General features: G+C 62.2%; 44 protein-coding genes (1 of these 44 running past the window's edge). 25 read left to right on the forward strand and 19 right to left on the reverse strand.

Going from position 1 to position 48,156, the window contains the following annotated elements; all coding sequences use genetic code 11:
* The 3 genes from secF to nlpI form a co-directional block, all read left to right on the forward strand.
* A protein-coding gene (gene secF / locus BN1124_RS08045; protein ID WP_042640695.1) for a protein translocase subunit SecF crosses the window boundary here: on the forward strand, positions 1 to 669 show its 3' portion. 279 nt of this gene lie to the left of the window's left edge; only the last 669 of its 948 coding nucleotides appear in the window; its start codon lies beyond the left edge, outside the window; it ends in the stop codon at positions 667 to 669.
* A 97-nt stretch (positions 670 to 766) separates the two neighbouring features.
* Positions 767 to 1,135 (forward strand): rhodanese-like domain-containing protein, encoded by a 369-nt coding sequence (locus BN1124_RS08050; protein WP_042640938.1) that lies wholly within the window; start codon positions 767 to 769, stop codon positions 1,133 to 1,135.
* A 90-nt stretch (positions 1,136 to 1,225) separates the two neighbouring features.
* Entirely contained in the window at positions 1,226 to 2,161 is a 936-nt protein-coding gene (gene nlpI, locus BN1124_RS08055; RefSeq protein WP_331415499.1) for a lipoprotein NlpI, read from the forward strand.
* Positions 2,162 to 2,308: 147 nt separating this feature from the next.
* On the opposite strand, the gene BN1124_RS08060 is transcribed toward nlpI, so the two are convergent.
* Together BN1124_RS08060 and ubiU are read right to left on the reverse strand one after the other, a co-directional pair.
* Positions 2,309 to 3,181, reverse strand: a complete 873-nt coding sequence (locus BN1124_RS08060) for a U32 family peptidase (protein ID WP_042640699.1) — start codon at positions 3,179 to 3,181, stop codon at positions 2,309 to 2,311.
* Positions 3,182 to 3,260: 79 nt separating this feature from the next.
* Positions 3,261 to 4,256, reverse strand: a complete 996-nt coding sequence (ubiU, locus tag BN1124_RS08065) for a ubiquinone anaerobic biosynthesis protein UbiU (RefSeq protein WP_042640701.1) — start codon at positions 4,254 to 4,256, stop codon at positions 3,261 to 3,263.
* A gap of 190 nt (positions 4,257 to 4,446) precedes the next feature.
* Between ubiU and ubiT the strand changes: the two genes are divergently transcribed.
* A complete protein-coding gene (gene ubiT / locus BN1124_RS08070) occupies positions 4,447 to 4,962 on the forward strand; it encodes a ubiquinone anaerobic biosynthesis accessory factor UbiT (RefSeq protein WP_042640940.1) in 516 nt (171 codons plus the stop codon).
* Here the strand turns inward: ubiT and BN1124_RS08075 are convergent.
* Positions 4,927 to 5,343 (reverse strand): hypothetical protein, encoded by a 417-nt coding sequence (locus BN1124_RS08075; protein WP_042640702.1) that lies wholly within the window; start codon positions 5,341 to 5,343, stop codon positions 4,927 to 4,929. The genes ubiT and BN1124_RS08075 overlap by 36 nt on opposite strands.
* A 186-nt stretch (positions 5,344 to 5,529) precedes the next feature.
* On the opposite strand from BN1124_RS08075, the gene trmJ reads away from it, so the two are divergent.
* From trmJ to BN1124_RS08175, 20 genes are all read left to right on the forward strand, one after another.
* Positions 5,530 to 6,255, forward strand: a complete 726-nt coding sequence (trmJ, locus tag BN1124_RS08080) for a tRNA (cytosine(32)/uridine(32)-2'-O)-methyltransferase TrmJ (protein WP_042640704.1) — start codon at positions 5,530 to 5,532, stop codon at positions 6,253 to 6,255.
* A 92-nt stretch (positions 6,256 to 6,347) separates the two neighbouring features.
* Positions 6,348 to 6,851, forward strand: a complete 504-nt coding sequence (gene iscR, locus BN1124_RS08085; RefSeq protein WP_033129104.1) for a Fe-S cluster assembly transcriptional regulator IscR — start codon at positions 6,348 to 6,350, stop codon at positions 6,849 to 6,851.
* Positions 6,852 to 6,906: 55 nt separating this feature from the next.
* Positions 6,907 to 8,121 carry an IscS subfamily cysteine desulfurase gene (locus BN1124_RS08090; RefSeq protein ID WP_033129105.1) on the forward strand — a complete coding sequence of 405 codons (1,215 nt, stop codon included), beginning with the start codon at positions 6,907 to 6,909 and terminating at the stop codon, positions 8,119 to 8,121.
* 54 nt (positions 8,122 to 8,175) lie between these two features.
* Positions 8,176 to 8,559, forward strand: a complete 384-nt coding sequence (gene iscU, locus BN1124_RS08095) for a Fe-S cluster assembly scaffold IscU (RefSeq protein ID WP_005299770.1) — start codon at positions 8,176 to 8,178, stop codon at positions 8,557 to 8,559.
* 15 nt (positions 8,560 to 8,574) lie between these two features.
* On the forward strand, positions 8,575 to 8,898 hold the full coding sequence (iscA, locus tag BN1124_RS08100) for an iron-sulfur cluster assembly protein IscA (protein ID WP_005324290.1): 324 nt from the start codon (positions 8,575 to 8,577) through the stop codon (positions 8,896 to 8,898).
* Positions 8,899 to 8,985: 87 nt separating this feature from the next.
* A complete protein-coding gene (gene hscB / locus BN1124_RS08105) occupies positions 8,986 to 9,504 on the forward strand; it encodes a co-chaperone HscB (RefSeq protein WP_042640708.1) in 519 nt (172 codons plus the stop codon).
* A 28-nt stretch (positions 9,505 to 9,532) separates the two neighbouring features.
* Complete coding sequence (gene hscA / locus BN1124_RS08110; protein WP_042640710.1) at positions 9,533 to 11,380, forward strand: Fe-S protein assembly chaperone HscA; 1,848 nt, start codon at positions 9,533 to 9,535, stop codon at positions 11,378 to 11,380.
* Position 11,381: 1 nt separating this feature from the next.
* Positions 11,382 to 11,720 (forward strand): ISC system 2Fe-2S type ferredoxin, encoded by a 339-nt coding sequence (gene fdx, locus BN1124_RS08115; protein WP_033129108.1) that lies wholly within the window; start codon positions 11,382 to 11,384, stop codon positions 11,718 to 11,720.
* Between the two features lie 153 nt (positions 11,721 to 11,873).
* Positions 11,874 to 13,178: an aminopeptidase PepB gene (pepB, locus tag BN1124_RS08120; protein WP_042640711.1), complete on the forward strand. Its 1,305-nt coding sequence runs from the start codon at positions 11,874 to 11,876 to the stop codon at positions 13,176 to 13,178.
* Positions 13,175 to 14,458: an aminopeptidase PepB gene (pepB, locus tag BN1124_RS08125; RefSeq protein WP_042640712.1), complete on the forward strand. Its 1,284-nt coding sequence runs from the start codon at positions 13,175 to 13,177 to the stop codon at positions 14,456 to 14,458. Before pepB (BN1124_RS08120) ends, pepB (BN1124_RS08125) begins: the two co-directional genes overlap by 4 nt.
* Positions 14,459 to 14,737: 279 nt before the next feature.
* Positions 14,738 to 15,166 (forward strand): nucleoside-diphosphate kinase, encoded by a 429-nt coding sequence (gene ndk / locus BN1124_RS08130; RefSeq protein WP_033129111.1) that lies wholly within the window; start codon positions 14,738 to 14,740, stop codon positions 15,164 to 15,166.
* A 169-nt stretch (positions 15,167 to 15,335) separates the two neighbouring features.
* Positions 15,336 to 16,439, forward strand: coding sequence for a dual-specificity RNA methyltransferase RlmN (locus BN1124_RS08135; protein WP_033129112.1), 1,104 nt, complete (start codon positions 15,336 to 15,338; stop codon positions 16,437 to 16,439).
* A gap of 12 nt (positions 16,440 to 16,451) precedes the next feature.
* Positions 16,452 to 17,243, forward strand: a complete 792-nt coding sequence (gene tapF / locus BN1124_RS08140) for a PilW family type IVa pilus biogenesis/stability lipoprotein TapF (protein ID WP_156128147.1) — start codon at positions 16,452 to 16,454, stop codon at positions 17,241 to 17,243.
* Entirely contained in the window at positions 17,233 to 18,162 is a 930-nt protein-coding gene (locus BN1124_RS08145; protein ID WP_042640716.1) for a RodZ domain-containing protein, read from the forward strand. Before tapF ends, BN1124_RS08145 begins: the two co-directional genes overlap by 11 nt.
* 10 nt (positions 18,163 to 18,172) lie before the next feature.
* Positions 18,173 to 19,288 carry a flavodoxin-dependent (E)-4-hydroxy-3-methylbut-2-enyl-diphosphate synthase gene (ispG, locus tag BN1124_RS08150; protein WP_042640718.1) on the forward strand — a complete coding sequence of 372 codons (1,116 nt, stop codon included), beginning with the start codon at positions 18,173 to 18,175 and terminating at the stop codon, positions 19,286 to 19,288.
* A 154-nt stretch (positions 19,289 to 19,442) separates the two neighbouring features.
* A complete protein-coding gene (hisS, locus tag BN1124_RS08155; protein ID WP_042640720.1) occupies positions 19,443 to 20,720 on the forward strand; it encodes a histidine--tRNA ligase in 1,278 nt (425 codons plus the stop codon).
* A gap of 3 nt (positions 20,721 to 20,723) precedes the next feature.
* A complete protein-coding gene (locus BN1124_RS08160; RefSeq protein ID WP_042640721.1) occupies positions 20,724 to 21,374 on the forward strand; it encodes a YfgM family protein in 651 nt (216 codons plus the stop codon).
* Positions 21,367 to 22,551, forward strand: coding sequence for an outer membrane protein assembly factor BamB (gene bamB / locus BN1124_RS08165; RefSeq protein ID WP_042640723.1), 1,185 nt, complete (start codon positions 21,367 to 21,369; stop codon positions 22,549 to 22,551). The genes BN1124_RS08160 and bamB overlap by 8 nt, the downstream gene beginning before the upstream one ends.
* A 74-nt stretch (positions 22,552 to 22,625) precedes the next feature.
* Positions 22,626 to 24,137: a ribosome biogenesis GTPase Der gene (der, locus tag BN1124_RS08170; protein WP_042640725.1), complete on the forward strand. Its 1,512-nt coding sequence runs from the start codon at positions 22,626 to 22,628 to the stop codon at positions 24,135 to 24,137.
* Positions 24,138 to 24,234: 97 nt separating this feature from the next.
* Positions 24,235 to 24,468, forward strand: coding sequence for a zinc ribbon domain-containing protein (locus BN1124_RS08175; protein WP_042640727.1), 234 nt, complete (start codon positions 24,235 to 24,237; stop codon positions 24,466 to 24,468).
* 444 nt (positions 24,469 to 24,912) lie between these two features.
* On the opposite strand, the gene mltF is transcribed toward BN1124_RS08175, so the two are convergent.
* The gene (mltF, locus tag BN1124_RS08180) at positions 24,913 to 26,403 is read right to left on the reverse strand and encodes a membrane-bound lytic murein transglycosylase MltF (protein ID WP_042640729.1); all 1,491 of its coding nucleotides are present in this window, start codon (positions 26,401 to 26,403) and stop codon (positions 24,913 to 24,915) included.
* Positions 26,404 to 26,552: 149 nt separating this feature from the next.
* On the opposite strand from mltF, the gene purL reads away from it, so the two are divergent.
* On the forward strand, positions 26,553 to 30,446 hold the full coding sequence (gene purL / locus BN1124_RS08185; protein WP_042640731.1) for a phosphoribosylformylglycinamidine synthase: 3,894 nt from the start codon (positions 26,553 to 26,555) through the stop codon (positions 30,444 to 30,446).
* Between the two features lie 300 nt (positions 30,447 to 30,746).
* Here purL and nuoN read toward each other — a convergent pair whose 3' ends face one another.
* The 15 genes from nuoN to BN1124_RS08260 all read right to left on the reverse strand — a co-directional run bounded on the left by nuoN (position 30,747) and on the right by BN1124_RS08260 (position 47,699).
* Positions 30,747 to 32,210: an NADH-quinone oxidoreductase subunit NuoN gene (gene nuoN / locus BN1124_RS08190; RefSeq protein ID WP_042640733.1), complete on the reverse strand. Its 1,464-nt coding sequence runs from the start codon at positions 32,208 to 32,210 to the stop codon at positions 30,747 to 30,749.
* A gap of 46 nt (positions 32,211 to 32,256) precedes the next feature.
* On the reverse strand, positions 32,257 to 33,774 hold the full coding sequence (gene nuoM, locus BN1124_RS08195) for an NADH-quinone oxidoreductase subunit M (protein ID WP_033129124.1): 1,518 nt from the start codon (positions 33,772 to 33,774) through the stop codon (positions 32,257 to 32,259).
* A 76-nt stretch (positions 33,775 to 33,850) separates the two neighbouring features.
* The gene (gene nuoL / locus BN1124_RS08200; protein ID WP_042640736.1) at positions 33,851 to 35,698 is read right to left on the reverse strand and encodes an NADH-quinone oxidoreductase subunit L; all 1,848 of its coding nucleotides are present in this window, start codon (positions 35,696 to 35,698) and stop codon (positions 33,851 to 33,853) included.
* The gene (gene nuoK / locus BN1124_RS08205) at positions 35,695 to 36,003 is read right to left on the reverse strand and encodes an NADH-quinone oxidoreductase subunit NuoK (RefSeq protein WP_033129126.1); all 309 of its coding nucleotides are present in this window, start codon (positions 36,001 to 36,003) and stop codon (positions 35,695 to 35,697) included. Before nuoK ends, nuoL begins: the two co-directional genes overlap by 4 nt.
* A complete protein-coding gene (gene nuoJ / locus BN1124_RS08210) occupies positions 36,000 to 36,551 on the reverse strand; it encodes an NADH-quinone oxidoreductase subunit J (protein ID WP_042640738.1) in 552 nt (183 codons plus the stop codon). The genes nuoK and nuoJ overlap by 4 nt, the downstream gene beginning before the upstream one ends.
* Positions 36,552 to 36,560: 9 nt before the next feature.
* Positions 36,561 to 37,103 carry an NADH-quinone oxidoreductase subunit NuoI gene (gene nuoI, locus BN1124_RS08215; protein ID WP_033129128.1) on the reverse strand — a complete coding sequence of 181 codons (543 nt, stop codon included), beginning with the start codon at positions 37,101 to 37,103 and terminating at the stop codon, positions 36,561 to 36,563.
* A gap of 7 nt (positions 37,104 to 37,110) precedes the next feature.
* On the reverse strand, positions 37,111 to 38,079 hold the full coding sequence (gene nuoH / locus BN1124_RS08220) for an NADH-quinone oxidoreductase subunit NuoH (protein ID WP_042640740.1): 969 nt from the start codon (positions 38,077 to 38,079) through the stop codon (positions 37,111 to 37,113).
* Positions 38,080 to 38,131: 52 nt separating this feature from the next.
* Entirely contained in the window at positions 38,132 to 40,861 is a 2,730-nt protein-coding gene (gene nuoG / locus BN1124_RS08225) for an NADH-quinone oxidoreductase subunit NuoG (protein ID WP_042640742.1), read from the reverse strand.
* A gap of 80 nt (positions 40,862 to 40,941) precedes the next feature.
* Positions 40,942 to 42,309 carry an NADH-quinone oxidoreductase subunit NuoF gene (nuoF, locus tag BN1124_RS08230; protein WP_042640744.1) on the reverse strand — a complete coding sequence of 456 codons (1,368 nt, stop codon included), beginning with the start codon at positions 42,307 to 42,309 and terminating at the stop codon, positions 40,942 to 40,944.
* Positions 42,306 to 42,848, reverse strand: a complete 543-nt coding sequence (nuoE, locus tag BN1124_RS08235; RefSeq protein ID WP_082041492.1) for an NADH-quinone oxidoreductase subunit NuoE — start codon at positions 42,846 to 42,848, stop codon at positions 42,306 to 42,308. The genes nuoF and nuoE overlap by 4 nt, the downstream gene beginning before the upstream one ends.
* A gap of 64 nt (positions 42,849 to 42,912) precedes the next feature.
* Positions 42,913 to 44,718: an NADH-quinone oxidoreductase subunit C/D gene (gene nuoC / locus BN1124_RS08240; protein ID WP_042640746.1), complete on the reverse strand. Its 1,806-nt coding sequence runs from the start codon at positions 44,716 to 44,718 to the stop codon at positions 42,913 to 42,915.
* A gap of 2 nt (positions 44,719 to 44,720) precedes the next feature.
* Positions 44,721 to 45,395 carry a NuoB/complex I 20 kDa subunit family protein gene (locus BN1124_RS08245; RefSeq protein WP_042640748.1) on the reverse strand — a complete coding sequence of 225 codons (675 nt, stop codon included), beginning with the start codon at positions 45,393 to 45,395 and terminating at the stop codon, positions 44,721 to 44,723.
* A 29-nt stretch (positions 45,396 to 45,424) separates the two neighbouring features.
* Entirely contained in the window at positions 45,425 to 45,829 is a 405-nt protein-coding gene (locus BN1124_RS08250; RefSeq protein WP_033129135.1) for an NADH-quinone oxidoreductase subunit A, read from the reverse strand.
* Positions 45,830 to 46,087: 258 nt separating this feature from the next.
* Positions 46,088 to 46,963, reverse strand: coding sequence for a flagellar motor protein MotB (locus BN1124_RS08255; RefSeq protein WP_042640750.1), 876 nt, complete (start codon positions 46,961 to 46,963; stop codon positions 46,088 to 46,090).
* Positions 46,941 to 47,699: a flagellar motor protein gene (locus BN1124_RS08260; RefSeq protein WP_033129137.1), complete on the reverse strand. Its 759-nt coding sequence runs from the start codon at positions 47,697 to 47,699 to the stop codon at positions 46,941 to 46,943. The genes BN1124_RS08255 and BN1124_RS08260 overlap by 23 nt, the downstream gene beginning before the upstream one ends.
* Positions 47,700 to 48,156 lie beyond the last annotated feature (457 nt).

Below are 48,156 nucleotides of genomic sequence, written 5' to 3' on the forward strand. Positions count from 1 at the left end.
CCGAAAGACGGGGTCAAGGTGGAGCAGCAGGGTAACGAGGTGCTGGCCGCGGCCAAGCTCATCGACCAGGATGCCGTGCTCAAGCGCGTCGAGTTCGTCGGCCCCTCCGTGGGTGACGAGCTGGCGACAGACGGTGCCCTGGCCATGCTGGCCTCCATCCTCTGTATCCTGGTCTACGTGGCGGTGCGCTTCGAATGGCGTCTGGCCATGGGGGGCATCCTCTCCCTGGCCCACGACGTCATCATCACCCTCGGCATCTTCGCCTACTTCCAGTACGAGTTCGATTTGACCGTGCTGGCGGCGCTGATGACCCTGGTGGGTTACTCGCTCAACGACACCATCGTGGTGTTCGACCGCCTGCGGGAGAACTTCCGCAAGGTGCGCAAGGGGGACACCGCCGAGATCATGGATCTCTCCATGACCGAGACCCTGAGCCGGACCATCATCACCTCGGGGTTGACCTTCGTGGTGGTGGTGGCGCTGCTGCTCAAGGGCGGGCCGCTCATCCACGGTTTTGCCATCGCCATGGTGATCGGGGTGGCCTTCGGGACCTACTCCTCCATCTATGTGGCGAGTGCCTCTGCCATGTTCTTCGGGGTCAAGCGGGAGCACATGCTACCGACCCAGGTGGAAAAAGAGGGCGCGGATCAGCAAGAGATCCTGCCGTAACCGACAAGGGCGCCACAAGGCGCCCTTTCTCTTATGGCTCAACTGAGTCATTATGCTCATCACTGTGGGCAACATGCGCGAGAACAAGGAGCAAGTCATGCAACACAATCCCCGTTTTCTGGCCTTGGTAGAGGCCGTTCGCCCCCAGGTGCAGGAGACAGACGTGCACCAGATAAAGCGCTGGCAGGATGAGGGCCGCGCCTTTCACCTCATCGACGTGCGCGAAGAGAGCGAGTGGGCCAAGGGCCATCTGCCGGGGGCCCAATACCTGGGCCGTGGCGTGATCGAGCGGGACATCGAGACCCGTTTCCCGGATCCGGCCACCGAGCTCTACCTCTATTGTGGTGGGGGCTTTCGCTCCATCCTGGTGGCGGCCAACCTGCAGAAGATGGGTTATTCCCGAGTGGTCAGCGTCGATGGAGGCTTTCGGGGTTGGAGTGACGCCGGATACCCTGTCGAATCCTGATTTATTTGAGGGATAGGGGTTGCGCCACATGACAAACTCTCGGTTGACCTTTACCATATGCCGGGTCAAGCGTAAGCGTCGGAGTGTTCATTGAACGTCAGGATAGGGATTGGGTACCTCACGGGTATCCTGTTGTTGCTCCCCATGTGGGGATGCAGCAGTAGCAGTCAGGTTGAAGCGCCTCAAGTTCCCAAGCCGCAACCCGCTTCACTGGTATTGGCGACCCCTTTGCAGGTCTCTTACCAGAGCGAGTTGGCGCTGGCGCGACTCGGGCAGATGCTCAGTGAAATGGAATTGACGACGGAACAACGGGCCGAGCTGTTTTATGAGCGTGCCGTGGTGTTTGACCGGGTCGGGTTGCGTTCCCTTGCCAGATTGGATTTCAACCGCGCCCTGCGGGAGAAGCCTGATTTTGCCGAGGCCTACAACTTCATCGGTGTCTATCTGGTTCAGCAACAGAACTATGACGAAGCCTATGAGGCTTTCGACTCCGCCCTCGAACTCGCCCCGGATTACGACTACGCCTACCTCAACCGTGGCATAGCGCTCTATTACGGCAACCGTCCTGAGCTGGCAGTGGCCGACATGAAGCGCTTCTACGAGGCGCAGCCGGAAGATCCTTACCGGGTGATCTGGCTCTATCTGGCCGAGCAGAAGCTCAACTCCTCTGCCGCCATGAGCCGGATGCGCGAGCGGTTAAACAAGTACGATGACGATGCCTGGAACTGGGATCTGGTTCGCCTCTATACCGGCGAGATCAATGCCACCCAGCTGATGGGCAACGTGGTGAAAGGGGTGAAGGATAACCGGGAGCTCGCCGAGCGCCTGTGTGAAACCTACTTCTACCTCGGTAAGCTTGAGCTGGGCAAGGGCAACCGCAAGGAAGCCATCAGCTACTTCAAGCTGGCCCTCGCCAACAACGTCTATGACTTCATCGAGCACCGCTATGCCTTGCTCGAGCTGGAACTGATGGCGCGCAAGCCCTTGCCGCCCGGTGCCCAGGGCAAGAGCGGCAAAGCCTCCTGACAGGCTGCTGCTGCCGGATGTAAAAAAGGCCTCATGATGAGGCCTTTTTGCTGTCTGGGATCTGGCTGTCTGGGGTCTGGTACCGTCGGGAATAGTGAACATAGACCGCCGTGGCAGCCGCTTCGCCGAGTCCCCTTCGCGGCTGGCTTATTCCACCAGGCTCATGCCGGGGATCTGACGCCAGTAGCCGTTGCAGTCCCGCTCCTGTTGCAGGGGGAGGGGAGCCTGACCCTGCACATTGGCTCTGAAGCGGGCCAGCATCTCCAGCGTGTCCATCCCCTCGGGGGAGAGGCGCACCACGTCCACCAGATCCGCCATGCTGGCTAGCTCGTTGCCGAGGTTGTAGCAGTAGCCGGACTGGGTCTGAATGCCGTTGAGGTTGAACACCTTCTGCCCCTCCCGGCTGCTGGCGAGGCGCCCGGTGGGGTAGTGGATGCAGGCGAGCTCGCAGCTGTCTTTGGGCTTATCGAGGGATCGGGCGGTGAAGCAGCGCGCCGAGTAGGCGAGCGGCAGATGGCCGTAGGCGAACACCTCCACCTCGAACTGGTGGCGGGCCGGGCCCAGATCCTGATTGAGCTGCACCAGCCAGTCGCGGGAGAGCTCCACCGGCATGACCCAGCGCTGCATCCCGCTTTTTAGCAGCATGCGCAGCACGTCGGCGTTGTAGGCATTGATAGCCGGGCCGCAGACAAACGGCAGGCCTGCCTCACGGGCGAGCTGGACGGTGCCCAGATCGTTGGCCTCGATCAGCAGCTCGCCGTTGTCCACCAGCCGCTTGACCTCCTTGAGCTCGGACGGCGCCGAGATCAGCGCCAGGGTGGAGAGCACCACCTGTTTGCCCGATGTGGCCACCTGCTGCGCCAGGGCAATCCAGTCGTCCACCTTGAGTTCGCGGCGCTTGCTGCACACCGTCTCCCCGAGATAGATGATGTCGGCCTGACTCTGGGCCGCGGCCTCGTAGAAGGCCTGGGTATCGGCCTTGGGCCAGTAGAAGAGAATGGGCCCGAGAGAAAATTGCATTAGTTGTGCTCCTTGCCGTCATGCTGGCAGTGGAAGATGTTGCCGTCTTGTCTGAGAGTGCGGGACATGGGGCCTCTCCTTATTGCCACTTGCGGTGGTAGGCACCCAGGGTGGTCTGGCTCCCTTCGGAGACGCGGGCGAGCTGGGCATCCCATTCGGCCTTGACGCTGTAGGCGTCGGGATTGGCTTTATAGCTGTCGATGGCGGCGCGCCAGACCCGGGTCACCTGCTCCACATAAGCGGGGCTGCGCTGGCGTCCCTCGATCTTGACCGACTGGATCCCGCTCTGGAACAGCTCGGGCAAGAGGCCGAGGGTGTTGAGGCTGGTGGGCTCCTCCAGGGCGTGATAGGTCTGGCCATCCACCTCGAAGCGGCCCTTGCACAGGGTCGGGTAGCCGGCGTTCTCACCGGGGCCGTAGCGATCGATCAGCACCTCGTTCAGGCGCGACTCGAGGCCGCTCGGAGTCTCCTCCCAGCGCACGAACTTGGCTGGCGAGCAGGCGCCGACCGTGTTGGGGCTCTCGCCGGTCATGTAGGAAGAAAGATAACAACGCCCCTCGGCCATGATGCAGAGGCTGCCGAAGGCAAACACCTCGAGGCCGACGTCGGTCTCGCGGGAGAGCTGTTTGACCTGGTGTATGGAGAGCACCCTGGGCAGCACCACCCGGGCGACATTGAAGTGCTGCTGGTAGAAGCGAATGGCGGCGGCATTGGTGGCGCTGGCCTGCACCGAGACGTGCAGCTCCATGTCCGGATACTGGCGGCTGGCGTAATCGAGCACTGCGAGATCGGCGATGATCAGCGCATCGGCGCCGAGCGCCACCCCGCGATCGACCGCTTGCTTCCATCTCGTATCGGAGCCCGGGTGGGCGAAGGTGTTGATGGCGATGTGCAGCTTGCGACCGTGCTGGTGCACGTAATCCACCGCCTTGGCCAGCTTGCTGTCGGTGAAGTTGAGGCCGGCAAAATGGCGGGCATTGGTGTCATCCTTGAAACCGATATAGACCGCATCGGCGCCGTTATCCACGGCCGTTTTCAGTGCCGGCAGGCTGCCTGCCGGGCAGAGTAATTCCATCGGGTACGCTCCGAGAGGGCAAAAATGCAAAAAGTGGCCCGATTGTATGCACCCATGCGCTCCCACTTTTTGACCTGAGGCAGCTTTGTGTGGCTTTACCCTTCTTGAGGTAAGTGGGCACAAGTTTGATTTTCAACAGGATCCTGCTCTCGGCCCTGTGCTTGAATGCGCAAAAAACTGGGAGTTTATCGTGTTTCAACAACTGCAACGTCGCCTGGTCGAACAGGCACCTCGTCTCTTGCGCCATCCCCTTAAGCTGGTGCCCTTCACCCTTCAGCAGAATCTGATGGAGGGGCTGCTGGCCCAGGTGTTCAAGGAAGCCATTGCGGACGGGGACTTCGCGTTCCTGGCGGGCAAGTGGCTGAAGGTCGAGGTGACCGATCTCGAACTCTGCTGGTTTATCAGCGAGCGAGAGGGAAAGCTGGTGGTGAGCCGTGACTGCGAGCGTGCAGACGTCTGTTTTAGTGGCAACAGCCAGGATCTTATCCTGATCGCCGCCCGGCGGGAGGATCCGGACTCGCTCTTCTTCCAGCGCAAGCTGAAGATAGAGGGGGACACAGAGCTCGGACTCGAGGTGAAGAACCTGATGGACAGCCTGGATCTCGACGGCCTGCCCAAACTGATGAAGTACCCGCTGATGGACCTGGCGACCCTGGTCGAGCGGGCCCGCTCAGTGCAGGAACCTGTGCCCGCGCCGGCGGCCTGAACTGCGCCTCAGGTGCAGCGCCAGGCCTGGGGCATGATGGCGGTGGCGACGGCGGGCCCACAGGCAGCGGCAACCCCATAGGGCGGGTAACAGGGCGAGCAGCGCCGTGTTGCCCGGCAGACGCAGCAACAGCAGCGCCAGTGCCAGCCACACGAACGGCTGCGCCTCGTAGTACCACTCGGGTTGCAGCCAGTGTTTGGCCGGGAAGATGACCAGATCGGTGCGTCTGTAGTTGGTTCGCATCATCCAGATGATGGCGCCCACCCCAAACAGCAAGGCCGCCGCGAGCCAGAGCAGCGGGGACTGAGTGAGGAGCACCAGCCCTGCCGACAACAGCAGGTAGAGGCCGGGCAACTGCTCGTAAAGCCAGGGGGGAAGCATGGGGGGCGACTCCGGATAGTGCAACTTGGACTCTTCTAAGGTTAGCCCGCCCCTTCGCTTGCCCTCATGCTGCTTGGTTATACGCATGCCCATTTTTGTTCTGAAATGCGGGGTCAGAAGCGGTGCCAAAATAGCGATTGGTTATGTTACAATTGCGCGCCATTTTTGACGGAAGATTGACAGGGCATGCTGGATCAGATTCGTATCGTGTTGGTAAATACCTCCCACCCCGGCAACATGGGGTCCGCGGCGCGGGCCATGAAGACCATGGGGCTGACCCAGCTGGTATTGGTCGATCCACAAGCGCTGCCCGATGACAACGCCATGGCCCTGGCGGCGGGAGCCAGCGATGTGCTGGCCAATGCCCGTATCGTCCCGACCCTGGATGATGCCATCGCCGACTGCTCCCTGGTCATCGGTACCAGTGCTCGCTCCCGTACCCTGAGCTGGCCCATGCTGGATCCTCGCGAAGCCGCAGAGCAGTTGGTGACCGAGGGGATGAGGCATCCGGTCGCCTTGGTGTTTGGCCGTGAACGCACCGGCCTCACCAACGATGAGCTGCAAAAGTGCCACTACCACGTGGCCATTTCGGCCAATCCCGAGTACAGCTCCCTCAATCTGGCCATGGCGGTGCAGACCCTCTGTTACGAGGTGCGCATGCGCTGGTTGCAGGAGCAGGCACCCGAGCAGGAAGAAGCGCAGCTGGACTACCCCAGCGCCGAGCAGCTGGAAGGCTTTTATCAGCATCTGGAGCAGACGCTGCTGAAGACGGGGTTCATCACCGAAGAACATCCCGGTCACGTGATGAGCAAGCTGCGCCGCCTGTTCAACCGGGCTCGGCCGGAAGTGGTTGAACTGAACATTTTGCGCGGTATTCTCACCTCGGTGCAGAAACCCCGTCCGCAGGACTAATCCCGACTGAATTGCTCAACCATATACTTGACTGAAATAGTCGGGTATGTGACCATGTGCCCATATTGATTTGTTCGCAAACGGTAAGGCATATGAGACTGACCTCAAAAGGACGTTACGCAGTGACAGCCATGCTCGACGTGGCGTTGCATGCAGAGCAGGGGCCCGTGCCCCTGGCTGATATTTCAGAGCGCCAGGGCATCTCCTTGTCCTATCTGGAACAGCTGTTTGCCCGCCTGCGCAAGCATGGCCTGGTGAGCAGCGTGCGCGGCCCAGGCGGCGGTTACCGCCTCGGACTGGCGCCCGGCGAGATCTCGGTAGGTCAGGTGATCACCGCGGTCGATGAATCGGTCGATGCGACCAAGTGTCTGGGCAAGGGTGGCTGCCACGGCGGTACCCAGTGTCTGACCCACTCCCTGTGGCGCGATCTGAGCGAGCGCATTTCCAGCTTCCTGGGGAACATCACCCTGGCCGAGCTGGTGGGCCAGGCCGATGTGCGCCGCATAGCCGGCAAGCAAGATGAACAAATGAAGACCGTGTTGTCCCTGGTTGAACGGGCGGAACGCGGTGATGTGAGCTTAAAAGTCCAACTATAAACAAACGTGCTTTCCACGACGGCTCGCTGTGTGACTCGTCGTAACGGAGAAAAACATGAAACTGCCTATTTACCTTGATTATTCGGCAACCTGCCCGGTAGACCCGCGGGTCGCAGAAAAAATGATGCAGTGCCTCACCATGGACGGCCTGTTTGGCAACCCTGCCTCCCGCTCTCACCGTTTCGGCTGGCAGGCCGAAGAGGCGGTGGATCTGGCCCGTAATCAAGTGGCAGAGCTGATTGGCGCGGACCCTCGCGAGATCGTCTTCACCTCAGGTGCGACTGAATCCAACAACCTGGCCATCAAGGGCGTTGCCCATTTCTACGCTGGCAAGGGCAAGCACATCATCACCTCCAAGACCGAGCACAAGGCGGTTCTCGATACCTGCCGTCAGCTGGAACGTGAAGGCTATGAGGTGACCTACCTCGAGCCGATGCCAAATGGTCTGTTCACCATCGAACAGATCGAAGGTGCCTTGCGCGATGACACCATCCTGGTGAGCATCATGCACGTCAACAACGAGATCGGTGTGGTGCAAGACATCGCCGCCATCGGCGAGCTGTGCCGCTCCCGCAAGATCCTGCTGCACGTGGACGCTGTCCAGAGCGTGGGCAAGATCCCGGTCGACGTGGAAGCGCTCAAGGTTGACCTGCTCTCCATGTCCGCCCACAAGGTATACGGCCCGAAAGGGATCGGTGCCCTGTTCGTGCGCCGCAAACCCCGCGTACGTCTGGAAGCCCAGATGCACGGTGGTGGTCATGAGCGCGGCATGCGCTCCGGCACCCTGCCGACTCACCAGATCGTCGGCATGGGCGAAGCCTTCCGCATCGCCAAGGAAGAGATGGCGAGCGAGAGCCAGCACATCATGGCCCTGCGCCAGCGTCTGTGGAACGGCATCAAGAACATCGAAGAAGTCTATATCAACGGCGATCTGGACCACCGTGTCCCGGGTAACCTGAACGTCAGCTTCGCCTATGTGGAAGGGGAATCCCTCATCATGGCACTGAAGGATCTGGCGGTCTCTTCCGGCTCGGCCTGTACCTCTGCCAGCCTGGAACCTTCCTATGTGCTGCGCGCCCTTGGCCTGAACGACGAGCTGGCACACAGCTCCATCCGTTTCAGCATCGGTCGCTTCACCACCGAGGAAGAAATCGACTACGCAATCAAGCTCATCTGCGACTCCATCGGCCGCCTGCGTGAGATGTCTCCCCTGTGGGAGATGTTCAAGGACGGCGTCGATCTGAACACGGTCGAATGGGCTCATCACTGATCCTTGCCCGCGCGGCAAGGGTTTGGTGAACAACGGAATTAGCAGGAGTTAGATATGGCTTACAGTGAAAAAGTAATAGACCACTACGAAAATCCCCGTAACGTCGGTGGTTTTGACAAGAACGATCCCAGCATCGCGACCGGCATGGTCGGCGCCCCGGCTTGTGGCGACGTGATGAAACTGCAACTGAAGATCAGCGACGACGGCATCATCGAAGACGCCAAGTTCAAGACCTACGGCTGCGGCTCCGCCATCGCCTCCAGCTCCCTGGTGACCGAGTGGGTCAAGGGCAAGACCCTGGACGAAGCGGCCGGGATCAAGAACACCGACATCGCCGAAGAGCTGGCGCTGCCACCGGTGAAGATCCACTGCTCCATTCTGGCGGAGGATGCCATCAAGGCCGCCATCGCCGATTACAAGCAGAAGAAAGGTCTCTAAGGTCCGGAGAGCAGTATGGCCATTACCATGACAGATGCCGCAGCGGCGCGGGTTTCCTCTTTTATAACCAACCGGGGCAAGGGCATCGGCCTGCGCCTCGGCGTCAAGACCACAGGTTGTTCGGGCCTTGCCTATGTGCTCGAGTTCGTGGATGAGCTGGCCGCTGAGGATCAGGTATTCGAGCAAAACGGTGTCAAGATCATCGTCGATGCCAAGAGCCTGATCCATCTGGATGGCACTGAGCTGGACTTCGTCAAGGAGGGCCTCAACGAGGGCTTCCAGTTCAACAATCCCAACGCCAAGGGCGAGTGTGGTTGTGGCGAAAGCTTCAGTGTATGAGCGATTGAACCGGCAGCGTGCTGCCGGTTCAGCCGTTTCAAGGTGGATGGCGAGCCAGGTGCAAGCCTTCGAGTCTAAGGACGCATGATGAATCATTTCGAGCTGTTCGGGCTGGCAGAGGGCTTCGAGCTCGATACCCGCCAGCTGGCCGAGACCTACCGCCGGTTGCAAACCCAGTTCCATCCCGATCGTTTCGCCACCGCCCCCGAGCGGGAGCAGTTGGCTGCGGTGCAGCGTGCCGCCCAGATCAACGACGCCTTCACCACCCTCAAGGCACCCCTGCGCCGGGCCGAGTACCTGCTCTCCCTGCGCGGCACCGACATCCGTGGTGAGCAACAGACCCTGCAAGACACCGCCTTCCTGATGCAACAGCTGGAGTGGCGCGAGCGTCTGGCCGAGTTGAAAGGGGAAGCGGATCCTGAGGGGGCCATCGAAGATTTTCGCCGCGAAATCAGGCATGATCACCAGTCGCTGATGCAACGGCTCACCGCCAGTCTCACCTCGGGTGATGATCTGGCCGCCGCCGATTGCGTGCGCAAACTCAAGTTTGTCGACAAGCTCCTCGAGGAGCTGGAACGATTCGAAGACTCGCTGTTCGAGTCTTGATCCTCTAACGCTGGAAGTTTGATTATCCATGGCATTATTGCAAATCGCCGAGCCCGGCCAGAGCGCCGCCCCTCATCAGCATAAACGCGCCGTTGGCATCGATCTCGGTACTACCAACTCGCTGGTCGCCGCCGTGCGCAGCGGCCGGGCCGATACCCTGGGTGACGAGCAGGGGCGCTCCTTGTTGCCTTCTGTGGTCCACTATCAGGCCGACGCCATTCGGGTCGGCTTCAACGCCAAACGTGAAGCCGCCCTCGATCCCCACAACACCATCGTCTCGGTCAAACGGATGATGGGCAAGGCGCTGGCCGATATCGACACCCGCCAGCAGCCCTATGAGTTTGTTGCCAGCGACAGCGGCATGCCCCAGTTGCAGACCCGTCAGGGCCTGGTCAACCCGGTGCAGGTCTCGGCCGAGATCCTCAAAGCCTTGGCCGCCCGCGGCGCCGCCTCCCTCGGTGGCGATCTCGACGGCGTGGTCATCACCGTGCCCGCCTATTTCGATGACGCCCAGCGTCAGGGCACCAAGGATGCGGCCCGTCTGGCCGGTCTGCACGTGCTGCGTCTGCTGAACGAGCCGACTGCGGCCGCCATCGCCTACGGCCTCGACTCCGGTCAGGAAGGGGTGATCGCCGTGTACGATCTCGGCGGCGGCACCTTCGACATCTCCATCCTGCGCCTGCATCGCGGCGTGTTCGAGGTGATGGCCACCGGTGGCGATTCGGCCCTGGGTGGTGATGACTTCGATCACCTGCTGGCGGACTGGATCAAGGCGCAGGCAGGTCTGAATGGCCAGCTCGATGCCCGCACCCAGCGCGAGTTGCTGGACCTGGCCGCCAGCGTCAAGCACGGTCTGACCGATGCGGACAGCGTCCCTTGCACCTTTGCCAACTGGCAGGGGGAGGTGACCCGTGCCCAGTTCGATGCGCTCATCACCCCCCTGGTCAAACGGACCCTGCTGGCCTGTCGCCGCGCCCTGCGCGATGCGGGGCTGGAGCAGGTGGAGGTGCTGGAAGTGGTGATGGTTGGTGGCTCCACCCGGGTGCCGCTGGTGCGCGAGCTGGTGGGGGAATTCTTCCAGCGAACGCCGCTCACCAGCATAGATCCGGACAAGGTGGTGGCCATCGGTGCCGCCATCCAGGCCGACATCCTGGTGGGCAACAAGCCCGATGCCGAGATGCTGCTGCTGGACGTGATCCCGCTCTCCCTGGGGCTCGAGACCATGGGCGGCCTCGCCGAGAAGGTGATCCCGCGCAACACCACCATACCGGTGGCCCGTGCCCAGGAGTTCACCACCTTCAAGGATGGCCAGACCGCGATGGCGATCCACGTGGTGCAGGGGGAGCGCGAGCTGGTGGCGGATTGCCGCTCACTCGCCCGCTTTACCCTGACCGGCATTCCGCCCATGGCGGCCGGCGCAGCCCACATCCGGGTCACCTTCCAGGTGGATGCGGATGGACTGCTGTCGGTCAGCGCCATGGAGAAATCTTCCGGTGTGCAGGCAGAAATCCAGATAAAACCCTCTTATGGGTTGGCGGAAGAGGACATTCTCAGCATGCTGAGCGCCTCCATCGCCAATGCCCAGCAAGACATGGAAGCCCGCATGCTGGCGGAGCAGCAGGTCGAGGCCGACCGCGTGGTCGAGAGTCTCAATGCCGCCCTGGCCGCCGATGGCGAGGCGTTATTGAGCCCTGCTGAGCGCGCCGAGATCGATGCCGCGATCAATCATCTGCTGGCCATGCGCAGCGCGGGCACGACCAATCAAATCAAAGATGCCATCGAGGCGGCGGATGCCGTCAGTGGCGAGTTTGCGGCCCGTCGCATGGATGCCTCCATTCGCAAGGTGCTGACCGGCCAAAACGTCAACAAGGTGTAATATGCCAAAACTGATCATTCTGCCTCACCCCGAACTCTGTCCGGACGGCGCCGCCCTCGAAGGCGCGAGCGGTGAGACCATTCTGGATATAGCGCTGCGCAACGGCATCGAGATCGAGCACGCCTGCGAGAAGTCCTGCGCCTGCACCACCTGCCACTGCGTGGTGCGTGAAGGCTTCGACTCCCTCGAGCCGAGCGACGAGCTGGAAGATGACATGCTGGACAAGGCGTGGGGACTCGAGCCGGAATCCCGCTTGAGTTGCCAAGCCCGCCTGGCGGACGAGGATCTGGTGGTGGAGCTGCCCAAGTACACCATCAACCTCGCCTCCGAACGGCATTGATGGCACGTTAATTACACATGAGTGAATTGCACGTGCAGCATCCGGCGGTGCAGTAGTGATATAAGGCCGACCCCTCGGGGGCCGGCCTTTTTTGTATTCGTCATTCCCGTATTTGTTCATGAAAAGAGCCCATAAAAAAGGAAGCAAGAGAAGATGGCTGAGATGATGAAGGTATTGTTATCCACCCAGGCAGCCGCCGCCCACTGGGGCGAAGGGGCCCTGCTTAGTTTCGGTGGTGATCAGGCGCTGATCCACCTGGGCCCTGTTCGCCAGGAGCAGGACGCCCTGCGCGCCATCCAGCGTGCCGCCCGTCGGCTCGAGTCCAGCGGCATCAAGCGCATCAAGCTGGAGGGGGAGGGCTGGGATCTGGAACGTCGCTACGCCTTCGCCCAGGGTTTCTATGCCGCCAAGGGTGAGCGCGAGCTGGATGTCGGTGAGCAGAGCGCCGCCGATGCCCGCGAGCTGGCTGCGCTACAGAAGGCGAGCCGCTGGGTGCGCGAGGTGACCAACGGTTGCCCGGAAGCCATCTACCCCATGAGCCTGGCGGAGTCCGCCCTGCTGCTCATTCGCGGTCTGGCGGGGGACAAGGTCAGCGCCCGCATCACCGCCGGCGAGGCCCTGCGCGAGGCCGGTCACATCGGGATCTGGTCGGTGGGCCGGGGCAGCGAGCGCGAGCCCGTGCTGCTGGAGCTCGACTACAACCCGACCGGGAATGCCAATGCCCCGGTGACCGCGGCCCTGGTGGGCAAGGGCATCACCTTCGACTCCGGCGGCTACTCCATGAAGTCCTCTGACAACATGCTGCCGATGAAATCCGACATGGGGGGCGCCGCCATGGTCACCGGTGCCCTGGCGCTGGCCATCAGCCGCGGCCTCGACAAACGGATCAAGCTCATCCTCTGTTGTGCCGAGAACCTGGTGTCGGGCAATGCCTTCAAGCTCGGCGACATCCTCACCTACAAGAACGGCATCTCGGTGGAGATCCAGAACACAGACGCGGAAGGTCGGCTGGTGCTGGCTGACGGTCTGCTGGCCGCGAGCGAGAGCGGCGCCGCCTATATCCTCGATGCCGCCACTCTGACCGGTGCCGCCAAGACGGCGCTGGGCCGTGACTACAACGCCGTATTTGCCCTGGATGAAGCCGAGCAGGTGCGCGCCCTGGCCGCCGCCAAGGCGGAAAACGAGAAGGCCTGGCCGCTGCCGCTGGAATCCTGGCATGCGGGCCAGCTCACCTCGGCCTTCGCCGAGCTGGGCAACGTCGCCTCCGCCGAAGGCACCGCCGGTGCCACCACGGCGGCCGCCTTCCTGTCGCGCTTCGTACGCGACGAGGGCAAGGGCTGGGTACACCTGGACTTGGCCGCTTCCTATCAGAAATCCGGCAACGAGCTGTGGGCAACCGGTGCCAAGGGCCACGGGTTAAGAACAATTGCCCGCTGGTTGCAGGAGGTGAGCGCATGAACGTCTGGTTGAGCCGCGAATTTGCCGCCGCCGAGTGGGGCGAAGGGGCCCTGCTCTCCCACCGCCCCGATGGCATGGTGATCCACCTGGTGACCGCCAGCCCCTTGCTGGACATCCAGCAGGCGGCCCGTCGCCTGTGCGGGCAGGGGATCCAGAAGGTGGCCCTGTGCGGTCACTGGGAACGAGAGCAGCAGTGGGCCTTCGCTCAGGGCTTGCAGACCCCCAAGGCCGAGGTCGAGCTGCAGTGGGCCACCTCGTCCGAGGAGGACAGGGAGGAGCTGGAGGCGCGCTGGTTGTGCGGCCGTTGGGTGCGCGAGATGACCAATGCCACCCCGGAGCAGCTGGGGCCGCTGGACTTGGCGGTGGAGGCAGCCGCCTTCATCACCGAGCTGGCACCGGATCGCATCAGTCACCGCATCCTCAAGGGGGAGGCGCTGCAACAGGCGGGCTGGGTCGGTCTCTATCAGGTCGGCCGTGGCAGTGATCGGGAGCCGGTGATGCTGGAGCTGGACTTCAACCCGAGCCGGGATCCGAGGGCGCCGGTGGCGGCTGCTCTGGTGGGCAAGGGCATCACCTTCGACTCCGGTGGCTACTCCATGAAGACCTCCCAGGGCATGCTCACCATGAAGCATGACATGGGGGGCGCGGCCATCGTCACCGGCGCCCTGGCGCTGGCCATACTGCGCGGTCTGGACAAGCGGGTGAAGCTCATCCTCTGCTGCGCCGAGAACCTGGTCTCCGGCCATGCCTACAAGCTGGGGGACATCCTCACCTACAAGAACGGCACCACGGTGGAAATCGTCAACACCGACGCCGAGGGGCGGTTGGTACTGGCGGACGGCCTGCAGCTCGCTGGCGAGTCCGGGGCGCCTCTGGTCATCGACGCAGCTACCCTCACCGGGGCAGCCGTGATGGCGCTGGGGGGGCGTTACAACGCGCTCTTTGGCTTGGACAAGGGATTGGTGAGCCGGGCCATGGCTTATGCGGATGCCGAGCAGGAAGCTGCCTGGCCGCTGCCGCTGGAGCCCTGGCATCGCCAGCAGTGTCCGTCCCACTACGCCGACACTGCCAACAGCCGGCCGGTGCCGGGCGGTGGTCCGGGTGGCGCCTCCAACGCGGCGGGTTTCCTCTCCCGTTTCGTGGCCAACGAGGGGCAGGGCTGGCTGCACGTCGATCTCGCCGCCTGTTTCAGCGAGAACGGCGACAATCTGTGGGCGCCGGGGGCCAACACCCTGGGCATGCGCACCATAGCCCATACCCTGCTGGCGGAGACGCGCTGAGCCGTGGTATGACCGATGAGGGCACCCGCGGGTGCCCTTTTTCATGGCGTTTGAAAAATGAGCAACAGATGCAGTTTTAAGGGGTTAAGGACGCTATCGTGCACAAGCGCACATTTTTTCCTGCCGCCATGGGACAAGATGAGTCACCATGTTGTTTCGAGGGTGCTTTTGTTTAATAAAAAGTTGCTATTTTGTGTGTTATTTCGGTTTTTGTTTACGTATAATCGCCGCCGAACATGGATTCCTACAATAAAACTCTGTAGTTAAGGAAAGAACTCAATGGCTATCGAACGTACCTTCTCTATCGTCAAGCCGGATGCCGTCAGCAAGAACCTGATCGGTGCCATCTACGGTCGCTTCGAGAGCGCCGGCCTGAAAGTGGTCGCCGCCAAGATGCTGCACCTGAGCAGCGAACAGGCCGCCGGCTTCTACGCCGAGCACCAGGGCAAGCCTTTCTATGACGGTCTGGTCGCCTTCATGACCTCAGGCCCTGTCATGGTACAGGTACTGGAAGGGGAAGAGGCCATTCGCCGTCATCGCGAGATCATGGGCGCCACCAACCCGAAAGAAGCCCTGGCCGGTACCCTGCGCTCCTGCTACGCCGAGAGCATCGATCGCAACGCCGTGCACGGCTCCGACGCCCCGGCCTCTGCCGCCCGCGAAATTGCCTACTTCTTCTCCGACGACGAGATCTGCCCGCGCGGCTGATTTTCACCCGGTGATCACCAAGGGAGCCTCGGCTCCCTTTTGTTTTTTGGTCTTTTGGCCTATCTCCCCTTATTCTCCAGGTGGAAAGGCAGACCCATTATTTGTACAATGCCGCCCCCTGACGTAGGTCAGCCAATAAATTTATGAAGTGTGTGAGCCGAGGCCCCTGATGAGCGAAACAAAAACCAACCTGCTGGATCTCGATCGGGATGCCATGCGTGCCTTCTTCGTCGAATTGGGCGAGAAGCCATTCCGGGCAGATCAGATAATGAAGTGGATCTACCACAACGGTTGTGATGACTTCGATCAGATGAGCAACGTCAACAAGGCGTTGCGTGAGCGCCTCAAGGAGATCGCCGAGATCCGTGCCCCGGAGATCAGCCGCGAGCAACGCTCCTCCGATGGCACCATCAAGTGGGCCCTGCAGGTAGGCGATCAGGAAGTGGAGACCGTCTACATCCCGGAAGCGGACCGCGCGACCCTGTGCGTCTCCTCCCAGGTGGGCTGTGCCCTGGCCTGTACCTTCTGCTCTACGGCGCAGCAAGGCTTCAACCGCAACCTGAAAGTCTCCGAGATCATCGGCCAGGTCTGGCGCGCCGCCAAGGTTGTCGGTGGCAAGCGTCCCATCACCAACGTGGTGATGATGGGCATGGGCGAGCCGCTGCTCAACCTGGCCAACGTGGTGCCGGCCATGAGCCTGATGATGGATGACTTCGGTTTCAGCATCTCCAAGCGTCGCGTCACCCTCTCCACCTCGGGCGTGGTTCCTGCGCTGGACATGCTGGGTGATCAGATCGACGTGGCCCTGGCCATCTCCCTGCACGCGCCGAACGACGAGTTGCGTTCCCAGATCATGCCGATCAACGACAAGTACAACATCGAGGCCTTCCTCGCCGGTGTGCGTCGTTATCTCGCCAAGTCCAACGCCAACGGTGGCCGTGTGACCGTGGAGTATGTGCTGCTCGATCACATCAATGACGACATGCAGCAGGCCCATGAACTGGCCAAGGTGCTCAAAGACACCCCCTGCAAGATCAACCTGATCCCGTTCAACCCCTTCCCGGGCAATCCGTTTGGCAAGCCGAGCAACAGTCGTATCGACCGTTTCTCCAAGGTGCTGATGGAGTACGGCTTCACCGTCATCGTCCGCAAGACCCGCGGTGAAGACATCGATGCGGCCTGTGGTCAGCTGGTGGGGGAGGTGATCGACCGCACCAAGCGCACCATGAAAAATCGGATGCAACAGAGCGGGATTTCCGTCAAAATGGTTTAACGTGCTAAGCCATTGTATAGTCAGGGAATGAATACACATACATTGATCATGGTAGCGGCGCTTTGCGCACTGCCCGGCTGTGTTACCGAAACCACTTACGCGGGTCAGAATTCGACCCAGCGTGAAGTGGGACCCGATCTCGAGGCGGCGGCCCAAACCCGCCTCGATCTGGGTCTTCAATATCTGCGTCAGGGCAATGCCGAGCAGGCCAAGTTCAATCTTGACCGTGCCCTGAAGTACGATCCGAGCAATTCCCAAGTCTACATTGGCTTTGCCTATTTCTATCAGCACGTAGGGGATTTCAAGGCATCCGAAGCGAACTACAAGAAAGCGCTGGAGATAGACCCGACCAATGCTGACGCAATGAACAACTACGGTGCCTTCCTCTGCAACCGGGGCCGCTTCGATGAAGCGGACAAGGCGTTCCTGCAGGCCGTCAGCCAGCCCAATTACGTCAAGATCGCCGATACCTACGAGAATGCGGCGCTCTGTGCCCTGCAAAATCACAGAAATGAGCAGGCGAGCGAGTACTATCGTCTGGCCTTGGGGTATAATCCCCGCAATCCGGGGTTATTGCTGGACATGGCCGAGCTTTCCATGAAAGATGGCAAGCTGCCTGATGTGCAGTCCTACCTCGTTCGTTATGCCGAGGTGGCGGAAGAGAACGAGGATAGCCTCTGGTTGAGGCTACGGCTGGCGCAAGCCATGGACAAGCCGGCACTATTACACCAATTCGGGACAGAGCTGGTAAGGCAATATCCCACTTCGCAACAAGCCAAGCGTTACTTAGCCAATGACTACTGAACAGCCACACGATTTCCAAGACGACTCCCAGGCAGTGGGCCCAGGCCAACTGCTGCGTAACGCCCGTGAGCAGCTCGGCTGGACACGCGAGCAGGTTGCGTCCCGCATTCACCTTCGTCTGACCCTGATCGCCGCCATCGAGGCGGATACCTACGACAAGAACACGTCGCACACCTTCATTCGCGGTTATCTGCGCGCCTATGCCAAGTTGGTCGGTATTCCGGAAGAGACCATTCTCGCCGCTTACGACAAGCTGGGATTGACGCCCCCCGACAATATCGACATGCAGAGCTTCTCCCGCCGCTCCCGCCAGCAAGCCAACGACAGTCGGCTCAAGGTGGTGACCTGGTTGGTGATCCTGGTGCTGATTGCGCTCTCCATCGCTTGGTGGTGGCAGAGCACGGCGCGCCGCTCCGCCGGTGAGGAGGCCCTGGCGGCGACCGAGATGGGAGCCACCGACGGCCTCTCCGTTGCCAATGCGGCGCCTGCCGTGGATGTCGCTGACCCGGTGCTGCCCGCTGTCTCCGACGCCGCGCCCACCGCGCTCGAACCCGTGGTGAGCGAGTCTGCTGCGACCGCACAACCGCTGCCCGCCGTCAGTGCCGCCGTGGCGAACGATGCCTCCGCATCCGTCGCGACTGCGCCGACCGACGCTGCTGCCACCGAGCCCGCCAAGGTGCCCCAGCTCAAGTTGAGCTTCACCGCCGACTGCTGGCTGGATGTCAAGGATGCCAACGGCAAGACCCTGTTCAGCGGTCTGAAGAAGGCGAACGACGTACTTGTGCTGGAAGGACCCGAGCCACTCAAATTCACCGTTGGCGCCCCCATGGCGGTCAACCTCGAATACAAGGGCAAGTCCTTTGACATGAGCCGTTACAACAACGGCCGGACTGCTCGCTTCTCACTGCCGCAGGAGTAATCTGTCCGCCATGTCCGCTCACGAATCCCCGATTATTCGTCGCAAATCCAGGCAGATCATGGTCGGCAATGTACCGGTTGGGGGCGATGCTCCCATCACGGTACAGACCATGACCAACACCAAGACCACGGACGTGGCCGCCACCGTCGAGCAGATCCAGCGGATCGAGCGGGTGGGGGCGGACATAGTCCGGGTCTCGGTGCCGACCATGGAGGCGGCCGAAGCCTTCAAACTCATCAAGCAACAGACGCGCATTCCCATCGTCGCCGACATCCACTTCGACTACCGCATCGCCCTGAAAGTGGCCGAATACGGGGCTGACTGCCTGCGCATCAACCCGGGCAACATCGGCAACGAAGAGCGGGTGCGTGCCGTGGTCGACTGTGCGCGCCACTACAACATTCCGATCCGTATCGGGGTCAACGGTGGCTCTCTGGAGCGCGACATCCAGGAAAAATATGGCGAGCCGACCCCCGAGGCTCTGCTCGAGTCAGCCATGCGCCATGTGGATTATCTGGACCGTCTCAACTTCGACAACTTCAAGGTGAGCGTCAAGGCGTCCGACGTCTTCCTCGCGGTCGGCGCCTATCGCCTGCTGGCCAAGCAGATCGATCAGCCCCTGCACCTCGGTATCACAGAAGCGGGCGGCTTCCGTGCCGGTGCGGTGAAATCGGCGATTGGTCTTGGCATGCTGTTGGCCGATGGCATAGGCGACACCCTGCGCATCTCCCTTGCCGCCGATCCGGTGGAAGAGGTGAAGGTCGGCTTCGATATTCTGAAGTCCCTGCGCATTCGTGCCCGCGGCATCAACTTCATCGCCTGTCCCTCCTGCTCCCGCCAGGAATTCGACGTGATAAGCACCGTCAATGCCCTGGAAGAGCGGCTGGAAGACATCATCACGCCGATGGATGTCTCCATCATCGGCTGTGTGGTCAATGGCCCGGGCGAGGCACTGGTCTCCGATCTGGGACTGGCGGGGGCGGCCAACAAGAGCGCCTTCTACGAAGGGGGCCAGCGGGTCGACCGGCTCGACAACAAGGATCTCATCCCGATCCTGGAGCGCCGCATCCGCGCCCGGGCGGCCATGCTGGATCCGGCCAACCAGATCGCTCTGGACAAGGGCTGAGTCGCCAAACATTGAACAATAGCGGGGCCACCGAGGGTGGCCCCGGCTTTAGGTAGTTGATTTTACATCCCGCATCCGGTCACCCTGATTTTACCTTGGGGCCGAAAATCCCTATAATGCGGCCAAATTTCACGTCTTTTTCTCGAGTATCAACGTGGCAAAACAGATCCAAGCAATTCGCGGTATGAATGATTGCCTGCCGGAGCAGAGCCCGGTATGGCAGAAAGTGGAACAGGTCCTGCGCCAGGTCGTGGCCAGCTATGGCTACAGCGAAATCCGCATGCCCATCGTCGAGCAGACTCATCTGTTCAAACGGGCCATCGGTGAAGTGACCGACGTGGTCGAAAAAGAGATGTACAGCTTCGATGATCGCAACGGCGACAGCCTGAGCCTGCGCCCGGAAGGGACCGCCAGCTGCGTGCGTGCCGGCATCGAACACGGGCTGCTCTACAACCAGGAACGCCGGATGTGGTACATGGGCCCCATGTTCCGTCACGAGCGTCCCCAGAAGGGTCGCTACCGCCAGTTCCATCAGTTCGGGGTCGAGCTGTTTGGCATCAACGGGCCGGACATCGACGCCGAGCTCATCATGCTGACCCACCGTCTGTGGCGTCTGTTCGGCATCAGCGATCACGTGACCCTGCAGCTCAACACTCTGGGCCAGAGCGGTGAGCGTGCCGCCTACCGCGATGCGCTGGTGGCCTACCTGGAGCAGTACAAGGACCAGCTGGACGAAGAGAGCCAGCGCCGCATGTACAGCAACCCGCTGCGGGTGCTCGACTCCAAAGACGAGAAGGTGCAGGCCATCCTGGTCAATGCGCCGCGTCTGTTCGATCACCTCGGGGAAGAGAGCCTGGCGCATTTTGAAGGGCTCAAGGCGCTGCTGACCTCCGCCGGCATCTCGTTCGAGGTGAACGAGCGGCTGGTGCGCGGTCTCGATTACTACAATCTCACCGTGTTCGAGTGGGTCACCAACAGCCTGGGTGCCCAGGGCACCGTCTTGGCCGGTGGTCGTTACGATGGCCTGGTGGAGCAGCTCGGCGGTCAACCGACCCCGGCGGTGGGCTTCGCCATGGGCATGGAGCGACTGGTGCTGATGCTCGAAACCCTCGAGCTCAATGCCGACATCCGCCCGGCGGTGGATGTCTATCTGTGCATGGTGGGCGAGGGGACCGAGCAAGCCGGCTTCCAGCTGGCCGAGCGGCTGCGCGATGCGCTGCCGGACATGCGCCTGATGAGCCACTGCGGTGGTGGCAACTTCAAGAAACAACTCAAGCGTGCCGACAAGAGCGGCGCGGCCATTGCCCTGATCCTCGGTGAGACCGAGGTGCAAAACGGGGAAATCACCCTCAAATATTTGCGTGGCCAGGCCGAGCAACAGACCATCTCGGTCGATGCCGCCATCGCCCTGCTGGCAGCTAAAGGAGAATAAGCTGTGGAAGTTTATACCACCGAAGAACAACAGGTTGAGGTCATCAAGAGCTGGTGGAAAGAGAACGGGACCTCGGTGCTTGCAGGGACTGTGATCGGTCTGGTCGGCCTCTTTGGCTGGCGCTATTACAACGAGCAGCAGCAGGTTGGCCAGGAGACCGCCTCCGCGGCTTACAACGAGGTGACCGCGCAGCTGGCCAAGGGCGATGACGCCGCGCTGGAGCAGGCCAAGAGCTTCATCAGCGCTCACCAGGGTGATTCTTACGCCGAGCTGGCCGCCTTGCAGCTGGCTGCGGCCGCGGTCAAGGCCAACAAGCTGGATCTGGCTGCCGAGCAGCTGACCCAGGTCGCCACCAACGGCGACGAGAGTATCAAGCCCATCGCCGCCCTGCGTCTGGCTCGCGTACTCAACGATCAGGGCAAGGCCGACGAGGCCCTGGCCCAGCTTGGCAAGATCAACAACGAGGCCTTCAAGGCTCAGGTCGCGGAAGCCCGCGGCGACGTGCTGCTCAAACAGGGCAAGCCGGAAGAGGCGCGCGATGCCTATCAGGCGGCGGCGGATGCCGGCGGTCTGCAGGCGAGCAGCGAACTCAAGCTGAAGATGGACGATCTGGCGCTGCCAGCCGTGACTGCAAATGAGGCACCGGATGCGTAACAGCTACAAGCGAATGGCGCTGGGCGCCGCCGTCGCCCTGGCCTTGCAGGGGTGTTCCCTGTTCAGCTCGGAAGAAGACCTGACCCCGATGGCAGCGCTGCCGGTGGTCACCTCCAGCTTCAGCGCCGAGACCCGCTGGTCTTCCTCCGTCGGCGATGGCATTGGTGACTTCTACTCCCAGCTGCAGCCGGTGGTGGAAGAGGATCACGTCTATGCCGCCGCGCGGGATGGGGATGTGACCGCCTTCGATCGTGCCAACGGCAAGGTGCTGTGGAGCGTGGACCTGGCCGATCTGCCGGTCAACGCCGACAAGCGCAGTGCCCGCCTCTCCGGTGGCCTGGTGTCCCGTTACGGCAAGCTGTTCCTCGGTTCCGAGAACGGGGTGGTCTACGCCCTGAACGAGGCAAATGGGGAAGTGCTGTGGCAGACCACGGTACCGGGTGAAGTGGTCGCGAGCCCCGCCGTCGAGGATGGCCGAGTGGTGGTATTGACCACCTCCGGCCGACTGATCGCGCTTGATACCGATGAGGGCAAGCAGCAGTGGTCCCTCAGCGAAGAGCAGCCGCCGCTGACCCTGCGCAGCGCCGGTGCTCCCGTCATCACCAACGGCGCCGTCATCTACGGCCGCGCCGATGGCAAGGTGGGCATCGCCCTGCTGAGCAACGGCCAGCCGGTGCGTCAGTCCAAGGTGGCGGATCCCCGCGGTGCGACCGAGCTGGATCGCATGGTGGACGTGGACGCCGCCCCGCTCATCGCCGGCGATGAGCTCTATGCCATTGCCTACAATGGGCAGTTGATGGCGCGCAAGCTGATGACCGGTGACGAGGTGTGGAAGCGCAAGTATTCCGGCTACCGCGACATGGCGGTGACCGGCAACGCCATCGTGCTGACCGACAGCCGTGGCCACCTGTTTGCGGTGGACCGTCGCAACGGCCTGGAGCTGTGGTCCAACACCCAGCTGGAAAACCGCTCGGTGACCGCTCCCGTGGTCCTGGGTGACTACGTGGTGGTGGGCGATGTGGAAGGTTACCTGTATTGGCTGGATCGTACCGACGGTACCATCAAGTCCATGCAGCAGCTCGACAGCAGTGGTCTCTACGCCGCCCCTCTGGTGGACGGTGACACCCTGTATGTGCAGAGCCGTGGTGGCAAGTTGTACGCGCTCGCGCGTCCCTGATCACCCGTCAATCTGAATATCCGGCTCCTGGTCTTCGGACCCGGAGCCTTTGTCGTCTTGAGAATGAGGCTTTTATGACTCCTGTAGTAGCCCTGGTGGGCCGCCCCAACGTGGGGAAATCCACCCTGTTTAACCGCCTGACCCGTACCCGGGATGCCCTGGTTGCCGATTTCCCCGGCCTGACCCGGGATCGCAAATACGGTCAGGCGAAGTTGGGCGAGCTGGAATTTATCGTGGTCGATACCGGCGGTATCGATGGCAGCGAAGAGGGGATCGAGCTGAAGATGGCCGAGCAATCCCTGCTGGCCATTGAAGAAGCCGATGTGGTGCTGTTCATGGTGGATGCGCGCGCTGGCTTGACCGCCGCGGATCAGGCCATCGCCGAGCACCTGCGTAAGACCCACAAGAAGGTATTCCTGGTTGCCAACAAGACCGACGGCATCGATGGCGACTCCGCCGTGTCCGAGTTCTATGCACTGGCGCTGGGCGAGGTCTACCAGATCGCGGCGGCCCACGGCCGTGGCGTGCTGAGCCTGCTGGAACTGGCCCTGGCTCCCCACCTGGAAGAGCTGGTGGAAGCGGCGGCGGGTGAGGAAGAAGATGCGCAACACGAACTGGATGAGGACTTCGACGAAGAAGCCTTGCTGCGCATGGTGGCCGCCGGTGACCTGGATACCCGGGAAGACACCAAGGAGACGCCGTTCGCCGACTTGCCCATCAAGTTCGCCATCGTCGGTCGTCCCAACGTCGGCAAATCGACCCTGACCAACCGCATGCTGGGTGAAGACCGCGTCATCGTCTATGACATGCCGGGCACCACCCGCGACTCCGTCTACATCCCGATGGAGCGTGACGAGCAGAAGTACGTGATCATCGACACCGCAGGCGTGCGTCGTCGCGGCAAGGTTCACGAGACGGTGGAGAAGTTCTCCGTCATCAAGACCCTCAAGGCCATCGAAGATGCCAACGTCTGCCTGTTGGTGATCGACGCCCGCGAGACCATCACCGATCAGGATCTGAGCATCCTGGGCTTCGTGCTCAACTCCGGCCGCTCCGTGGTGCTGGTGGTGAACAAGTGGGACGGCCTGGATCAGAAGATCAAAGAGGACGTCAAGAACGAGCTGGACCGTCGTCTGGGCTTCATCGACTTCGCCCGGGTGCACTTCATCTCCGCCCTGCACGGCAGCGGCGTTGGCCACCTGTTCGAATCCATCCAGGAGGCGTACCAGTCCGCGACTCGCCGGACCAGCACCGCCATGCTGACCCGCATCATGCAGATGGCGCAGGAAGACCACCAGCCGCCCATGGTGAACGGTCGCCGGGTCAAGCTGAAGTATGCTCATGCCGGTGGCTACAACCCGCCGCGCATCGTGATCCACGGCAACCAGTTGAACGATCTGCCGGATTCCTACAAGCGCTACCTCATGAACTACTTCCGCAAGTCGCTGAAGATCATGGGCACCCCGATCCGGGTCGAGTTCCAGGAGTCGGCCAACCCGTTCGAGGGCAGGAAGAATACCCTGACCCTGAGCCAGGAGCGGCAACGGGATCGCCTGCTGAAGGCGCGAAACAAAACCAAGAAATAAGCGAATACGGCTGCCTGTGGCAGCCGTTTTTTCTGGTAAACAGGGTAGGGGAAGGGGGTTATGCTGCCTTGACCCGCCCCAATGAGAGGAGTCCAGTATGAACCCCTTGGTTTGCCCGGCCTGCAGCGCCGCGCTCGATAGCCGCAGCCGCGAGACGAGCTGCCCTCAGTGTCAGGCTCGCTACCGGATCCGGGCCCTGTGCCCGACCTGTGAGCAGGAACTTGAGCGGCTCAAGGCCTGTGGCGCCGTGGATTATTTCTGCAACCACTGCAACAGCCTGATCTCCAAGCGTGCGGTCGCGTTCGAGGTAACGGCGCAGGCGGCGCAATAATGAAGCATTAAAAAACCCGGCCTTGGCCGGGTTTATTCTGTGTGCTCTGCAATCAACAGGGTGTAGGAGCGATTCCTGCGCCATATCTTGCGTTTCATGTCGTTGAGCTTGAGCTTGCGTCTGGGGCTCCAGGCACACTTGCTCTTCCTGGTCAGCGTGGCTCTTCTGCGTGTTCTCATTTCGTTTCCTCCCTGGTCATCCTGGCGCTGTCGAGGGTGCGTCGGTGCATTCTGCTATCGGCATCGCAAGTGGGTGAAAATATTGCGATAAGCACGTCTCGAACAGGCACAGGTCTGGGAGGATGGTAACAGATCCTCCCCCTCGAAAACAAACCCGGGCCGGCCTCAGAACCCGTTCATCATCTTACTGCGAGGTCGTGATCAAGGCTCATGTGCTGCGCTTTACCTTGCTTCCGACCTCTCGTCACAGATAGTGAACAGGTTCTCAGGGGATGATCTGCTTGACCACCTCGGCGATGATGGTGGGGCGCTCATCCGTGGCGCTCGGCTCGCTGCTGTCATCTTCGTCCAGCTCTTCCCGGCGATGGGCCTTGCGCTGCTCGTTGTCGAGCCAGAGCAGGCTCTGGTAATACTGGCGCACGTTGTTGACGTAGTTGCGTGCCTCGCCGCCCCGGGCGTAGCCGTAGCGCACCTTGCGATGCCAGCGGGACTGTTGCAGCAGCGGCAGCACTTCCTTCACGTCGCTCCAGGCATCGGGATTCTTGCCAAGCTCCTTGGTCAGGCGGCGGGCATCCATCATGTGGCCGTAGCCGATGTTGTAGGCGGTGAGGGCGAACCACACCTTCTCGTCATCCGGCACCGAGTCCGGCACCTTCTCCATCATCTCCTGCAGATAACGGGCGCCGCCCTTGATGCTCTCCTCCGGGTGGGTTCTGTCACTGACCCCCATCGCCTTGGCGGTGGGCTCGGTCAGCATCATCATGCCGCGCACCCCGGTGTAGGATTTCGCCAGTGGGTCCCAGTGGGACTCCTGATAGCTGATGGCGGCCAGCAGGCGCCAGTCGATGTCCTTGGCGTGGGTCTGGAACAGCTCCTGATACTTGGGCAGCAGGCTCTTGGCCCGCTGCAGGAAGGTGCGGGTGTCGACAAAATCGAAGTTCTGCACGTGGCCGAAGTACTTCTCGTCGAGCTTGGCGATGGAGCCATCCATGAAGCGTTGGCCGAAGAAGTCGATGATGCTGGCGTAGAGGCTGTCATCGGGCAGCTTGGTCATGGCCCAGGCCACGGCCTGCTTCTTGGCCAGTGTCAGCCCCTCGGTGAGCTCGGGGTAGTAGCGTTGGGTGCGAGCCAGCACTGTGTCCTGCACCACTGTGTAGTCCACCTTGCCATCGACCACCTGCTTGAGCAGCTCCTCCACGTCCGCGTCCCGGTTGACGCTCCAGTTCAGGTTGGGGTTCTGCTTGCTGAGCTCCTTCATCAGATCCTCGCCGGTGGAGCCGGCGGGTACGACGATGGAGCCCTTGAGATCCCCAAGATCCTTGGGCTTGGGGGAGCCGTTGCGATAGACCAGCTTGGGGGAGACCTGGTAGAAGCCGGGACCGAAGCGAAACAGCTTGCGCCGCTCCGGTGTCACTACGATGGCGGCGGCCGCGAGATCGAGTTTGCCCTTCTCCAGCAACTCCACCAGCTCGGCGGTGCTGTAGGTGGGGACTATGGTCAGCTTGACCCCCAACCAGTCGGCATAGTCTTTCGCGAGCTCGTAATCGAACCCCTGGGCGACGTCGTCACGCTGGTAATAAGAGGTCGGCCCATAGAGGGTGCCAACCCGGATCTCGCCACGCTGGCGGATCTGCTCCAGCTGGCTGGAGGGGGAATAGAAGTCACAACCGGCGAGGGCCAGCGTCAACAGCATCCCGATAAACAGTCGAAAAATGCAGCGCAAGTAGGTGAGTACCCTTGTTGAAAAAATCGGCATTTGTCAAAAAAGAGGCTCCTTTATACCAGAGAGTGTGGAGCGAGTCACATCGCGCTAGATGAGAAAAACGTTTGTCCGTTATCAGCCTGATCCCTATAATACGCGCGTCTCAAATCCCCCCACACTCTAAAACTTGGTGAGAAAGGTATATGGAAATCTTGCGTGGTGCCCCTGCACTGTCTGAGTTTCGTGTCCACAAGCTGCTGCAAAGCTGTGCGCAGAGAGGAGTAGAGATAGAGAGCGTCTATGCCGAATATGTGCACTTCGCCGAGCTTTCAAGCCCCTTGTCGCCACCGGAGCGAGCGACCTTGGGCCAGCTCTTGCGCTACGGCCCGACCATCCCAGAACACACCCCCAGCGGTCAGCTGTTTCTCGTTACCCCCCGTCCCGGCACTATCTCCCCCTGGTCTTCCAAAGCAACCGACATCGCCCACAACTGCGGCCTGAACCAGGTCAAGCGGCTGGAGCGCGGCATTGCCTATTACCTGCAGCCCAAGGCTGACTTGACCGAAGGCCAGCGGGCCGAGGTGATGGCGCTGCTGCACGATCGCATGATGGAGGTGGTGTTTGGCGAGATGAGCCAGGCGAGTGCCCTGTTCTCGCACCAGACGCCACGCCCCTTCACTCAGGTCGATGTGCTGGGGGGAGGGCGCGCCGCCCTGGCCTCTGCCAACATCAGTCTGGGTCTGGCCCTGGCCGAGGACGAAATCGACTATCTGGTCGAGAACTTCACCCGGCTTGGCCGCAATCCGAACGACATCGAGCTCTACATGTTTGCCCAGGCGAACTCCGAGCACTGTCGTCACAAGATCTTCAACGCCGACTGGACCATAGACGGTGAGCAGCAACCCAAGTCGCTGTTCAAGATGATCAAGAACACCTTCGAGCAGACGCCAGACCATGTCCTGTCTGCCTATAAAGACAACGCCGCCGTGATGGAAGGCAGCGAAGGGGGCCGTTTCTTCCCGAGCCCCGCCAGCGGTGAGTATCAGTATCACCAGGAGCGGGTCGACATCCTGATGAAGGTGGAGACCCACAACCACCCGACCGCCATCTCTCCCTTCCCGGGGGCGGCTACCGGCTCCGGTGGCGAGATCCGTGACGAAGGTGCGACCGGCCGTGGCGCCAAGCCCAAGGCGGGCCTGGTGGGTTTCTCCGTCTCCAACCTGCGCATCCCCGGCTTCGAGCAGCCCTGGGAGCAGGATTTCGGCAAACCCAGCCGCATCGTCAGCGCCTTTGACATCATGCAGGAGGGGCCGCTCGGTGGCGCCGCCTTCAACAACGAATTCGGCCGTCCGGCCATTCTCGGTTACTTCCGTACCTTCGAAGAGCAGGTGCCGAGCCACAATGGCGTCGAGGTGCGGGGCTATCACAAGCCCATCATGCTGGCGGGCGGTATCGGCAACATCCGCACCGAGCACGTCCAGAAGGGGGAGATCCCGGTGGGAGCCGCCCTCATCGTGCTGGGTGGCCCGGCCATGAACATCGGCCTCGGTGGCGGTGCTGCCTCCTCCATGGCTTCCGGCCAGTCTGCCGAGGATCTGGACTTTGCCTCGGTGCAGCGGGACAACCCCGAGATGGAGCGCCGTTGCCAGGAAGTGATCGACCGCTGCTGGCAGCTTGGCGACGACAACCCCATCGTCTTCATCCACGACGTGGGTGCGGGCGGCCTCTCCAACGCCATGCCTGAGCTGGTCAACGACGGCGAGCGCGGCGGCAAGTTCGACCTGCGTGCCATCCAGTGCGACGAGCCGGGCATGAGCCCCCTCGAGATCTGGTGCAACGAATCCCAGGAGCGTTACGTGCTGGCGGTGGCCCAGGACAAGCTGCCCCAGTTCAAGGCGCTGTGCGAGCGTGAGCGGGCGCCTTATGCCGTCATCGGCACCGCCATCGAGGAGAAGCATCTGACCCTCAGCGATGCGCATTTTGACAATCAGCCCATCGATCTGCCGCTGGACGTGCTGCTCGGCAAGGCGCCCAAGATGCACCGCGACGTCACCAGCCTGCCGGCCCAGGGCAAGCCCCTCGCGCTCGACGGCATCACCCTCAGCGAGGCGGCCGAGCGGGTGCTGCGTCTGCCGACGGTGGCGGAGAAGTCCTTCCTCATCACCATCGGCGATCGCAGCGTGACCGGGCTGGTCAACCGTGATCAGATGGTCGGCCCCTGGCAGATCCCGGTGGCGGATTGCGCCGTCACCGCGGCGACCTACGACGGCTACCACGGCGAGGCCATGTCCCTGGGTGAACGCACCCCGGTGGCGCTGCTCTCCCACGCCGCCTCCGCTCGTATGGCGGTGGCCGAGGCCCTGACCAACCTGGCGCCGGCTCACATCGGTTCCCTCAAGCGGGTCAAGCTCTCCGCGAACTGGATGGCCGCCGCCGGTCACCCGGGGGAAGACGCCGGCCTCTATGAGGCGGTCAAGGCGGTGGGCGAGGAGCTCTGCCCGGCCCTTGGCATCACCATCCCGGTCGGCAAGGACTCCATGTCCATGAAGACCCGCTGGCAACAAGCCGGTGAGGAGCGCAGCGTCACCTCGCCGCTCTCCCTGCTGATCACCGCCTTCGCCCGGGTGGAGGATGTGCGCAATACCGTCACCCCGCAGCTGCGTACTGATCTCGGCGAGACCGACCTCATCCTGATTGACCTTGGCAATGGTAAGCAGCGCCTCGGCGCCTCGGCCCTGGCTCAGGTCTATCGCCAGCTCGGCGACAGTGCACCGGATCTCGACAACCCGGTGCAGCTCAAGGGCTTCTTCAACGCCATCCAGACGCTGGTGGCGGACAGAAAACTCATCGCCTACCACGACAGATCCGACGGTGGCCTCTTCGTCACCCTGACCGAGATGGCCTTCGCCGGTCATTGCGGCCTCGACATCCAGCTCGATCGCATCGGCGGCGAGCTGCTGCCGGCCCTGTTCAACGAGGAGCTGGGTGCCGTCATCCAGGTGCGCCGCGATGACAAGGAGGCCGTGCTGACCCTGCTGGCTGGCCATGGTTTGGCTGCCTGTTCCCACGTGCTGGGCACGGTGCGTGAGGGGGATCTCATCACCCTCGAGCGCGCAGGCACAGAGGTCTATCGCGCCAGCCGCACCGCCCTTCGCACCGCCTGGGGCGAGACCAGCTGGCAGATGCAGCGCCTGCGGGACAACCCCGAGTGCGCGGATCAGGAACACGCAGCCCGCCAGGATGCGACCGACCCGGGTCTGCACGCGTCCTTAAGCTTCAACCCGAGTGAAGACGTGGCCGCCCCCTACATCGCCCGCGGGGTCTCCCCCCGTCTGGCGGTGCTGCGCGAGCAGGGGGTCAACTCCCACGTGGAGATGGCGGCGGCGTTTGACCGTGCCGGCTTCACCGCCGTCGACGTGCATATGAGCGACATCTTGTCCGGTCGTGTTGAGCTAAGCCAGTTCCAGAGCCTGGTGGCCTGTGGTGGCTTCTCCTACGGCGACGTGCTGGGGGCAGGTGAGGGCTGGGCCAAGTCCATCCTGTTCAACGACGGCGCGCGCGAGCAGTTCCAGCGCTTCTTCGAGCGTGGCGATACGCTCTCCCTTGGGGTCTGCAACGGTTGCCAGATGATGTCCAACCTGCGTGATCTCATCCCGGGTGCCGATCTCTGGCCGCGCTTCGTGCGCAACCGCTCAGAGCGCTTCGAGGCACGCTTCAGCCTGGTGCAGGTGCAGGAGTCGCCCTCCGCCTTCTTCGCCGGCATGGCCGGATCTGTCATGCCCATCGCCGTCTCCCACGGGGAAGGGCGAGTGGAGGTGCGTGATGCCGCCCATCTGGCCGCCCTGCAAGGGAGCAAGCTGGTGGGTCTGCGCTTCGTGGACAACCGTGGTCAGGTCACCGAGCAGTACCCGGCCAACCCGAATGGCGCACCGGACGGCATCACAGCCGTGACCAGTCAGGACGGTCGCGCCACTATCATGATGCCGCACCCGGAGCGGGTGTTCCGCACCGTGGCCAACTCCTGGCACCCGGACAACTGGGGCGAGGACGGCGCCTGGATGCGGATGTTCCGCAACGCGCGCGTGCGTCTGGGGTAATCCCCGCCGCGTACACAGCAACAATGAAAAACCGGCCAACAGGCCGGTTTTTTATGGGCGCAGCACAGGCGCTGCGTGAATGATCCTGACTCAGGGCTCAGGGCTCAGGGCTCAGGACTCAGCCTGTAGCATGTAGCAGCCCCGGCCCTTTGACGCTGGATCAGGAGGGGATGGCGAGGGGTGAAAGGGGAGGGCGGCGCATTACCGGCTGGAGCAGGATGCAGGATAGATACCGTCTTGGATGGGGCATAAAAAAACCGGCCACGTGGGCCGGTTTGTTGTGCTGTGACGGGTGAGTGCTTAGTGCAGCACCACGTTCTGGAAGCCCTGCACCAGGCTGATGACCGGCTGGGGATAGATACCCAGCGCCACCACCAGAATGGCGGAGAGCAGCACCACCAGGCCCCCGGAGGAGAAAGCCCAGTCGGCCTTGGCATCGCGCAATTGCATGCCGGGCTCGCGCAGGTAGAGGGTGACCATGACCCGCAGGTAGTAGTAGAGCCCCAGGGCGCTGCCGAGAACTATGGCGCCGGAGAGCCACCACAGCTTGGCATCGACGGTGACGCCGATGAGGTAGAACTTGCCGATGAAGCCCAGGGTCATGGGGATGCCCGCCAAGGAGAGCATCATCACCGTCATGACGGCGGTCAGGTAAGGACGATGCCAGAATAGACCGCGGTAGCTGTGCAGGGAGTCCGCATCCTTGCCGCGATAGGGGCTGGACATCATGCTGATGACGCCAAACGCCCCCAGGCTGGTGAACAGGTACATCAGCAGGTAGACGCCGGCAGCTTCCACCGGCATCTGGCCGAGGCGGCTCGCCACCACCACCGCCAGCAGATAGCCGAAGTGGGAGATGGAGGAGTAGCCCATCATCCGCTTGATGTTGGTCTGGATCAGCGCCAGCAGGTTACCGACGACGATGGACACGACCGCAATGGCTGCCAGCAGCCAGTGGAACATGGGATCGCCGGTGGCAGGGACCGCCAGATAGAAGCGCAGCAGCACGCAGAACACCGCGATCTTGCTGACGGTCGCGAGGAAGGTAGCGACCGGTGCCGGGGCACCCTCGTACACGTCCGGGGTCCAGAGGTGGAAGGGGGCGAGGGAGAGCTTGAAGGCGAAGCCCACCAGCATCAGACCCAGGCCGCCCATCAGCAGCGGATGGTGAGCCGGGCTCTGGGCCAGGGTCAGGCCGAGATCGCTGAAGCTCAGGCTGCCGGCCTGGGCGTAGAGCAGCGCCATGCCAAACAGCAGGAAGGCGGTGGCGGCGGCGGAGAGCACCATGTACTTGATGCTGGCTTCCAGGGAATGACGCTCGCGGTAGGCATAGCCCACCAGACCGAACATCGGCAGGGTCAGCATCTCGATCCCGATGAACAGGGAGGCGAGGTGGCGGGAACCCGCCAGCACCAGGCCACCGGCGGTGGCGATCAGCAGCAGCAGGTAGAACTCTTCCCGGTTGTCCGGATAGCCCTTGAGCCAGGAGCGGCCGAAGGTACAGGTTGCCAGGGCACCGATGAGTACCAGCCCCATGTAGAAGACGGCGTAAGCGTCCACTTGCAGCAGGGGAGTGACGCCCTGATCCCCCTGGGCCATCACGATGGGCAGGGAGAAGAGGGCCAGGTTCAGACCCGTGATGGTCACCACGAAGGCGGTGTCATCACAGCGCTTCCAGGCGATGGCCAGCATCAGGGCCACCATGGCCCCCGTGGTCAGCAGCAGGGGCAGCAGGGCCAGCAGTTGAGCTGCGGTAAACGTCATGACAGTGCTCCTGTAATGGACAAGGAAGGCAGCAGAAGAGAAGTCATCATTGCAAGGCTCCTGTGCTCGGCAGCGCATACCAGTGCAGCACGTTCAGCAGGCTGCTGCTGGCGGTATCGAGCACCGGCTGGGGATAGACCCCGAGCAGTACCAAGAGGCCGGCGATGGTCAGCATCATGGCCAGCTCACGGCTGTCCAGGCCCTTGAGGGGTTTGTCATCCTTGGGGGCACCGAAGCAGGCCCGTTGCAGCATGATGAGGGAGTAGACCGAGGCCAGCACCAGGCCGAAGGTGGCGATGATGGTCATGATCGGCGCCACCTGGAAGCTGCCGATGAGGATCAGGAACTCGCCGATGAAGTTGCCGGTGCCCGGCATCCCCAGCGAGGCGACCGAGAAGAACAGCATCACACCCGGCAGGTAGCGCAGGCGTCCCCAGAGGCCGCCCATCTGGCGCAGATCACGGGTGTGCAGACGCTCGTAGAGCTGGCCGCACAGGATGAACAGGCCGGCGGCGGAGAGGCCGTGGGCGATCATCTGTACCACGGCGCCTTGCAGCGCGAGCTCGCTACCGGAGTAGATGGCGATCATCACGAAGCCCATGTGGGAGATACTGGTGTAGGCCACCAGTCGCTTGATGTCGGTTTGGGCGAAGGCCAGCAGTGCACCGTAGACAATGCCGAACAGACCCAGCCCCATGGCATAGGGCGCGAACTGGGCAGACGCCTCGGGGAACAGCGGCAGGGTGAAGCGCAGCAGGCCGTAAGCAGCGGTCTTCAGCAGGATCCCTGCCAAATCCACGGAACCCGCGGTCGGCGCCTGGCTGTGGGCATCCGGCAGCCAGCCGTGCAACGGCACCAGCGGCATCTTGACCGCGAAGGCGATGAAGAAGCCCAGCATCAGCAACCACTGTACGCCTGTGCTCATCGGGGTATTGAGCAGGTCCAGGTAGTTGAAGGTGAAGACACCAGTGGCGGCGTGGTGGGTCAGCACCAGTCCCAGGATGGCGACCAGCATGATGAGGCCGCTCGCCTGGGTGTAGATGAAGAACTTGGTGGCGGCGTTGATACGGGATTTACCGTCGGTGACCGAGTGGCCCCAGAGCGCGATCAGGAAGTACATCGGAACCAGCATCATCTCCCAGAAGAAGAAGAACAGGAACAGATCCACCGCCATGAAGACGCCGAGCACGCCGCCCAGGATCCACAGCAGGTTCAGGTGGAAGAAGCCAATGCGCTGCACGATTTCTTTCCAGGAACAGAGGATGGCCAGCACGCCGATGAAGCTGGTGAGCATCACCATCAGCAGGGAGAGACCATCCACCGCCAGGTGCAGTGAGATGCCGAAGCGGGGGATCCAGGGCAATTGCCACTCGGCCGCCCAGACGGGGAGGCCGGGGTTTGCCAGGCTGAAATCACCACTAAACCAGATGGCGCCGGAGAGCAACAGGCAGGCACTCATGGACAGCAGGGCTACCCAGCGGACGAACTGTCCACCGAGGCGCTCCATCTGCCAGCAGAGCAAGCCGCCGATAAAAGGAATTAACAAGATCCAGAGTAAGGTCACGATATCAGCTCTCTCATAGGTTCTAGTCGCTGAGCAGGCCCGCAGGCCTGCAGTGAATTCAGGGAATGCATCGACGTCAACCGAGCAGCAGCAGCGCCAGGATCAGGACGGCGCCCATCCCCATGGAGGCTGCGTACCAGCGCAACTTGCCGGTGACAGTCCAGGCCAGTATCTGATGACCACTGTATGCCAGTACGGCGGGCAGGTTCATCATCCAGTCCAGCGGATCCTTGCCAAGCAAGCGGGTCGCCAGCAGGTAGGGTTTGACCCAGAGCTTGTCATACAGCCAGTCGAAGCCCCAGGCGTTGAACCAGAGGGTGCTGAGCAGACGGCCAGGTGCGCTCTCGGCAATACTTCTTGCCAGGCGACGCTCGCCAAGGAACAGGAAGGCGGCGAGTGCGATGCCCGCCACGGCGATGACGCCGGACAGGATCTCCAGGCTGTGACGGCCCTCTTCGATGTGATCGCCAGGGCCCGCCGGCAGCACACCCGCCAGGGGGGGCGTGATCCAGGCACCGATGGCGGTGGAGAGCACCAACAGCACCAGCAGCGGCAGCTTGTGCGCCAGGCCGTGACCGGCATGGGCCTCGGTTTGCGGCTTGCCGTGGAAGGCGATGAAGATCAGACGGAAGGTGTAGAGGGAGGTCAGGAAGGCCCCCACCAGACCGGCCCACAGCAGGGTGTTCTGGCCACTGGCCTGCACCTGCCAGAGGATGGCGTCCTTGCTGTAGAAACCGGCGGTCACCAGCGGCAGCGCGGCCAGTGCCGAGCCCCCGACCAGGAAGCAGGCATAGACCAGCGGCAGGCTCTTGCGCAGACCCCCCATCTTGAAGATGTTCTGCTCGTGGTGGGTCGCGACGATGACGGCACCGGCGGAGAGGAACAAGAGCGCCTTGAAGAAGGCGTGGGTCATCAGGTGGAAGATGGCCCCATCCCAGGCACCGACCCCGAGGGCCAGGAACATGTAGCCGATCTGGCTCATGGTGGAATAGGCCAGGATCCGCTTGATGTCGGTCTGCACCAGGGCGGCAAAGCCTGCCAGCACCAGGGTGATGGCACCCACCAGCGCCACCAGATGCAGGATCTCGGGGGCCAGCAGGAACAGACCGTGGGTACGGGCGATGAGATAGACACCGGCGGTCACCATGGTGGCCGCGTGGATCAGCGCCGAGACCGGGGTCGGACCCGCCATGGCGTCGGCAAGCCAGGTCTGCAGCGGCAGCTGGGCGGATTTACCGACGGCGCCACCGAGCAGCATCAGGCAGGCGAACGACAGGGCAGGGGAGCCCTCGGCAAACATCGCCGGAGCCCGTACCAGCAGCTCGTGGATGTTAAGGGTACCGAGTTCCCGGTACAGGACGAACAGGCCGATGGCGAGGAAGACGTCACCGACCCGGGTCACCACGAACGCCTTGAGGGCGGCAGCCCCGTTGGCAGGATTGCGGTAGTAGAAGCCGATCAGCAGGTAGCTGCACAGGCCCACGCCTTCCCAACCGAGATAGACGAACAGCAGGTCATCGGCCAGCACCAGGAACACCATGCTGGCGATGAACAGGTTGGTGTAGGTGAAGAAGCGCGAATAACCCTCTTCCCCACGCATGTACCAGGAGGCGAACAGGTGGATGAAGAAACCCACCCCAGTCACCACACCCAACATGGTCAGCGACAGCCCATCCAGCGCCAGACGGAAGCTGGGGGTGAATTCACCCACCGCCATCCATTGCCACAGGGTCTGGGTGTAGACGCCACCTTCCGGCATGTTGCCGAGGAAGTCGATGCCAACCCAGATAGTGGTCAGGGCCGACAGGCCTATGCTGCCGACGCCGATGAGCGCGGAGGTGCGCTCGCCGAAGCGGCCGATGGAGAAGGCCAGCACCAGCCAGCCCAACAGCGGGAACAGGAAAGTCAGGAATAGGAGGCTCATCCGCGCATCTCGCTCACAGTGTCCACGCTGAGGGTGTGGTAACGACGATAGAGCAGCAGTAACAGGGCCAGGCCAATGCTGGCCTCCGCTGCCGCCAGAGAAATCACCAGTATGTACATGATCTGGCCATCAGCCTGGGCCCAGCGGCTGCCAGCCACCACGAACGCCAGTGCGGACGCATTCATCATGATTTCGATACTCATGAGGATAAACAGCAAGTTACGGCGAATTAACAGACCGCACAGGCCGATACAGAACAGGATGGCTGCCAGCAACAAGCCGTGTTCCATGGGAATGCCACTCATTGCTGACCTCCTTCTTGAGATGGGCGCACGGGGGGTTTGGGCACGGAGAGCACCTCTCCGTTCTTGTCCTCACGGCCCAGGTGATAGGCGGTGACCAGGCCCGCCAGCAGCAGGATGGAGGCGAGCTCCACCGCCAGCACGTAGGGGCCGAACAGGGCGATGCCGACTTCCTTGGCACTGACGTCGGTCAGGCCGAGCACACCACCGGTGACGCCGAGGATGCCGTAGGCCAGGAAGCCGAGCAGGATGATGGAGAGCAGGGCTGGCCCGCCCCAGGTCTTGGGGGTGAGCCAGTTGCGTTCCTGATCCTGGGCCGAGCCCAGGTTCAGCATCATCACCACGAACACGAACAGCACCATGATGGCGCCGGCGTAGACGATCACCTGCAGGGCACCCGCGAAGGAGGCACCAAGGCAGAAGAAGATCATGGCCACGGCGATGAGCGAGATGATGAGATTGAGCAGCGCGTGCATCGGGTTGCTGGTGCTGATCACCCGCAGCGTGCTGTAAATGGCGACCAGGGCCGCGGCATAAAATGCCAGTTCCATGATTGACTCCTAGGGCAGCAGGCTCTTGACATCGATGGGTTTGGCTTCGTTCTCGGCATCCCCTTTCGGTTTGCCGTCGATAGCCATACCGCTCATGCGATAGAAGTTGTAGTCCGGGTACTTGCCGGGGCCGCTTATCAGCAGATCTTCCTTCTCGTACACCAGGTCCTGGCGACGATACTCACCCATCTCGAAATCCGGGGTGAGCTGGATGGCGGTGGTGGGGCAGGCTTCCTCACACAGGCCGCAGAAGATGCAACGGGAGAAGTTGATGCGGAAGAACTCCGGGTACCAGCGCCCATCATCCCGCTCCGCTTTTTGCAGGGAGATGCAACCGACCGGACAGGCGACGGCGCACAGGTTGCATGCCACACAGCGCTCGTCGCCGTCGGGGTCGCGGGTCAAGACGATGCGACCACGGAAACGGGGCGCCGCATAGACGGCCTGCTCCGGGTAGCTCAGGGTCTCGCGGGGCCGCCAGGCATGGGAGAACACCATCCCCAGACTGCGCAGTTGGGTGCCAACACCCTTGATGATATTAATGATTTTCATAGGTGCCTCACTGCACGTTCATCAGCACTACGGCGCCGGTGACCAACATATTGAGAAGGGTCAACGGCAGGCAGACTTTCCAGCCAAAGGACATCACCTGGTCGAAGCGCGGGCGAGGCAGGGAAGCCCGCAGCAGGATGAAGAACACCATGAAACAGGCGGTCTTCAGGGCGAACCAGATGAAGGGCGGCAGCCAGGGGCCGTGCCAGCCACCGAAGAACAGGGTCACGATGAGGGAGGAGATCAGCACTATGCCGATGTACTCGCCCACGAAGAACAGACCCCATTTCATGCCCGCGTACTCGATGTGATAGCCATCGGCGAGCTCCTGCTCGGCCTCCGGCTGATCGAACGGGTGGCGGTGGGTGACGGCGACGCCGGCAAACAGGAAGGTGACGAAACCCAGGATCTGGGGTACCACGTTCCAGAGCCCTGCCTGGGCCTCGACGATCTCCCGCAGGTTGAAGCTGCCGGTCTGAATCACTATGCCCATCAGGGACAGGCCGAGGAACACCTCGTAGGAGAGGGTCTGGGCCGAGGCCCGCAGGCTGCCGAGCAGGGAGTATTTGTTGTTGCTCGACCAGCCGGCGAACAGCACGGCGTAGACCGCCAGCCCCGCGATGGCCAGGATGTAGAGCAGGCCCACGTTCAGATCCGCCACGCCCCAGGTGGGGGTGATGGGCACCACCGCAAACGCCAGAATGAAGGCGGTAAAGGCGATGATGGGGGCCAGCACGAAGATCCGGCGATCGGCGAACGGCGGGATCCAGTCCTCCTTGAAGAACATCTTGACCATGTCGGCCGCCAGCTGCAGCAGGCCGAAGGGGCCCACCCGGTTGGGGCCGTAGCGATCCTGCCAGAGCGCCAGCAGGCGGCGCTCGATGAAGCTCATGAAGGCACCGGCCCCCACGATCCCCACCAGCACGATCAGGGCCTTGCCCACCTCCAGCAGCAGGTCAATCAGCGAATCGCTCATCGGCTGGCCTCCTGCTGGTTGTCGCGTTGAGAAAGGGTGATCAGCACGTGGCTCATGCTATGGCCTCCTGCAAGTTGTTCACATAGGTCTGATGCAGCGCGGTCGGCAGGCCATTGGCACCGAGCGGCAGGCCGAGCAGTCCCTTGGCCAGTGTGTCGCTCAGGCGCAGGGTCAGCCGCCAGTGGTGGCCACCCCAGGAGAAGGCAACCAGGCTGCCGGCGTTGAGGGCCAGACGGGCGGCGTCGGCCGGGTTCAGCACCAGGGTGGGCTCGCTCATCCGTGCCTGGATGACCGGGCTACGGGCGGAGAGCTCGTCGCCACCGAACAGCTGATCGTAACTCACCACCTGCAGCGCCTCTTGGGCCTGGAAGGGAGTGGGGATGCGGTCGAACCAGCCGAGGCTGTCCTCACCCGCTTCCAGCAGACGGCGACCGGGATCCCCGGCGCGCAGGTTGCCACCCACTTCATCCTGGAACTTGTTCCAGGCGGACGGTGAGTTCCAGCCCGGCGCCCAGGCGAAGGGCACCTGTTGCAGGGGTTGGCGGGCACCGGCGTAGCCTTCCATGGAGAAGTTGAACGGCGAGTCGGGATCTTGCGCGACCCGAGGCTCGCTCACGTTCTGATCCGCCAGCATGGAGGTGCGACCGCTGTAGCGGTGCGGTTCGCGGGCGAGCTTCATGCCACGGATGCGCAGACCCGCGTTGGGGGCGGCTTCGCGCATGGTGGCCAGCAGCGGGGCACTGGCGGCGCAGGCCGTGCTCACCTCATCGAAGGTATTCCAGCGCAGGGGCTTGCGGTCCAGGGCGCCTTGCAGCGCGGCCAGCCAGCGCCAGCTCTCGCGCACCTGAATGTCGGCGTCGTAGAAGGCGGGGGCATAGACCTGGAAGAAGCGCTGGGCGCGGCCTTCCATGTTCACGACTGTGCCATCACCCTCGGCGAAGCTGGCGGCGGGCAATACCAGGCCTGCCTTCTGAGCGGTGCCGGTGTCCTGGTGATCGACAACCAGCAGGTGTTGCAGGCGGTCGAGGGCGGCATCGACCCGGCTGCGAGCGGCGCGGCGATAGAGATCGTTCTCCAGGGTGATGAGCGCGAGATTGTCATCGCGCTCGATGCGTTCCAGTGCGGCTTCGAGCGGCGCGGCTGTGTCGGTCAGCATGGCCAGCCCCAGGCTGTTGACTTCTTGTGCCACCAGCGCCAGCTCTACGGCCTGACCACGACCCTTGAGGGCGCGGGCTATGTTGCTTGCCGCCTCGAGCAGTGCCTGGGAGCGGGCACCTGAGCCTGCGATGATGAGCGGCTTCTTGGCGTTGCCAAGCAGCTCGGCCCATTGTGCGGCCAGGGCTTGCTGCTCGGGAGCCAGATCCGTCAAGGCAGGGGCCGAGCCGTCGAGCAGGTGAGCGATGGCGAAGCCGAGGCGCGCTTGATCCGCGTGAGGCGCGTGCAGGGTGCCGCTCGCCACGTCGTCCAGACGGGTGCTGTCCAGGCTGGTGATGAGCAGCGGGTAGCGCTCGTTCTGGGCCAGGGTCTGCACCGCGGCGACCTGCCACAGATCCACCTTCAGCTTGCGGGCGATCTCGCGCCCCTTGCCCTTGACCGCCTGGCGCAGGGCCAGGGCGATGCGGGCGGCAGTCTGGGTGACGTCTTCACCGAGCACCAGCACGGCGTCGGCCTCTTCCATGTCCCGCAGGCTAGGGGTGCGTACGCCACCCTGTTGCAGGATCTGCAGCATCTTCTGCAGGCATTCCCACTCGCTTTGCTCGACGCCGCTATAGAAGTTGGCGGCGCCAACCAGCTCGCGCAGGGCGAAGTTGCTCTCCAGGGAGGCGCGTGGGGAGCCGATGCCGATGACGCCGGCGGCGGTGCGCAGGGCATCGGCGGCGCGGTTCAGGGCACCGTCCACCGTGATGGCGAGTCTGTCGTTGCCGTCATGGAGCAGGGGCTGGCGCGGACGATCGCTCAGGTTGACGTGACCGTAGCCGAAGCGGCCGCGATCACACAGGAAGTAGTGGTTCAGGGCGCCGTGGTAGCGGTTCTCGATGCGGCGCAGCTCGCCGTAACGCTCACCCGGGCTGATGTTGCAGCCGACCGAACACCCTTGGCAGATGCTGGGGGCGAACTGCATGTCCCACTTGCGGTTGTAGCGCTCGGAGTGGGTCTTGTCGGTGAACACGCCGGTGGGGCAGACCTCCACCAGGTTGCCGGAGAACTCGCTCTCCAGGGTACCGTCTTCGACCCGGCCGAAATAGACGTTGTCGTGGGCGCCATAGACACCGAGATCCTCGCCGCCAGCGTAATCCTTGTAGTAACGGACACAGCGATAGCAGGCGATGCAACGGTTCATCTCGTGATTGATGAAGGGGCCCAGATCCTGATTCTGGTGGGTGCGCTTGGTGAAGCGGTAGCGACGGCTGTTGTGGCCGGTCATCACCGTCATGTCTTGCAGGTGGCAGGCTCCCCCCTCTTCACACACCGGGCAGTCGTGGGGGTGGTTGGTCATCTGCCACTCCACCACCGTCTTGCGGAACTCTTTCGCCTCTTCATCCTCGATGGAGATATAGCTGCCATCGGTGGAGGGGGTCATGCAGGACATGACCAGGCGGCCGCGCTTGTCGTCGGCATTCTGATATTGCTTGACCGCACACTGGCGGCAGGCGCCGACGCTACCGAGCGCCGGATGCCAGCAAAAATAGGGGACGTCAAGCCCTAAGGACAGACAGGCTTGCAGCAGATTGTCTGCCCCGTCTACCTCGTACTCTTTACCGTCTACATGAATGGTGGCCATACAACTTCCCTGACTTCAATTAGATAAAATCTTTGGCTCGCGCTAGTTCAGAGGACCAGCTGCGGACGCGCAGTCGCGTCTTACCAGCGTTCGCCCAGCAGGTTGGGCTGGATCCCTTTGAGCAGCTTGCGATTGTCCTGCGGTGCCTTGATCCCGGCCTCGAACTCGGCGCGGAAATACTTCATGGCACTGCCAAGGGGCTCGACGGCGCCAGGGGCATGGGCGCAGAAGGTCTTGCCTGGGCCGAGGAAATTGACCAGCTGTTCCAGCGTGGCCAGATCACCCTGCTGACCCTCGCCACGCTCCAGCGCGCGCAGCAGCTTGACGCTCCAGGGCAGGCCGTCGCGGCAGGGGGTGCACCAGCCGCAGGATTCGCGGGCGAAGAACTCTTCCATGTTGCGCAAGAGCCCCACCATGTTGATGCTGTCATCCACCGCCATGGCCAGGCCGGTGCCCATGCGGGTGCCGACCTTGCCGATGCCGCCGGCATACATCTGGGCATCCAGGTGCTCGGGCAGCAGGAAGCCGGTGCCGGCACCGCCCGGTTGCCAGGCTTTCAGGCGATAGCCGGGCTTCATGCCACCGGCGTAGTCTTCAAACAACTCGCGGGCGGTGATGCCGAAGGGCAGCTCCCAGACCCCGGGGTTGTTGACCCGTCCGGAGAAGCCCATCAGCTTGGTGCCGTGATCTTCCGAGCCCGGCAGCGCCAATCCCTTGTACCACTCGACGCCGTTGCCGATGATGGCGGGCACGTTGCACAGGGTCTCGACGTTGTTGACGCAGGTCGGCTTGCCCCAGACGCCGGAGACGGCGGGGAAGGGGGGCTTGGCGCGCGGGTTGGCGCGGCGCCCTTCCAGGGAGTTGATGAGTGCCGTCTCTTCGCCGCAGATGTAACGCCCGGCGCCAGTGTGAACGAACAGCTCAAAATCAAAGCCCGAACCCAGGATGTTCTTGCCGAGCAGGCCGGCGGCCTTGGCCTCTTCCACCGCACGGCGCAGGTTGATGGCGGCATCGACGTATTCACCGCGCAGGAAGATGTAGCCGCGATAGGCCTTGAGGGCCTTGGCGGAGATGATCATCCCCTCGATCAGCAGATGGGGCAGTTGCTCCATCAGCAGCCGATCCTTCCAGGTGTTCGGCTCCATCTCGTCGGCGTTGCAGAGCAGGTAACGGATGTTCATGCTCTCGTCTTTGGGCATCAGGCCCCACTTCACACCGGTGGAGAAGCCGGCGCCGCCGCGGCCCTTGAGGCCGGCGTCCTTGACGGTGCCGACGATCTCGTCAGGGCTCATCTGGCCTAGTGCCTTGCGGGCGGCGTCATAACCCTGCTTGGACTGGTATTCGTCCAGCCAGACCGGCTGGCCGTCGTCCCGCAGCCGCCAGGTGAGCGGATGAGTCTCGGCCGCACGGGCGGTGCGGTTGGCGGTGCCAAAGGATGCAAGACTCATGGGTAGGCCTCCAGGGTCTTGAGCAGGCCGACGGCATCGAGCCCACCGTAGGTGTCGTCGTCGATCATCAGCGCCGGCCCCTTGTCGCAATTGCCGAGGCAGCAGACCGGCAGCAGGGTGAAGCGGCCGTCGGCCGAGGTCTGGCCGGGAGCCAGATCCATGACCTCTTTCAGGCCGGCCAACAACTGCTCGTGACCGTTGATGTAGCAGACCATGCTGTCACAGACGCGAATGATGTGACGACCCACCGGTTGGCGGAAGATCTGGCTATAGAAAGTAGCGACCCCTTCCACGTCGCTGGCGGGAATGCCGAGCTCGGCGGCGATGGCATGGATGGCACCGTCCGGTACCCAGCCGCGGGCCTGCTGCACTATCTTGAGCGCTTCGATGCTGGCGGCACGGGGGTCTTCGTAGTGGTGTATCTCATGCCCGATGGCGTCGCGTTCTGCCTGGCTCAGGACGAAACCGTCTCCCTTGCCCTGGCATCCGCCTTGTCCCGCTGGGGACGCTGTATTTTGGCACTGACATTGCTGGCTCATGACTTGACCTTCTGTCGCTTATTCTTCTTGTCCCGTTGCGTTCTGGTGTGAGCGCTGCGGGGACTTAACGATCCACATCCGACATAACGAAATCGATACTGCCCAGGTAGACGATGAGATCCGACACCATCTGGCCGCGGATCACCGAGGGGATCTGCTGCAGGTGAGCGAAGCTCGGGGTGCGGATCCGGGTCCGGTAGCTCATGGTGGAGCCGTCGCTGGTCAGGTAGTAACTGTTTATCCCCTTGCTCGCCTCTATCATCTGGAAGGACTCGGCGGCCGGCATCACCGGGCCCCAGGACACTTGCAGGAAGTGGGTGATCAGGGTTTCGATGTCTTGCAGGGTGCGCTCTTTGGGCGGCGGCGTGGTGAGCGGGTGATCCGCTTTGAACGGCCCCTCCGGCATGTTCTTCACGCACTGCTCTATGATGCGCAGGCTCTGGCGAATTTCCTCGAAACGCACCATGGCTCTGTCGTAGGCATCGCCGTTGGCACCCACCGGCACCTCGAACTCGAACTGATCGTAGCCGGAGTAGGGACGCCATTTGCGCACGTCGAAGTTGAGGCCGGTAGCGCGCAGGCCACCGCCCGTGGTGCCCCAGGCCAGCGCCTGCTCGGTGTTGTAGGCGGCGACGCCGATGCTGCGGCCGCGCAAGATGCTGTTGCGCATGGCGGCTTTTTCATAATCCATCAGCCGCTTGGGCAGCCAGTCCAGCAGGTTCTCCTGGATGAGGCGAGCCCAACCCACCGGCAGATCGTGGGCCACCCCGCCGATGCGGAACCAGGCCGGGTGCATGCGTGCGCCCGTGATGGCTTCGATGATGGTGTAGATCTTCTGGCGGTCGGTAAAGGTGAAGAACACGGGGGTCATGGCGCCCACGTCCTGGATGTAGGTACCGATGAACAACAGATGGCTCTGGATGCGGAACAGCTCCGACATCAGCACCCGGATCATGTCGACCCGTTGCGGCACCTTGATCCCAGCCAGCTTCTCGACCGCCAGCACGTAAGGCATGTTGTTGAGCGAACCGCCCAGGTACTCGACCCGATCGGTGTAGGGGATGTAGCTGTGCCAGGACTGGCGCTCACCCATCTTTTCGGCGCCGCGGTGGTGATAGCCGATGTCGGGGACGCAGTTGCGGATCTCCTCACCATCGAGCTGCAGCACCAGGCGGAAGGCGCCGTGGGCGGACGGGTGGTTGGGCCCCAAGTTCAAGAACATGTAGTCCTCGTTCTCGTTGCCACGGCTCATGCCCCACTCTTCGGGTTTGAACAGCAGGTTGTCCTGCTCTTGATCCTGCTTGACCGCATCGAGCATGAAGGGATCGAATTCGGTGGCGCGCGCCGGGTAGTCCTTGCGCAGCGGGTGACCCTGCCAGCTCTTGGGCATCATGATGCGGGTCAGATGGGGGTGGCCATCGAAGGTGATCCCCATCAGATCCCAGACTTCACGCTCGTACCAGTTGGCGTTGGGGAAGTGTTTGCTGATGGTTGGCAGATTCAGATCGCTCTCTTTGAGCGGCACCTTCAGCATCACATCGGCGTTACGGTCGATGGAGATAAGGTGATAGAAGACGGTGAAGTCGCTCTCGGGCAGGCCGTGGCGATGGCTGCGCATCCGCTCGTCGGTGGCGCTGAGATCGAACAGCATCACGAAGGGGGAAGGAAGCTTGCGCAAGAAGCCGATCACGTCAAGCAGCAGCTCGCGGGAGAGCCAGATGACCGGTACGCCGGTGCGGGTGCTCTGGACGGTGAAGCGCTCGGCACCGAAGTGGGCAAACAGCTCGCCGACCACTTGGGCATCAGCGTGATCAGAAGGCTGCCACTGGGACATGGTGTAGTTACTGGGGAATTCTCGAGTCAGTTTCATGATCAGATCTCATCCGGCGTGCGCAGGTTGGTGACGTTGATCCGTTCGCCGCGCTTGCGTTCCTTCTCGGCCTGCATCTGCGGGCGGTAAATCCCCTGATCGCCGACCACCCAGGAGAGGGGGCGACGTTCCTTGCCGATGGAGTCCTGCAGCAGCATCAGCGCCTGCAAGAAGGCCTCGGGACGGGGCGGGCAGCCGGGAATGTAGACGTCGACCGGCAGGAACTTGTCCACGCCCTGCACCACGGAATAGATGTCGTACATGCCACCGGAGTTGGCACAAGCACCCATGGAGATGACCCACTTGGGTTCGAGCAACTGCTCATACAGGCGCTGGATGACGGGGGCCATCTTGATGAAGGGGGTCCCTGCGATCACCATGAAGTCCGCCTGACGTGGCGAGGCCCGGATGACTTCGGCGCCGAAACGGGCGACGTCATGGGGGGAGGTGAAGGCGGTACACATCTCCACATAGCAGCAGGAGATGCCGAAGTTATAGGGCCAGAGGGAGTTCTTGCGGCCCCAGTTGACTGTGTCTTGCAACACCTCTTCGAGACGCCCGATCATGATGCCGCGGGAGGCCTCTTGGGCCAGGGGATCCTCGACGGTTTGGCGCTGTTCCTGCGGGTAGCGCTCAACGGGCGCATCCGGGTCAATCCGGGTCAGGGTGTACTTCATGGTGCAACCTCAAAGGGAGTATCAGTAATTCAGTCTGGCTTCTTGTCAGTCAGAACAGGTTTCTTCGGTGCCCAGTCGAGTGCACCGATACGCCACAGGTAGATGAGGCCTACCAGCAGCAGAGAGATAAAGATGGCGGCTTCAATAAAACCGACCCAGCCACTTTCCCGAACGGAAACGGACCAGGCGAAGAGGTAGAGTGCCTCGACGTCGAAGATGACGAAGAACATGGCAACCAGGTAAAACTTGGCGGAGAAACGCAGCCGGGCATTACCGACTGAGTCGATGCCGGATTCGAAAGGCTTATTTTTGGCTCGGCCGTAAGCTCGCCCCCCCAACAAAGACGCCAGGCCGATCATGGTCAGGCAGATACAGATGGCCCCAACGACATAGACAGCAAAAGCCCAATGCTGGACAGCAATATCAGCAAACATAGGAGTGTTCCCTAACCGAATTAATCACGTGAGTTAACAAGGGTGTTACGTATTATGCCATGGAGATGTTGATTCACATGTCATTTCAAAGGATTAATTATTAATCGCGGGGAAGAAAATCGGTTTTTGCTAGCGAGGTCAAGGTTCCTATTTGAGAATCATTTTCAATCGCTTTTACGATGCAGGATAAATCACTGGATCGTTGGAAAAATAAACTAATCGAAAAGATGAAAAACCCCGCGTGGCGGGGTCTTGTTATCAGGGGGTGAGGAGGGGAAGCGCCTGCTCTGCGGCCTTGCCCTGGGAGAGCACTATCTCCACTCGCCGGTTGGCCTGGCGATGGGCCGGGGTATCGTTGGGATAACGGGGCTGAGTGTCGGCCGCCCCCTGGGCGACGACCCGCCGTGAATCCAGCTTGGGATTGGTGAGCAGGGTGTGGACTATGGTGGCCGCCCGCAGCACCGACAGCTCCCAGTTGTTGCGATAAAGCTCCACCGGGGCCTGTGAGTTGTCGGTGTGACCGGTCACCACCACCATGCCGGGGATAGTGGCCAGCACATCGGAGACCTTGTTGACCAGTGGAATGAACTGGGGCTGCAGGAAGGCAGAATCCGCGGGGAACAGGGTCTTCTCGCCGATCCGGATCACCAGCTGGCTGCCGAGCTGCTCCACCTCCAGCTCCTTGGATTCAATCTGGCTCTTGAGCTGCTGATCCAGCTTCTGTTTGGTGACGGCGGCCCAATCCTGCTCCTTGGTCTTGTGTGGCCAGGACTGAGTTGCGCTGGGTTTCTCCGAGGCACCTATGGTCTCGTTGAAGGGATCGGCCGCGGCGGCCGGGGTCTGGGTGTCCAGCACCTGCTCCTTCTGGGAGGAGCCGGGGGTGGTCTTGGACTCGGGCTCCAGGATCCCGGTACCGCCTTGCATCACCGGGGAGCCGGCGGGCATGGAGATGAGGCCTATTTTACCCAAGGATTCGATAAAGCCCTGGATCAGCACCCGGGTCTCCGACTGCTTGGCCATGGCGAAGGAGTAGAGCACCACGAACAGGGCAAACAGCAGGGTCATGAAGTCGGCATAGGAGACCAGCCAGCGTTCATGGTTCTCCGGGGCTTCAGGCTTTTTCTTTTTGGCCACCGTGACCTCCGAGGTAGGGTTCAAGGGTCACTTGCAGCCGCTGCTGTGACTCGCCATCCACGATGCAGAGGATGCCTGTCAGGGTCATCTCCTTGTAGTGGCGGATCTGATGGGCGAAGCCCTTGTAGCGGTTGCCAAATGGTAGGAAGATCAGGTTGGCGGCGCCGACCCCGTAGATGGTGGCGATGAAGGCCACCGCGATGGCGCCACCGAGCTTGTCCGGTGCATCCAGCAGGCCCATGGCGTGGATCAGGCCGAACACGGCGCCGACGATCCCCATGGTCGGGCAGTAGCCGCCCATGGCTTCGTAGAACTTGACAGTCTGCTCGAGATCCTCGTGTTCGAATTCGATCTCGTTCTCCAGCACCTCGTGGATCTTGGTCTTCTCGTAGCCGTCGACCATCATCTGCACCCCCTTTTGCAGGAAGGGATCCTTGATGTCATCGATCATGCCTTCCAACGCCAGCATGCCGCTGCGCCGTGCATTGCCCGCCAGATTCTCCAGCAACTGGGCCTGCTCCAGCATGTCGAGGCGGGGAGGGGTGATGAGCCACTTGAAGCGCTTCAAGGTTTTACCCACCACGGAGAAGGGAAACTGCGTCAGTGCGGCACCCACCGTGCCCCCGATCACGATGAGGAAGGCGGGCAAGTCGAGCAGGGCGCTGGGGTGCCCCCCCTCGATGAGGTTGCCACCCAAAATGGCTGCCAAGGCTAACAGCAAACCGATCAGACTCATGTGTCCGTGTCCCTATGCGAAAAATGTGGCTAGTGTATCCACTTAACTATCAGTTTTTCAAAATGATATCCAATCGGTGAGCAATATCCGAGAGGCCAAACCGAATGTGGTGACCCTCTTGTTTCGGCCCGGTTGGCAGAATCATGAGCATTAGGTTCAGACTCCCATCACATCCTGATGAGGGATCTCAGCCCGGCGGCTGAAATAAAGAAGGCATGATGGGGAAGAGGCAAGGCCTGGAGGGTGGCTGACTGTCTGGGGGGAGTTATATCGGGATGGCTTTCCTCAGTCGATGTCAGAAAGCAAAAAACCGACCCTGAGGTCGGTTTTTTTATTTGGCGGTGGTCGGGATTGACTCGCGCCATCCCTGGCGCTCGCCCTATGGGCAGCCTGCAGCTGTCCAAGAGGGCTATCCTGCCCTCTTGTCGAACCAGGGTCCAAACCGAGCCGCCCATCA

Origin of the sequence: Aeromonas eucrenophila (assembly GCF_000819865.1) — a bacterium.
GTDB classification, from domain to species: Bacteria; Pseudomonadota; Gammaproteobacteria; order Enterobacterales; family Aeromonadaceae; genus Aeromonas; species Aeromonas eucrenophila.

Excerpts from the sequence above, each read along its gene's own strand:
- BN1124_RS08050 (WP_042640938.1), top strand. The coding sequence starts at position 767 with ATGCAACACAATCCCCGTTTTCTGGCCTTGGTAGAGGCCGTTCGCCCC.
- BN1124_RS08060 (WP_042640699.1), bottom strand. The coding sequence starts at position 3,181 with ATGCAATTTTCTCTCGGGCCCATTCTCTTCTACTGGCCCAAGGCCGAT.
- ubiU (WP_042640701.1), bottom strand. The coding sequence starts at position 4,256 with ATGGAATTACTCTGCCCGGCAGGCAGCCTGCCGGCACTGAAAACGGCC.
- BN1124_RS08075 (WP_042640702.1), bottom strand. The coding sequence starts at position 5,343 with ATGCTTCCCCCCTGGCTTTACGAGCAGTTGCCCGGCCTCTACCTGCTG.
- trmJ (WP_042640704.1), top strand. The coding sequence starts at position 5,530 with ATGCTGGATCAGATTCGTATCGTGTTGGTAAATACCTCCCACCCCGGC.
- iscR (WP_033129104.1), top strand. The coding sequence starts at position 6,348 with ATGAGACTGACCTCAAAAGGACGTTACGCAGTGACAGCCATGCTCGAC.
- BN1124_RS08090 (WP_033129105.1), top strand. The coding sequence starts at position 6,907 with ATGAAACTGCCTATTTACCTTGATTATTCGGCAACCTGCCCGGTAGAC.
- iscU (WP_005299770.1), top strand. The coding sequence starts at position 8,176 with ATGGCTTACAGTGAAAAAGTAATAGACCACTACGAAAATCCCCGTAAC.
- iscA (WP_005324290.1), top strand. The coding sequence starts at position 8,575 with ATGGCCATTACCATGACAGATGCCGCAGCGGCGCGGGTTTCCTCTTTT.
- hscB (WP_042640708.1), top strand. The coding sequence starts at position 8,986 with ATGAATCATTTCGAGCTGTTCGGGCTGGCAGAGGGCTTCGAGCTCGAT.
- hscA (WP_042640710.1), top strand. The coding sequence starts at position 9,533 with ATGGCATTATTGCAAATCGCCGAGCCCGGCCAGAGCGCCGCCCCTCAT.
- fdx (WP_033129108.1), top strand. The coding sequence starts at position 11,382 with ATGCCAAAACTGATCATTCTGCCTCACCCCGAACTCTGTCCGGACGGC.
- pepB (WP_042640711.1), top strand. The coding sequence starts at position 11,874 with ATGGCTGAGATGATGAAGGTATTGTTATCCACCCAGGCAGCCGCCGCC.
- pepB (WP_042640712.1), top strand. The coding sequence starts at position 13,175 with ATGAACGTCTGGTTGAGCCGCGAATTTGCCGCCGCCGAGTGGGGCGAA.
- ndk (WP_033129111.1), top strand. The coding sequence starts at position 14,738 with ATGGCTATCGAACGTACCTTCTCTATCGTCAAGCCGGATGCCGTCAGC.
- BN1124_RS08135 (WP_033129112.1), top strand. The coding sequence starts at position 15,336 with ATGAGCGAAACAAAAACCAACCTGCTGGATCTCGATCGGGATGCCATG.
- BN1124_RS08145 (WP_042640716.1), top strand. The coding sequence starts at position 17,233 with ATGACTACTGAACAGCCACACGATTTCCAAGACGACTCCCAGGCAGTG.
- ispG (WP_042640718.1), top strand. The coding sequence starts at position 18,173 with ATGTCCGCTCACGAATCCCCGATTATTCGTCGCAAATCCAGGCAGATC.
- bamB (WP_042640723.1), top strand. The coding sequence starts at position 21,367 with ATGCGTAACAGCTACAAGCGAATGGCGCTGGGCGCCGCCGTCGCCCTG.
- der (WP_042640725.1), top strand. The coding sequence starts at position 22,626 with ATGACTCCTGTAGTAGCCCTGGTGGGCCGCCCCAACGTGGGGAAATCC.
- BN1124_RS08175 (WP_042640727.1), top strand. The coding sequence starts at position 24,235 with ATGAACCCCTTGGTTTGCCCGGCCTGCAGCGCCGCGCTCGATAGCCGC.
- mltF (WP_042640729.1), bottom strand. The coding sequence starts at position 26,403 with ATGCCGATTTTTTCAACAAGGGTACTCACCTACTTGCGCTGCATTTTT.
- purL (WP_042640731.1), top strand. The coding sequence starts at position 26,553 with ATGGAAATCTTGCGTGGTGCCCCTGCACTGTCTGAGTTTCGTGTCCAC.
- nuoN (WP_042640733.1), bottom strand. The coding sequence starts at position 32,210 with ATGACGTTTACCGCAGCTCAACTGCTGGCCCTGCTGCCCCTGCTGCTG.
- nuoL (WP_042640736.1), bottom strand. The coding sequence starts at position 35,698 with ATGAGCCTCCTATTCCTGACTTTCCTGTTCCCGCTGTTGGGCTGGCTG.
- nuoK (WP_033129126.1), bottom strand. The coding sequence starts at position 36,003 with ATGAGTGGCATTCCCATGGAACACGGCTTGTTGCTGGCAGCCATCCTG.
- nuoJ (WP_042640738.1), bottom strand. The coding sequence starts at position 36,551 with ATGGAACTGGCATTTTATGCCGCGGCCCTGGTCGCCATTTACAGCACG.
- nuoI (WP_033129128.1), bottom strand. The coding sequence starts at position 37,103 with ATGAAAATCATTAATATCATCAAGGGTGTTGGCACCCAACTGCGCAGT.
- nuoH (WP_042640740.1), bottom strand. The coding sequence starts at position 38,079 with ATGAGCGATTCGCTGATTGACCTGCTGCTGGAGGTGGGCAAGGCCCTG.
- nuoG (WP_042640742.1), bottom strand. The coding sequence starts at position 40,861 with ATGGCCACCATTCATGTAGACGGTAAAGAGTACGAGGTAGACGGGGCA.
- nuoF (WP_042640744.1), bottom strand. The coding sequence starts at position 42,309 with ATGAGTCTTGCATCCTTTGGCACCGCCAACCGCACCGCCCGTGCGGCC.
- nuoE (WP_082041492.1), bottom strand. The coding sequence starts at position 42,848 with ATGAGCCAGCAATGTCAGTGCCAAAATACAGCGTCCCCAGCGGGACAA.
- nuoC (WP_042640746.1), bottom strand. The coding sequence starts at position 44,718 with ATGAAACTGACTCGAGAATTCCCCAGTAACTACACCATGTCCCAGTGG.
- BN1124_RS08245 (WP_042640748.1), bottom strand. The coding sequence starts at position 45,395 with ATGAAGTACACCCTGACCCGGATTGACCCGGATGCGCCCGTTGAGCGC.
- BN1124_RS08250 (WP_033129135.1), bottom strand. The coding sequence starts at position 45,829 with ATGTTTGCTGATATTGCTGTCCAGCATTGGGCTTTTGCTGTCTATGTC.
- BN1124_RS08260 (WP_033129137.1), bottom strand. The coding sequence starts at position 47,699 with ATGAGTCTGATCGGTTTGCTGTTAGCCTTGGCAGCCATTTTGGGTGGC.